At 62.4% G+C, this 50,350-nt stretch carries 36 protein-coding genes, 2 tRNA genes and 1 riboswitch; of the genes, 9 read left to right on the forward strand and 29 right to left on the reverse strand.

Translation table 11 applies throughout. From position 1 onward, the window contains the following. Positions 1-33 precede the first annotated feature (33 nt). Together EV688_RS15725 and gcvP are read right to left on the reverse strand one after the other, a co-directional pair. On the reverse strand, positions 34-444 hold the full coding sequence (locus EV688_RS15725; RefSeq protein WP_131917703.1) for a transposase: 411 nt from the start codon (positions 442-444) through the stop codon (positions 34-36). A gap of 631 nt (positions 445-1,075) precedes the next feature. After that, positions 1,076-3,979: an aminomethyl-transferring glycine dehydrogenase gene (gene gcvP, locus EV688_RS15730; protein ID WP_117319470.1), complete on the reverse strand. Its 2,904-nt coding sequence runs from the start codon at positions 3,977-3,979 to the stop codon at positions 1,076-1,078. A 173-nt stretch (positions 3,980-4,152) separates the two neighbouring features. Between gcvP and EV688_RS15735 the strand changes: the two genes are divergently transcribed. Together EV688_RS15735 and gcvT are read left to right on the forward strand one after the other, a co-directional pair. Beyond that, positions 4,153-4,791 (forward strand): helix-turn-helix domain-containing protein, encoded by a 639-nt coding sequence (locus tag EV688_RS15735; RefSeq protein WP_117319471.1) that lies wholly within the window; start codon positions 4,153-4,155, stop codon positions 4,789-4,791. Between the two features lie 130 nt (positions 4,792-4,921). Continuing rightward, positions 4,922-6,049, forward strand: coding sequence for a glycine cleavage system aminomethyltransferase GcvT (gene gcvT / locus EV688_RS15740; protein ID WP_117319472.1), 1,128 nt, complete (start codon positions 4,922-4,924; stop codon positions 6,047-6,049). Positions 6,050-6,070: 21 nt separating this feature from the next. Here the strand turns inward: gcvT and EV688_RS15745 are convergent, their stop codons facing one another. From EV688_RS15745 to EV688_RS15805, 13 genes are read right to left on the reverse strand one after another with little or no spacing between them, the layout of a single operon-like run. Next, positions 6,071-7,285: an endonuclease/exonuclease/phosphatase family protein gene (locus EV688_RS15745; RefSeq protein ID WP_117319473.1), complete on the reverse strand. Its 1,215-nt coding sequence runs from the start codon at positions 7,283-7,285 to the stop codon at positions 6,071-6,073. A 19-nt stretch (positions 7,286-7,304) separates the two neighbouring features. Then, entirely contained in the window at positions 7,305-8,843 is a 1,539-nt protein-coding gene (locus EV688_RS15750) for a PAS domain-containing sensor histidine kinase (protein WP_117319474.1), read from the reverse strand. A gap of 28 nt (positions 8,844-8,871) precedes the next feature. Next, on the reverse strand, positions 8,872-9,888 hold the full coding sequence (locus tag EV688_RS15755) for an FHA domain-containing protein (RefSeq protein ID WP_117319475.1): 1,017 nt from the start codon (positions 9,886-9,888) through the stop codon (positions 8,872-8,874). Between the two features lie 15 nt (positions 9,889-9,903). Then, positions 9,904-10,974: a PP2C family protein-serine/threonine phosphatase gene (locus EV688_RS15760; RefSeq protein ID WP_117319476.1), complete on the reverse strand. Its 1,071-nt coding sequence runs from the start codon at positions 10,972-10,974 to the stop codon at positions 9,904-9,906. Then, positions 10,974-12,269, reverse strand: coding sequence for a multiheme c-type cytochrome (locus EV688_RS15765; RefSeq protein ID WP_162884002.1), 1,296 nt, complete (start codon positions 12,267-12,269; stop codon positions 10,974-10,976). Before EV688_RS15765 ends, EV688_RS15760 begins: the two co-directional genes overlap by 1 nt. A gap of 8 nt (positions 12,270-12,277) precedes the next feature. Next, a complete protein-coding gene (locus EV688_RS15770; protein ID WP_205686730.1) occupies positions 12,278-16,009 on the reverse strand; it encodes an LVIVD repeat-containing protein in 3,732 nt (1,243 codons plus the stop codon). A 10-nt stretch (positions 16,010-16,019) separates the two neighbouring features. Further along, positions 16,020-17,900, reverse strand: coding sequence for a hypothetical protein (locus tag EV688_RS15775; protein ID WP_240624460.1), 1,881 nt, complete (start codon positions 17,898-17,900; stop codon positions 16,020-16,022). 2 nt (positions 17,901-17,902) lie between these two features. Beyond that, on the reverse strand, positions 17,903-19,882 hold the full coding sequence (locus EV688_RS15780) for a heme-binding protein (protein ID WP_117319478.1): 1,980 nt from the start codon (positions 19,880-19,882) through the stop codon (positions 17,903-17,905). A 12-nt stretch (positions 19,883-19,894) separates the two neighbouring features. Then, positions 19,895-21,583, reverse strand: a complete 1,689-nt coding sequence (locus EV688_RS15785) for a cytochrome c3 family protein (protein WP_117319479.1) — start codon at positions 21,581-21,583, stop codon at positions 19,895-19,897. Positions 21,584-21,587: 4 nt separating this feature from the next. Then, positions 21,588-22,460 (reverse strand): hypothetical protein, encoded by an 873-nt coding sequence (locus EV688_RS15790; protein ID WP_117319480.1) that lies wholly within the window; start codon positions 22,458-22,460, stop codon positions 21,588-21,590. Further along, positions 22,461-24,935 (reverse strand): cyclic nucleotide-binding domain-containing protein, encoded by a 2,475-nt coding sequence (locus EV688_RS15795; protein ID WP_117319481.1) that lies wholly within the window; start codon positions 24,933-24,935, stop codon positions 22,461-22,463. It abuts the gene before it with no gap. 18 nt (positions 24,936-24,953) lie between these two features. After that, positions 24,954-27,815, reverse strand: coding sequence for an autotransporter domain-containing protein (locus tag EV688_RS15800; RefSeq protein ID WP_117319482.1), 2,862 nt, complete (start codon positions 27,813-27,815; stop codon positions 24,954-24,956). Continuing rightward, positions 27,812-29,359, reverse strand: coding sequence for a caspase family protein (locus tag EV688_RS15805; RefSeq protein ID WP_205686731.1), 1,548 nt, complete (start codon positions 29,357-29,359; stop codon positions 27,812-27,814). The genes EV688_RS15800 and EV688_RS15805 overlap by 4 nt, the downstream gene beginning before the upstream one ends. 166 nt (positions 29,360-29,525) lie before the next feature. Between EV688_RS15805 and EV688_RS15810 the strand changes: the two genes are divergently transcribed. Next, complete coding sequence (locus EV688_RS15810; RefSeq protein WP_117319484.1) at positions 29,526-30,329, forward strand: alpha/beta hydrolase; 804 nt, start codon at positions 29,526-29,528, stop codon at positions 30,327-30,329. A 19-nt stretch (positions 30,330-30,348) separates the two neighbouring features. Here EV688_RS15810 and EV688_RS15815 read toward each other — a convergent pair whose 3' ends face one another. Then, positions 30,349-31,866, reverse strand: coding sequence for a serine/threonine-protein kinase (locus tag EV688_RS15815; protein ID WP_117319485.1), 1,518 nt, complete (start codon positions 31,864-31,866; stop codon positions 30,349-30,351). A gap of 113 nt (positions 31,867-31,979) precedes the next feature. Between EV688_RS15815 and EV688_RS15820 the strand changes: the two genes are divergently transcribed. The 3 genes from EV688_RS15820 (at position 31,980) to EV688_RS15830 (ending at position 34,567) form a co-directional block, all read left to right on the forward strand. Then, positions 31,980-32,681, forward strand: a complete 702-nt coding sequence (locus EV688_RS15820; protein WP_117319486.1) for an NUDIX hydrolase — start codon at positions 31,980-31,982, stop codon at positions 32,679-32,681. A 173-nt stretch (positions 32,682-32,854) separates the two neighbouring features. Then, positions 32,855-34,132: an O-acetylhomoserine aminocarboxypropyltransferase/cysteine synthase family protein gene (locus EV688_RS15825; RefSeq protein ID WP_117319487.1), complete on the forward strand. Its 1,278-nt coding sequence runs from the start codon at positions 32,855-32,857 to the stop codon at positions 34,130-34,132. Positions 34,133-34,183: 51 nt separating this feature from the next. Beyond that, positions 34,184-34,567: a DUF6746 family protein gene (locus EV688_RS15830; protein WP_117319488.1), complete on the forward strand. Its 384-nt coding sequence runs from the start codon at positions 34,184-34,186 to the stop codon at positions 34,565-34,567. A gap of 339 nt (positions 34,568-34,906) precedes the next feature. Here the strand turns inward: EV688_RS15830 and EV688_RS15835 are convergent. The 10 genes from EV688_RS15835 to uvrB all read right to left on the reverse strand — a co-directional run bounded on the left by EV688_RS15835 (position 34,907) and on the right by uvrB (position 44,513). Next, positions 34,907-34,983: transfer RNA gene (locus EV688_RS15835), tRNA-Pro, on the reverse strand. 53 nt (positions 34,984-35,036) lie between these two features. Beyond that, positions 35,037-35,402 (reverse strand): MerR family transcriptional regulator, encoded by a 366-nt coding sequence (locus EV688_RS15840; protein ID WP_117319489.1) that lies wholly within the window; start codon positions 35,400-35,402, stop codon positions 35,037-35,039. Continuing rightward, complete coding sequence (ihfA, locus tag EV688_RS15845) at positions 35,380-35,685, reverse strand: integration host factor subunit alpha (protein WP_117319490.1); 306 nt, start codon at positions 35,683-35,685, stop codon at positions 35,380-35,382. The genes EV688_RS15840 and ihfA overlap by 23 nt, the downstream gene beginning before the upstream one ends. An 11-nt stretch (positions 35,686-35,696) precedes the next feature. Beyond that, the gene (pheT, locus tag EV688_RS15850; protein WP_117319491.1) at positions 35,697-38,072 is read right to left on the reverse strand and encodes a phenylalanine--tRNA ligase subunit beta; all 2,376 of its coding nucleotides are present in this window, start codon (positions 38,070-38,072) and stop codon (positions 35,697-35,699) included. A gap of 28 nt (positions 38,073-38,100) precedes the next feature. Further along, the gene (gene pheS / locus EV688_RS15855; RefSeq protein ID WP_117319492.1) at positions 38,101-39,114 is read right to left on the reverse strand and encodes a phenylalanine--tRNA ligase subunit alpha; all 1,014 of its coding nucleotides are present in this window, start codon (positions 39,112-39,114) and stop codon (positions 38,101-38,103) included. Between the two features lie 146 nt (positions 39,115-39,260). Beyond that, complete coding sequence (gene rplT, locus EV688_RS15860; RefSeq protein WP_117319493.1) at positions 39,261-39,620, reverse strand: 50S ribosomal protein L20; 360 nt, start codon at positions 39,618-39,620, stop codon at positions 39,261-39,263. Positions 39,621-39,644: 24 nt separating this feature from the next. Then, positions 39,645-39,839, reverse strand: a complete 195-nt coding sequence (gene rpmI / locus EV688_RS15865; RefSeq protein ID WP_117319494.1) for a 50S ribosomal protein L35 — start codon at positions 39,837-39,839, stop codon at positions 39,645-39,647. 58 nt (positions 39,840-39,897) lie between these two features. Continuing rightward, positions 39,898-40,470: a translation initiation factor IF-3 gene (gene infC / locus EV688_RS15870; RefSeq protein WP_205686732.1), complete on the reverse strand. Its 573-nt coding sequence runs from the start codon at positions 40,468-40,470 to the stop codon at positions 39,898-39,900. Next, the gene (gene thrS, locus EV688_RS15875) at positions 40,427-42,358 is read right to left on the reverse strand and encodes a threonine--tRNA ligase (protein WP_117319495.1); all 1,932 of its coding nucleotides are present in this window, start codon (positions 42,356-42,358) and stop codon (positions 40,427-40,429) included. The genes infC and thrS overlap by 44 nt, the downstream gene beginning before the upstream one ends. A gap of 136 nt (positions 42,359-42,494) precedes the next feature. Continuing rightward, positions 42,495-44,513, reverse strand: a complete 2,019-nt coding sequence (gene uvrB, locus EV688_RS15880; RefSeq protein WP_117319496.1) for an excinuclease ABC subunit UvrB — start codon at positions 44,511-44,513, stop codon at positions 42,495-42,497. 178 nt (positions 44,514-44,691) lie between these two features. Here uvrB and EV688_RS15885 point away from each other — a divergent pair. Next, a tRNA-Asn gene (locus EV688_RS15885) sits at positions 44,692-44,767 on the forward strand. Positions 44,768-44,842: 75 nt separating this feature from the next. After that, positions 44,843-45,622: a ubiquitin-like protein gene (locus tag EV688_RS15890; protein WP_205686733.1), complete on the forward strand. Its 780-nt coding sequence runs from the start codon at positions 44,843-44,845 to the stop codon at positions 45,620-45,622. Between the two features lie 128 nt (positions 45,623-45,750). Here the strand turns inward: EV688_RS15890 and EV688_RS15895 are convergent, their stop codons facing one another. The 3 genes from EV688_RS15895 to EV688_RS15905 form a co-directional block, all read right to left on the reverse strand. Beyond that, positions 45,751-46,368: a DUF6988 family protein gene (locus tag EV688_RS15895; protein ID WP_117319497.1), complete on the reverse strand. Its 618-nt coding sequence runs from the start codon at positions 46,366-46,368 to the stop codon at positions 45,751-45,753. A gap of 248 nt (positions 46,369-46,616) precedes the next feature. Next, a complete protein-coding gene (locus EV688_RS15900) occupies positions 46,617-47,096 on the reverse strand; it encodes a hypothetical protein (protein ID WP_131917705.1) in 480 nt (159 codons plus the stop codon). Between the two features lie 414 nt (positions 47,097-47,510). Beyond that, on the reverse strand, positions 47,511-48,122 hold the full coding sequence (locus tag EV688_RS15905) for a hypothetical protein (RefSeq protein ID WP_131917707.1): 612 nt from the start codon (positions 48,120-48,122) through the stop codon (positions 47,511-47,513). A 209-nt stretch (positions 48,123-48,331) separates the two neighbouring features. Continuing rightward, positions 48,332-48,425, reverse strand: a riboswitch (SAM-I-IV-variant riboswitch). Between the two features lie 440 nt (positions 48,426-48,865). On the opposite strand from EV688_RS15905, the gene EV688_RS15910 reads away from it, so the two are divergent. Beyond that, positions 48,866-50,278: a YncE family protein gene (locus tag EV688_RS15910; protein WP_117319500.1), complete on the forward strand. Its 1,413-nt coding sequence runs from the start codon at positions 48,866-48,868 to the stop codon at positions 50,276-50,278. Positions 50,279-50,350: the final 72 nt, after the last annotated feature.

The raw sequence follows: 50,350 nt of genomic DNA on the forward strand, positions 1-50,350 counted from the left end.
TCGGTCACGATAAAACGGAATGGGCGGTCACGATCACCCGGAACAGGCGGTCACGATGAAACGGAATGAGTGGTCACGTTGGTCCGGAATACGCACCTGGCGAGCCTCGCGCGGCGTCACCCGCGCCTCTGTCGTTCCCACATCGCCCAGTGAGTCCATGGCCTGCACCCGCCAGCGCTCCAACTCGCTGGGGTACAGTCCCTTCTCCCGACACCAGGCTTTGCGTGACGCCTCGTCCAGGGCCGCTGTATGGATCACGGCTTCCAGGCGCGCTGGACCGGTCCAGATACGATCCTGTGCATCGGAAGGCGCTTCCGACCGCCATCGCTCCAGCGTATCTGCCCTGATGCCGAACTCCGCAGCGACGGCTGCCGGGGAAGCATTCTCTGGTGGTAACAACCGGGCGACTGCCCGAGCTTTGAATGTCTTACTGTAACGTGCCATGCGTCACCTCGTTGCCCTCTGCCTCCATTGTAAGGGAGGCGGCAACTATCTTGACGCAGAGGGAGATGATCGAGGCGTCCGGGGCAAATGACCACTTGTGATACATTTGAGATGTTCGACGAAGTCGTCGTGGATATCGGCATGAGTGCCGGTCTTATCTTGAGACATTTGGGCGAATGCCGACGCGCGTTATTGCCCGGCCTTAGCGACTGCGTCGCACGCATACGGTCGTTAAACTAATGCGCGCACCCTCTCGGCAGAGGCTCATCTACTGGTTTTGCCTACCACTGGCCGGCGGAAGCGGACCTTTAGATTAACAGCAGCGTGCGGTATTTTTCGAGCTAATAGTGCTGATTGGAGGCAACCAAGCCTAGGGCGCACCCCGAAGCGCGCAAAGTAGGTTTACCTTCAATACTGCGAAACCGCAAGACAGACGATTGAAGATATAGAAGCCTCGTTTCGTGCAAACCCACCTCTTTTTTTACCCACCTCATTTAATCGCTAACCCACTTCACTCCGTTTCGCCACCATTTCTCAGCCTAGCTCGTCGAAACCGGCCTAGAGTACGGCTTTGCTTTACCAACTTGTTTTTCGTTACCAACTAGTTTTTCCCCGTTACCAACTTGTTTAGTCATCTACATTCCGCGGGCGTCTCCCGGTACAGCGAGATATCCGGGCAACTGCAGATGAGGTGCCGGTCGCCGTGCACGTTGTCGACCCGATTCACGCTCGGCCAGAATTTCTGCAGTCGCTGCGAGGGCGCCGGGAATACCGCGAGTTCACGGCTGTAGGGATGGTGCCACTCACCCACCAGATCACCCTGCGTGTGTGGTGCATTGACCAGGGGGTTGTCGTCCCGCGGCCACTCGCCTGCGACTATGCGATCGACTTCCTGACGGATACCCACCATGGCGTCGATGAAGCGATCGACCTCCACGAGTGACTCCGACTCGGTAGGCTCGATCATGAGCGTGCCCGGCACGGGAAAGGACATGGTCGGTGCGTGGAAGCCGTAGTCCATCAGGCGCTTTGCCACGTCTTCCTCGGTCACGCCGGCCTCGCTCTTCAAGGGACGCAGATCGATGATGCACTCGTGCGCAACCAGGCCGTTCTTGCCGCGGTACAGCACCTTGTAGTGCGGTGCCAGTTTCGCCGCAATGTAGTTCGCCGACAGGATGGCCACCATCGTCGACCGCCGCAGGCCGTCCGGTCCCAGCATGCGGTTATACATCCAGGTGATCGGCAGAATGCCCGCGGAACCGAAGGGTGCAGCAGCCACGGCGCCGTTGTCGCTCTCCTCGAGCGGACTACCGGGCAGGAAGGGAGCGAGATGCGCGCGAACGCCGATCGGACCCATGCCCGGACCGCCGCCGCCGTGCGGGATGGCGAAGGTCTTGTGCAGGTTGAGGTGCGAGACATCGGCGCCGATGTGGCCGGGGCGGGCCAGGCCGACCATTGCGTTGAGGTTGGCACCGTCGAGGTACACTTGGCCCCCGTGCCCGTGGACGATGTCGCACAGTGCCTGCACGCCCTCCTCGTACACGCCGTGGGTGGAGGGATAGGTGATCATGCACGCCGCCAGCGTGTCGCCGGCGGTATCTGCCTTGCTTCGCAGATCGTCCAGATCCACGTTACCGTTGTCATCACAGTCGACAATCACCACCTTCATGCCCATCATCGCCGCCGAAGCCGGGTTGGTGCCGTGGGCCGAGGCCGGAATCAGGCAGACCTTGCGCTGGCTGTCGCCGCGTGAGGCGTGGTAGCGGGAAATCGCGAGCAATCCTGCGTACTCGCCCTGGGCACCGGAGTTCGGCTGCATGGAGACCGCGTCATATCCCGTGATGTCGGCCAGGTCGCGCTCAAGGTCCGCAAGCAGCTGCGCATACCCCTGCGCCTGCGAGATCGGCGCATAGGGGTGCAGATTGGCAAACTCCGGCCAGCTGACCGGCAGCATTTCCGCAGTCGCGTTCAGCTTCATGGTGCAGGAGCCCAGGGGAATCATGCCGTGGACCAGTGAGTAGTCCTTCGCTTCCAGCCGCCGGATATAGCGCGTGATCTCGGCTTCCGAGCGGTAGAGGGAGAATACCGGATGGGTGAGGATGGCATCGCGGCGACGCAGGCCCGCAGACAGTGACGCATCCTCGCCCCCGGTGATCACCGCGTCCAGGGCATCGGTCGCCAGCCCGTGGTCATCCCCCAGCACCAGCGTGAACAGGCTTTCGACATCCGCCACCGTGCAGGTCTCGTCAAAGCTCACGCCGTAGCTGCCATCAGCGAAAGCGCGCAGGTTGTAGCCCGCGGCCTCGGCGCGGGCGCCAAGATCGGCATCGGCCTCGAAAACCACGGTATCGAAAAAGCGCGGCGGCGTCTCCACGCCCTTCTCCTGAAGTCCACGGGCAAAGATGGCCGCTAGCCGGTGCACACGCTCGGCAATGATTTTCAGGCCCCGGGGGCCGTGATAAACCGCGTAGAACGCTGCCAGATTGGCCAGCAGGGCCTGCGCCGTGCAGATGTTGGAGGTGGCGCGCTCGCGTCGGATATGCTGTTCCCGGGTCTGCATGGCCATGCGCAGTGCCGTTTCGCCGCGACTGTCCACCGATACGCCGATAATCCGTCCTGGCAGCATGCGCTTGAGCGGCTCCCGTGCCGCGAAGAATGCCGCGTGCGGACCGCCGTAGCCCATCGGCACCCCAAAGCGCTGGGCGGACCCGAGCACAATGTCGGCACCCATGTCACCGGGGGAGCGGAGCAACACCAGCGCCAGCAGGTCACTAGCGACCGCCACCATGGCCCCACGCTGCTTCGCCAGCGTGATCAGTGACTCCAGGTCCCCGATCTCGCCGCGCGTGTCAGGGTAGGAGAACAGTGCGCCGAAAGGTTCGTACTGCTCGATCCTTGCCGCCTCATCGACAACCAGTTCGATACCGAAGCCCGCGGCGCGGGTGCGCAGCACCGACAACGTCTGTGGATGGCAGCGCGCGTCGGCGAAAAACTGTTTGGGGCCGCTGCCCTTTGCCGAGCGCAGGCACACGGCCATGGCCTCCGCGGCGGCAGTGGCTTCATCCAGCAGCGAGGCATTCGCCAGCTCCATTCCCGTCAGATCCATGACCATCTGCTGGAAATTCAGCAGGCTCTCCAGCCGTCCCTGGGCAATTTCTGGCTGGTAAGGCGTGTAGGCGGTATACCAGGCGGGATTCTCCAGCACGTTGCGCTGCACCACCGGGGGCATGACCGTGCCGTAGTAGCCCTGCCCGATCAGTGAACGCTTGAGCGTGTTTTTCTGCGCAATTGATCGCAGCGCTGCCAGTGCCTGCTGTTCGGAAAGTGCTGCGGGCACAGCCAGGGGCCCTGCCTGGCGAATCGCCGCCGGCAGTGTGCGCTCGACCAGCGCGTCCAGAGAATCACAGCCGAGGGTCGACAGCATGTGATCGACGTCCGCGTCCGCGGGTCCGATATGCCTGTCACTGAAGGCCGGCTCGACGAGCTGTCCCAGGGGCTGAGTTTCGATCGGATGTTGAGCTGATGTTGAAGGCATGGCATGTCTCACGCTGGCAGAATCCTGAAGGAGCAAAGGCTAGCAACAGTGTTTCCTATAGGCAACAAAATCGTCAAAAAGGGAATTTTTTGCGAAGTCCCTGTGATACGGTTAATCTTCCACAGCAGATGTCTGGCCGCTGTTATCCCCCCCAAGCAGGCAACAGGAACGGCATGAACGAGGAACCCCGCTTTCTGCGGGATGAAAAGCTGAAGACTCCCCGCATCACGCGACGCAGCGCTACCGAGGCGACCCTGCAGCCGCTGCAGCTGGGCAAGCGGGTCCGCGCGATACGCCTCAGCCAGAAACTCACGCTCGAAGAAGCGAGCCAGCGCACCGGCGTTGCCCGCTCCACGTTATCGAAGATAGAAAACGAGCTGATATCACCGACCTTCACCATTGTGCAGAAGCTCGTGCATGGGCTCGGCATCGACATTCCGCAGCTGTTCAGCCAGCCCCGCGCCGGCGCCACGCCTGGCGGACGGCGCGATATCACCCGCCGCGGCGCCGGCAAGCCGCACCCTACGCCAACCTACGCCCACGAGCTGCTGGCCACCGAACTCACCCAGAAGAAGATGGTGCCCTTTCGCACCGAGGTGCATGCGCGCGACTTTGCCGAATACCCCGAGTGGATACGGCATGAAGGGGAGGAGTTTCTGTTTGTGCTCAGCGGGACCCTTCTGCTGTACACCGAGTTCTACGAACCCGTGGAACTGCAGGAGGGCGACAGCGCCTACTATGACTGCACCATGGGCCACGCCCTCGTTTCCACCAGCGCCCGGGACGCCGAGGTGCTCTGGGTGACGGCCTAGACGCGGCCGCAGGCGGCGGCCTGCCCCGTTGTTTCCTATTGGAAACAACAAGGGGCTGAGGCATCATGTAGAGAGAGAATCCTGGCCGGCAGCGGCCGCCTGACCACGACTTCAATCCGGGAGAGACACCGTGACCGATACCCAACAGACTCTGCTGCACACGCCACTCGCTGACCTGCACCGGGAATGCGGCGCCAGGATGACGCCCTTCGCCGGTTACGAGATGCCGCTGCAGTTCGCACTCGGCGTCAAGCGCGAGCACCTGCACACGCGCGAGCATGCCGGCCTGTTTGACGTGTCGCACATGGGTCAGCTGATGCTGCGCGGCGTCGACGCCGACCGGGCTCTTGAGGCCCTCATCCCGTCCGATATCGTCGGCCTCGCCGAGGGCCGCCAGCGCTATGGCCTTCTTACCAATGCCGACGGCGGCATTATCGACGACCTGATGATCGCGCGGCACAGCGAGGGGCTTTTCCTGGTGGTGAACGCCGCACGCAAGGCGGTGGATATCGCGCACCTGCGTGAACATCTGCCAACGGGTGTCAGCCTGGAGTGTCTCGAGGATCGCGCGCTTCTCGCGCTCCAGGGTCCCGCCGCGGAGGCGGTGCTGACCCGGCTGCAGCCCGCCGCGGCTGACATGCGCTTCATGGACAGCCAGACGCTGGAGATTGCCGGCATCGAGTGCATCGTGTCCCGCAGCGGCTACACCGGCGAGGACGGCTACGAGCTGTCGATACCGGCGGACAGGGCGGAGGCACTGGCCAGACAGCTTCTCGATTTCCCCGAGGTGGAACCGATCGGACTCGGGGCGCGCAACTCACTGCGTCTGGAGGCAGGTCTCTGCCTGTATGGCAATGACATCGACATGAGTACCACACCGCTGGAGGCGGGCCTGAAGTGGGCCATCTCCCCTGCCCGGCGCCCGGGCGGAGCGCGGGCCGGCGGCTACGTCGGCGAGAACGTGATCGCGCAGCAGCTGGAGACGGGCAGCTGGTCGCGACAGCGCGTTGGACTGCTGGGCGAAGGACGAGCCCCGGTGCGCGAGGAAGCGCCTCTCTTCAGCGACGCCGATGCCCCCGCAGGCGCCGTCACCAGCGGCGTTTTCGGGCCCAGCGTTGATGGCCCGGTCGCCATGGGCTATGTCGACAAGGCGCTCGCCAAAGCGGGCACCACGGTATTCGCCGAGGTTCGCGGCAAGCGCCTGCCCATGACGGTTACGCGCATGCCGTTTTTCACGCCGGGCTACAAGCGCGGCTGACGGCACTTCGCTGGCGAACCGCTACTCTGGCAGGGGTTCGAGTACCAGATCGACCCAGACCAGTCGGTGATCCGAGGAGGCCGCGCGGGATTCCACCAGCGTCCGGCCCGGCTCTCCCGGACCGGGCCAGTAAACGCCGCTGTCGGTAACCGACCCGCCGGCACGGGAAGGCAGCACGTAGTCGGCGCGCAGTCCCCAGCTCGCGGTATGCGACCCTGCATGTCGATTGCCGGGAGACGCCGCGGCGCCGGCGGCGCTGGTGGGCGGTGCATCGTCATTGACTTTCGAGTGCGCCACCAGTGACCGGATTGCCCCCTGCCGGGCATCGCCCTCCACCGGTGAGGCATTCAGGTCTCCGAGAATGACGAATCGCTCGCCTCTCAGGCCACCGCGCCCGCCCGCGTCGTCGACAATGTATGCGGCCTGTTCACCACCGCTGATGTAGTCCACCCAGAAGCGGATCTCATCGTGGTTGCGCCGTCCATTGCGGTCCTCGGGGCCATCAAAGCCAGGCGGCGTCGGATGGCTGGCCAGCAGGTGCAGCCGCCGGCCGCCAATGTCGACCGCGACATCCCAGTGCGACTTGGACGACAGACGGAATATGTCCTGCACGTCGGCGTCGTACCACGGCTCGCCCTCCGGGGTCTGCATCGACTGCATGAGATTGTCGGGCATGTCCCGCCAGAGGAAATGGCGAAAGGTGCGGGCCGCCTCGGTCAGCAGCGGATAACGGCTCAGTATCAGCATGCCGTACTGACCGGGGTAGAGGCCGTAGCCAAAGGCGTCCTGGCCACTGCCGTCACTCCTGCCATCGCGATTCAGGTCATGGCCGGAAGGGACTCCGGTATTCACCGGTGCCGTATAGAAATAGGGGTATTCCAGGGGCTGCTGCCCATTCTGCCCCCGGGCCAGATAACGGCGAAGGAAGGGCAGCACGGCCGCCTCGGGCTGTTCAAAGTAATCGAACTCGTTAAGCAGAACGATATCGGGGCGCACGCGCTGCAGGATTTCGGCGATGCCGCGTATCTGAGGGTGAGCACCGTCGGCGAGTCGCTCCGCCAGCTCCCGGCCGCTGGGCACGGCATCCCGGGGCAGGTAATTACCGGCTTCCATGCTGACGTTGAAGGTGGCGATTCGAACAGACACGGTCTCTTCCTCCAGCGCGGACGTGAAACTGCCGATGAGCAGCAGTACGGGAAGGCTGAGTGTCGCGCAGACTGTCGCTCTGGTGTGCATGGGAAGACTCCCACCTGACCTAGGAATTTGACGCCGTCTCTGCCCTGATCTGTGGCAGATACAGGGTAACGACGGTACCCGCACCCTGCGTTGAAGCCAGGTTCACGTGCCCGCCTGACTGACGGACAAAGCCGTGTACCATGCTGAGTCCCAGCCCCGTTCCCTTGCCCACGGGCTTGGTTGTGAAAAAGGGCTCGAAGGCTCTCCCGAGATCCTCCTGCGGCATGCCGCACCCCGTGTCGGCGACGGACAGAAACACATACGCGCCCGCACTGACAGAGGGTTCATCGGGAATCTGGCTCCCGTCGAGAACACAATTACCGGTGGTTATCCTCAGCTGGCCGCCATCAGGCATGGCGTCGCGGGCGTTGATTGCGAGGTTCAGCAGCGCCGAATCGAGTTTCGCCGCATCCACAAAGGTCTGCGCGAGGTTTCCCGCCAGATCAAAAGACAGGTCGATATTTGCAGCGAGAACCCGCTGCAGCAGCGGCTGCAGGGCACGAATCCTCGCATTGATATCCAGTGCGGCTGGCTGCAGGGTCTGTCGTCGCGAGAACGCCAGCAGGCTGTCGACCAGGTCACTGGCGCGCACGGCGGCTGCCGAGGTCATGTCGACCATTGCGCGCAGTGGATCGTCCGCCAGCGCTTCTGCCAGCAGATCCGTATTACCGATAATCACGGTCAGGAGGTTGTTGAAGTCATGGGCGATGCCGCCGGTCAGCTGCCCTATCGCCTCCAGCTTTTCGGCCTGCTCCATTCGCTGGGCGAGCTCCCTGCGCTCGGTGACATCCTGCACATAGACGGCAAAACCCTCGGGAACCGGATAGGACGTGACGCACAGCCAGGCGCCGGTGTCGGGATGATACTCAGTAAACGCCGCGCGCTCCCCGGCGTAGAGTGCTTTCTTGAAGGCCACGCCAAACGCGGTGTCAGCAGTACCGGGGAAGCAGGACCATGCATGGCGGCCCATCACACCGGACACCGTTGAGCCCACCAGCCGGGCAAACGCCGAGTTGGCGTAGGTGACAACAAACTGGCGGTTCAGCGTGACGAACGCATCCTTCATGTTTTCCAGCGTGCGATGCAGCCGCTGCTGCAGTTGCTGCGCATCCTCGAAGGTCCCCGCGTCAACGCCACAGGCCGCGCTGCCCTCGACTCGCAGCGAGATGGCCTCCCGCAATACAGCCACCTCACGACGCGCATCGACCAAAGGTGTAACGTTACGCGCCAGAACAAGCTCCGCCCGGATTCCCTCGTACTCGATGACTTCCGAGGTGATGTCGACGGTGATCAGTTCCCCATCGCTGCGCCGGTGGAGCCAGAAGCCGGCCTCGTCCAGACCCTGAGTCACGCCGCGAACATTCGCTTCCAGCAGTGGAATATCAGCTGCGGGCCGTATGTCCCGCAAGGTCATACGCTGAAATTCATCGTGACTGTAGCCGTAGATACGCACGGCGGCGTCGTTCACCAATAGGAAGCGCAGGGAATCCAGCGCATAAATCCACATCGGGTCGGGATGACGCATGAAGAGCAGCTGGGCCTGCTGCAGACCTGTCATCGGGATGGGGAGCGCAAGACCCGGCGAGTCACAGGAGCGCAACGGCGGCGATGGCAAGCACCGCTACCACAACCACGATGCCGATCATCAGTGGCAGTCTGCTGCCCGATGCCGCGGCTGGCGTGGCGGCTTTCCCGCCGCTGGAGGGCCCTGTTGCGCCTCCTTCGGGGGCATTGAATACCAGCCTTACCTCGCCCAGCTGCACGCTGTCGCCGCCATCAAGATACACCGACAGGCGCTTCTCGCCATTGACCACGATACCGTTCGAGGACACGAGGTTGACCATGCGCCAGCGTCCACCCTTGTGCACCAGCTGGGCGTGACGTGCGGACACCGTAGGATCGTTCAGCGGTATATCGCAACTGTCGTCGCGGCCAAGCTCCCAGGTGTCTTCCTCCCCGCCGCCAGTCTCCAGCTCGAAAACGTCGGAAGCCGACCCGTCAGCGGCGATCACGATGAAGTGCGCAAGCGGGGAATGGCGCTCCGCACTTGCTGCCTGCGGCCGTTGCGCGGCCAGGGCATCCGGTGACAGGAACTGGGTGCTCTCTCCCGTGCCGCTATCCACCCAGCTTCCCGGCAAGTCGCCTGTCGGCGCCGCGACGTCAGATGCCGCGGCGGCTCCGGACGCGGAGGGCCCGGGTGGCGAAGCCGGCCTCGCCGCTGCCTGCGGCGCCTCAGCTGCGGGCGCCAGCATCGTGGCGTCATCATCCGCAGGCGCGGCGATCACGGTAGCGTCGTCGCTCGCTTCCCTGGCATCGTCGGATATGATGGCCACAGTCAGTGTGAACGTATCGATGCCGACCTGATCTCCATCCATGAGTGCCTGCGCCGAGCCAATAGCGCGGCCATTCAATCGCGTACCGTTGGAGGAGCCAAGATCCTCCACCGTCACACCGTCCTCCGCAAGCCTGAACCGCGCGTGTTGGCGCGACACCTTGCTACTGGGCAATGTGATGTCACAGTCGTCACTGCGACCCACCGTGAGTGTCTCGATCAGGGGATGCTCGGTTCCATCATCAGTGATGAGTCTGGCCTGAATTTCCATTATCTGCCTCGTACGTCAGGACCCTTGACGGGTCACAAAGTCTGCCACTATCCCTCCGGCGGCCAGCAGGGCCACAGCGGCAAGCCACCATCGCCAGCGCCAGCGGTCGGTGCGCGATGCTTCGCCGCTCTGCGACAGATCCGATGATGGGGCCGCGCGCCCGTGGCCGGTATGCCCGGAGCCGGTATGCCCGGAGCCGGTATGCCCGGAGCCTGTCTGTTCACTGCGCGCAGGCACCCGACGGATGGTCGGAGCGGCACGATCCTCTTCCGTATTGCGGATACGCTCACCGCTGACCGGATCAAAAGCCTCGTATACCACAGGTCCATCGACGCCTGACGATGACGCCTGCGCGGCGGCGGTATCACGCCAGGAGACGAGGACCACGGTAATATTGTCGCGCCCACCCGCGTCAACCGCAGCCTGCACCAGCGCATCAGCACGCGTCTGGAGGCTGTCGCTGTCCCGGCAAACGATGTCGCACAGGACAGACGCCGGCACAACATCGCTCAGACCATCGCTGCAAAGCAGAAACAGCGCACTGCCCGTCAATGCGCCGGCGTTTTCACCGGTCTCCAGCTCCGCCTCGGTGTCACCCAGCGCGGTGAGGATGACATTCCTGCGCGGATGGTCGTCCGCCTCGGCGCGGCTGATCTCGCCCCGCTTGAGCAGGGATTCTACCAGCGAATGGTCACGGGTCAGGGTTTTCAGCCTGCCATCCCAGAGATACAGCCGACTGTCGCCCGCCCAGGCAAGAGAAAAGCGCCGGGCCTGCGGCTGCAGGTGCAGCGCGACCGCGGTCGACGCCATGCTCGATGCGCCCTCGCCGGACGCCGCGATGGCCTCACGGATCGCGGCGTTCGCAACCGCGAGGGCCGGGGCAAGCCCGGTACCCGCACGCACCTGATCAACGGTTACATCGCAGGCGATGCGCGAGGCCACCTCCCCCGCGTCGCGTCCACCGACACCGTCCGCCACCATATAGAAAGCGCTGTCATTGTCGAGGCGCCAGCTGTCTTCGTTGTGACTGCGCTGTCCCGGATGCGTCGCGCCCGCCGCCTCGATCCTCCAGGATGGCGCCGACACTACAGGGCCTCCAGCATCTGTCTCGCACGCACCGCATACTGATCCGGCACATAGCTGGTCTCACTGCCCAGCGCCTCAAACAGGGCGTCCAGCTGCGGCGCCAGCGATTCGCTATCCCCCAGGGCTATGGACAGGGTTTCAATCGCCAGAAACGCCTGTTCTGCGGCGGTGAAATAGCCAAACCGGTCCGCCGCACTGCTGGCCAGAAGCTCGCGGCGCAAAGAGCGCTGCAGCGAGGCGTCAAACCGGCGGTCTGCCAGTGCTGCCGCCACGGCGCCAAGTGCAGAGGAAATCCCGGATGCCGTGTCGAGCAGCGACTGTGGGTCGTTTTCCGCTGCGGCATGCAGCGCCTGCAGCTGCGCTGCAATATCCTCAGCGCGCTCCGGCACCAGCACCGCCAGCGCCGGCAGCAACACCGTGAGCGGCCCATCGTTCAGCCGCACCGACCCCGGGGGTAACGCCGGTGCGCGGGCATCGCTCTGCCAGCGCAGATCGTTCATGCCGTGATGGCAGGCGTGGCATTGGAAAAAAGACAGCTCAGGGAACAGCGCGTTGCCCGGATAGGCCTCACTTGCCAGCAGGTCGAACAGCGTCGCCGCGTTCATCGCCAGACCACTGACCCAGATCGCCACGGTATCGGGCTTGCCCTTGCGCTGGACATAGTCCTCATCCACCGAATAATGCGCCGGCTGGTTGACCGAGAAGGTTTCCAGCTCGAATGACAGGCGTGGATGACCCGCACCCATGATCCGGTGTGTGGCAAGCTTGTCGCGGGTTCCGAGATGGCAGGAGAGACACAGTTCGGCGCGCGCCACCGGCTGGTCCGTCGGATACATCCCCTCGGCAATGTTGTCTGCATGGCTCGTCCCGCGTTCGGCGTGGTTCTCCAGCCAGTCCCCGGCACCGCCGTGACAGGCCTCGCAGCCAACGCCATCGTCAATCTGGAAACGGGCACCGCGCCGCTCGGCGGGGACGTTGTCGGCGTGGCAGTCCAGGCAGAGATCTGCCGTGTGCGCGGCCGGCAGACCCAGCTTCGCTGCGATCGCCTGTGACTGTTGCGTCATCAGCGTGCGATAGGCACGGGAGTGATAGTCCTGCCGCAGCCATACCCGGTACTCGTTCAGCCACACGGTCTCGTCATCTGCCTCATTCACCCGGCCGTGACACACCGCACTGGCACAGCTGGCCACCCCCTCATGCACCCGCCCGTCGTCCTCGGGAAGCGACTGCGCCACTGCCAGTGGTGCCAGAAACAGCATCGCCAGATGCACATTCACTTTTATTGAGCGCCACATGACCATCTCTATCGATTCTCCACGAACCAGGGCTTGCCGTCTTTGTCGAGAAACAGCCGGCGCATCTCCTCAAGGTTCAGCGGCCGTGAGCCCACACGCCCGAACACCGCCACCTGACCGCCAGTCTCGTCGACACCGCGATCGCGCTCCAGGCCACGGCTCAGGGACAGCGCTGGCGATGCTGTCGGGTAGGAAGCGATGAGTTGCGGCGACGGTTCGGGGCTGAAACCGTAGAATTTCGGCTGGGTATCCGGCGCCGTCAGCTGCAGCACCTTGAGGCCACCACCGCCATCAGCCAGGTAGGCAAACAGCGAGGCGTTGGTGGTTGCCACCACCACGTCGCGAACATCTTCAAGACCCTCTGTGACGCGCGTCTGCAGGCGCATGGCATCGGGCCGGGTGACATCGACCACGGCCAGGCCTTCGCGGCCCGCCGCAACGTAGGCATAAGTCCGCGCAAGCGTGACACGACCGGCCTCCGACAGAGCGATCGTGTTGTTCGCGACAAGCTCAGGTGCCGCGGGGTTGGTGACATCAATCACCTTGAGTCCCTCGCTGTCCGTCACGAACAGGTAACGGAACTGCAGCGCTACCGAGTGCGCATTGTCCATCGGCACGATATCCACGAGGGTCGGCGACAGCGGATCGTCAAGGTTCAGCACCACCACGCCACGGTCCGCCACGATGTAGGCGTAATAGCCACCAAGCGCCATGTGCCGGGCGCCATCCAGCACGCCGTCGACATTCCAGGTAAGCGCGCGCTCGAGACGGTTGTTGCGCGGCTCACCATCGGCAAGGGTATTCACGTTGGTCAGGATCAGCCCCTCGCGTCGATCGGTAACCAGCGCGTAGTTGTACAGTGGATGGAACGGCTGCTCGAGGTTGACCTCGCGCATCAGCTTGCCGTCGTTGCGCGGCGGATGGATCGGCTGATTGGTCGGCAACACCACGCAACTGGCGTCCGCAGAAGGGATCCGTGTGTTCTGTCCCAGCGGGCTGAAGGGCGCCGTGATAAAGCGCTGCGACACACCCTTGTTGGCAATGCTCGCGGTGTCGTACACGCGCATGCCCTGCGCGCCCTCCGCCACGAACAGGTACTCGCCGCGATGCTGCAGGCAGGCTGCGCTGCCGCTGCTGTGGGGATAGCCCTCCTCCAGCTCGCGGTCCCGTTCCGTATGTGCCCGGTAATAGTCCGGGTAGGCATAGCGCTGCAGATAGCTGCCAATCACCGCCTGGGGTTCATCCCACTCGGTAACTTTTACGCCGGATACATGGTTCTCGCCGCCGACCCAGGCATAGTGTCCGACAAAGTCGACGAAGCCGGTGCCGTACATCAGCAGCTGCGCCATGATGGCGTTGTTGTCGTTGCTCTGCGACAGATGGCAATCCTCGCAGTCCTTGGTTTCCGTCTTGCGCACCGTATGCGGAAAGTGCGGATTGAAGGCCTGCGAGCTGTAGCCACTTGAGGCGATTGGCGGCTGCTGGATATAGATTTTCTCGCGGTTGGCGTTGGTCGACGACAGCACCAGCGCCGAGGTGGATCGCACCGGCGCGATCTTGCCGCCCTTCGCGGTCTCGCGCCGGCCGAGCAGGAACATCTGGTCGCGGGACACCTGCGGATTGTAGGTCGCGTAGTTGCGCGATTCGCCACCTTCGTAGTGATGACGGTCCGTCTTGTTGTTCGCCTCGATGGGCAGGTGACAGCCGCCGCAGCTCGTGGTCCAGGAGGTGTGGCAGGTGTAGCACTCCATGTCCGCATCGGCGTGCGCCAGATTCTTCAGATCGGTGTCCGGGCCCCAGTCCTGGGTGCTGGTGTCGCGACTCATCAATTTTGCCCGGGCGGCTTTCTCGTTATAGCCGGGTTTGCCGGGCGATACGCTGTCCTTGACCAGGCTGAGCTCCCACTCGAGATCGGGATCGAGCACCGAGCGCTGGATCAGCTTGTCGGCCACCCACTCGAAGCGCAGCCTGCCATCCGGGTTGCGGATAGCGCCGATATCCGTACCGCCCTCGAGTGCCGCGGGGCCGGAGGTGAACAGATTCGGATACGCGTCCACGCTGCCGTGACAGTCCTTGCAGTCGATCTCCACCGCCGCGGCCACCTCGCCGTAGATGTGGCCGTTACCGTGGTTGTCCTGGGCATAGTGGCAGTCCACGCAGTGCATGCCGACATCGAGATGTACCGAGGACATGTGCACCGCCTTGTCGAACTTGTCCGGATCGTCATCGGCAACGGGATCACCCTCTGCATCGAGCAGATTGCCCTGGCGGTCGCGCTTGAAAATGGCGCGGAAATTCCAGCCGTGACCGTGGTAATCCGCGAACTGGGTATCCTTCAGCTTCGGATTCAGCGCGGACACTTCCTTGAGAAACTCCAGATCCCCCCACTTGCCCCGCGGCGCTGCACCCTCTGGGTTGCGCTCCAGCACCGCGCGACGCTCGTCGTCGTCCGGGTATTGCTGCTCCTCAGGCCACATGAACGGTGCATCGGACTCGTAGTCCCACATGGTGTAGCCAAGGTAGCTGTTCACGAACATGTTCGGCTGGTGCATGTGGCAGACCATGCACTGACTGGTGGGTATGGCGCGGGTGAACGCGTGTTTCAGCGGATGACCGGGCTCATTCTTTGGAATGGTCGGGTCGCCAGTCTGGGTCTCGCCCATGTGGCCAAACTGCGCATACTGGCCGGAGTGCCGCGGGTCGCGATCGTTCGCATAGACCACGTGACAGGAGGCACAGCCCGAGCTGCGGAAATCACCCGGCTGGTCATTGGTGCCGAGAAACCAGGTATGGGGATCATTGAGGCGGGTCTTGGTGATGTTGATTACCGGCACCGAGATGCGGGCCCCGGTGCCGGGCCCGCGGTTGGACTGGCGGATGTCCGGGCGGCCCGGCTCTTCCAGTCGCTGCAGCTGACCGAGAGCGTTCGGCAGACCGGTTTCGGGAAACAGGTTGGTGATGTTGCGACCGCCGCGCTCGAAGACACGGAACACATCCCCCGGCTTCACGGTTTCCCACGCCGGCAGCGGATACAGCTGCGGCAGGATACTCGCCTCGGTCATGTCCTCGTTAACGGGTACCGGATTTTCCAGCATGGCCGGCTCGCCCTCGCGGGTATATGCCTCACCCATGATATAGCGCTTGTACGGCAGGATGCCATTGTTGTAAGCCGCACCGCCCCAGAGCATGGCCGAGGTGGACATCAGGCTGCGCTCCGCCGCCTGGATTGTGGGCAGATGGCAGGCGCCGCAGGCCTCGCGCGCAACCCGGTAATCCGACGGATTGACGAAGCGCGTGAACTCCGGGCTCTCGCGATTGAGCAGCGTGTAGCTGCGTTCCGGATTGGCGCTGGACGGATAGTGCCAGCTCTCGGGATACAGGGGCAGCACATGCGCGCGCTCCATGCTGGCGCGGTAGGCGCTGTCTGCCAGCGAGTGCGCCGACGTCGGCTTTTCCTCACGCGCGTTGCCGCCGTGACAGTCCGTGCAGCCGAGCTTGACCGCGGGATTGCTGTGCATGGTCTTGCTGTCGGTGCCCTCGTGGCAGGTCAGGCAGCCTTCGGACTTGGCGTTGACACGTTCCGCGGTCTGCTGAGCCGGCGCCGGCGGATGGAAAGAATAATCGCGCTGCACCGCTGTCTCGTCACCGGCGGCCAGCACCAGGCCGGCCAGTGTCGCCAGCAGAGCGACAACGGCCGAGGGCATGATCCATCGCTGGGTGTTCGCGGGTTGCGGGGTCATCGCATCTCCCCTAGAAAGTGAGAATGAGGTTGAAAAGCACGGAGCGCGGATCGTCGTCGCCGAACAGGCCGCGGTAGCCGTCGCCGCTGATCAGTTGCGCGTAGGAAGCCCGCACGACGACATTCTGGCTCATGAACGGTCGCCAGATCAGTGCGGCGGAAAGATCGTAGCCAATATGCGCGTCCACGTCGGCCTGCGCCCGTGCCGCCTCCAGCACCGCGGTCTCGGCAAACGCCAGGTAATTGGCGTTCAGCGACAGGCGCAGTTCGGGCAGGAGGTCGAGGTCGACACCGGCACCGGCAAGCAGCAGACCCGGATTGGTGAAGTTCGATTGTCCATGTTCCTTGGAAGCGCGCAGGGAGTTCAGTGCACCGTTGCGCGCCGACAGCGCGACCCGTCCACCGCCGATCAGCGGTACAGCCTGGCGTATCCAGTAGCTGGTGTCCGCACCGGCGAACTGCGGATTCTCGAAAATCGCGTCAAAGCCGCGGCTCTTGTCGTCATAGGGGTTGTTGTCGCCCGACGCGTACAGGAACGACAGTCGCGGCCGTATCCAGTCAAAATCCATGGACGGTTCAGCGGCGAAGAACCAGGCCTCAATATCCGATCTGCGATCCGTAAAAACGCCGTCTTCCTCGCCCAGGGCAAGGTAGGCAGAGGTCGTGAGATTCAATCGCCCGAAATGCCCGTCACCGCTGAAGCCCAGGTAATAGGCATCATAGGTACGTGGACGCTCCTGCCCCAGGGATGCCGGGCGCGCAATGAAGGCATTGTTGTCGTAGAACACCGAATTCTCGCGGTTGCGATTCCACGCCAGCGTGACCTGGGAAAAAAAACCGAGCGCCGGCCTGTCCTGCGCATACAGGTTGGCGATGAAGACATCGTCATCGCGCAGGCTTTTCCCGATGTCATTGAGGCCGCTGTTGGTGTCCTTCTCCATACGCCGGAACCAGGCCAGGTTGTACTGGTAGCGGTTGTTATCCCGGGTGCCAAACAGGCGCACGCCAAAGGGCGCGTCCTGGAAGAGAAAACCGCGAAAATCGCTGGAAAAGGGCTGAATGCCGATGCGCAGGCTGTCAAAGTCGTAGCGCTCGGAAACATTGCGCAGATGCTTGTCGACGAAGGCCGCCTGTATGCCGACGTGACCGTCCTCGCGCTGACGTCCCACACCCGGGTTGGCGTCGGTGCCCAGGGTTTCGTCCAGCCGTGTGACGTTACCGTTGAACACCGGCGTGAAGCGGAACTCCCAGTCCGGCGGGCGGAAAACGGTATCCCCCTTGTAGTACACCAGCTCCACCGCGAGGTTCTGGTTGAAAAGCGCCTGATCCGTGTTACCGAGGACATCCAGCGCGCCGGGGTTGGCTGTGGTCTGCACACCGACCGGTGTCGGCGCGTCCCGCAGCTCCAGCACGGTGTCGGAAATGGCGGTGACATTGAAAAACCAGTCGTCGTGCAGCGGCTTGTCACCCTTGATGGTGTTCTGATTGTAAGGGTCCCACCAGTTGTCCTCGTAGCCGAGGGCATCGACAATGCGCCAGCGATCGGGGATGGCGACCGCTTCCACGAACTGCTGCGGGGTTGGCCGGGGTATGGAGGAATGGCGACGCGGCATCACCGGGCGCTCGCGCACCGGTGTTTCCCTGAGGATTTCGCCGCTGTCCTCATCTACCCGGGTCTCGACATAGCGGCAGTTACGGTTCACGCCAGCGACGCGACGGCGAGTGCTGCGCCCGCGCTCGCGGGGCGCGTTGTCGTCGCAGATGATCTCGCTCTCGACGTCCTGCGCACGTACCGCAGGGGATGCCGACAACAGCCAGGCGGCGACGGCCAGCATGGGCAGGCCGAGCATGGACAGTGGCACAGACAGCCGGCGCAGCGCGGTTTTTCTCATGATCATTTCCCCGCGCAGACCTGTTGCTCATCGCTGTCGTTGAACGGTGACTGCGGACACTGGACATAGCGCAGGCGCTCCCCCCGCGGTGCCAGCTGATCCGCGCGCAGGGCCGGCGGCGCATTGTTCAGTGCGCCATTCAGGGCCAGGCCCGCCTCGTGGACGCCGAGAAACGCAATCATGTCGTCCTGGTCGATGCCGTCGCCCGACACGCCGATGCCGCCGACCAGCACGTTGCCACGGTAGATTGGCACACTCCCCGGGAATATCTGCATGCCGTTGGCAATCCGCACACCCTCGGCCGCGGCGCAATTCGCGCCCACGTCTTCCACCGTGGCGCCTACCGCGAACAGCACATGGCCCAGCAGCCGGTTGATCACCAGGTCGAGCTGCAGACCGGTGGAAAGGACACTCCATTCGTTATCGACAAAGGATTTGCTGAACGGGCCGTTGGGATTGCCGCGGATACCGTCAGGATAAAACGGGCGCGACAGGTTGCCGCCGGCGCGGTCGGAGAACGCTGTCCCGTCCTGCAGGGCGCGCGGACCAACGAACAGCCGGGCCGCCTCCACGTAATCGCCGATCGCCACGCGCGCTTTTTCACTCAGGTCGGGGCTGAGGTAGCGGGCCGGCTCGGCAATACCCTTAAGAAAATCACCCGCATCGCGCGACGAGAACAGCGTTGCCGTGCGCGCTTTCTGCAGTGAGACATCGGCGCCGAAAACCGGCGCGTCGCGGCTGCGCAGCATACCGAGTATCTCGCCCCGGCTGTCGACAACGCTCACCGTCACGCGCGCAGCCGTACCGAGGGGTCGCCGTATCTGCGCGCGGGCGCGATTGGCGATGGTCAGGGCCGACCGCAGCAGCTGATCCACTTCTTCGACCTGCAGCGGCGCCAGGGGCAGAAAGGCGGCGTCGGTGCCGCTGCGCGCCGGGAATCGCTCGTCCCCGGCGGCATCGACGAAGACAAAGGCGTCAAGATCGGCATAGGCCACCGCGGGCACCACACCCGACGCCGGCTGACCGAATCGCGTGCCGGCGCGAATCGTTGCCGCGCTGTAGCCGGGCACCGCCACGAGCGATCCCGTGTCTGCAAGGTCGTCATACCGGGGTGCCTGCTGCGGGTCGACGCTGAGATCGGCAAACCCAAGATCGCTGAAGCGCAGCGTCTTGCCCTCAACCGTGATGACGTCGGCGCGGCGATCGGCGGGCGCCGCAAAGCCGAATGTCGCCGCAAGTGCGATGCGCTCATCGAGGTTGTCATCGCGATCCAGCAGATTGCGATCAATGCCATAGAGTCCGTCCGCCATCACGCCGACGCCGCCGACTGGCGTGCCATCCTTGTACAGCGGGAAGCCGCCGGGGTCCGCCGCGAGCCCCAGCGGCGAACGCTGCGGCCCCACGGCTAGTGCATCCGGGTTGCCCGCAAGCGTGAAATCGGAACAGGCAAGTTGGCTGAACTGCACCCCGAACAGTGGCCCCGACGGCTGATTGAGCTCACCCGGATTGAAGTGCTCCTGCACAATCTGGTTTGCGGTGCGCGTCGAAAAGGCGTTGCCCTCGCTGGAAAGAAAGGCCCCGGTCACGGCTTTGGCGATGGCCGCGACGGCATCACCCGCCGTGCCGGCCGGCAACACGAGACCTTCCAGTCCACCGTCGATGCTGACGGGCTGATCCGTCGCGATAGTCACCGCCGCCCCCTGCGGGCCCATACGGTGTACCGCCAGCACATTGCCCACGCGATCCACCACGGCCAGGGTGGCCCTCGCGCCAACGGCCTGCGCCTGGGCAATGCCCTGGGCCAGCACCCGGCGCACGTCGGCGGCACTCAGGCCTGTTGCGCTGTCGGCACACTGCCCGTCGCAGCTGACGGTCTGCGGGGCCGGCGCGGCCGCTTCCGGCGCAGGTTCCGGAATCCCGCCGCTGCCGCCACCACAACCGACGGCCAGCAAGAGCAGGGCCATGGCAGGCATACGCAGCATGTCAGGCCCTGCTCACAGGTCGCGGACCTCAACCGAAGGGGTGCCCTCGGGACGGTGAAACTGATGGCAGCCAACGCAGTCGACGGCAACGGACTGCCGATTCGCATCGTGACAGCCCAGGCAATTGTCCTTTGCCGGCATAAGTACATCGGTTGCTTTTTGCGACGTGTCCGCCGCATGACAGTCAAGACAGATAGCGTCGCCGCTGCGACCGGCGAGGTTGAGATGGCTCTGGTGACTGAAGCGGCTCTGGGAGTACCAGTCGACCGTCAGCTTCACCGGATGCACGAACCAGCGGTCAATCGGCGTATCCGCCCCGGTATCGCTCACCTCGTGACAGGTCACGCAGCCGGTTTCCGCAAACTGGTACCGGGCCTCGCTGGCGGCCTCGCGAAGACCGCAGTCGAGCCCGCTGCCCTCGCAGCTGGCCTCGCCCATGCGCTTGCCCGGCAGCCGCCGCGGCTTCTGAACGGAGCGCTCGGCGCGCAATTCTGGATCGGTAAACTCGCGAATGAAATGCGCTTCCAGGGCCTCAAAGGCCGCCCGCGTATTGCCGTGGGGCAGCTCTACCTGCGGATCGAAGGGGTCGAAATTCAGGCTGTGGCAGTCGCGGCAGTGCGTATCCATGCGCACCGGCTCAAAATGCTCACCGCTGTCCTTCGGGACATGACAGCTGGCGCACGCCAGCGCCTCGCGGCTGTTGGGCGTCTGTACTTTGTCACGGTCCAGGTGGACTTCATGGTTGAACTTGAGCTGGGATTCATCGGTGAGTGTCGCAGGCGCGGCGCGGGTGCGCTGCAGCCGCCAGCCGTGGGCGGCGCCGTCGCCGTCCGGCACCCAGCGGGAGAGCCGGAACTCGGGGTGGCCGTCGGCAGAGAACGCATGCACCGCGAGCAGCTCCGTATCGCTGACATCGCGCCAGGCATCGGGCGAGGCGTGACAATCGGTACACAGCGGGTTGTCCTGCCGCACCAGACGGGCCGGTTCGTTATGCTCCCGGTGACAGCCGGCACAGCGCTCGCCGGGCAGATCCAGCCCGGCAAACTCATGCACATCCGCGTGCTCGCGAATCCGCTGATGGCAGTCAGTGCAGACACCATCGCGCACCATTTCAAACGGTTTCTGGTGACAGGCGGAGCAATCCTCCGCGACACCGGCAGCGCGGTGGACCGAGGACAGCTCACCGCTGCTCCAGTGACGGTCGTCCGGAATGCCCGGCAGGGAGGTAAAGCGGGCCACCGCCGGATTGTCGATGGCGAGGAAGGGAAGAATCAGGAACAGCGCCAGTATCAGGCCAGCCGCCAGCCAGGAAAACCGCCGCGTCGACCAGGGCCGGATACCGCGCTGCACCTCCGCGGTGAGCACGCTGATGTAGTTGGCATCGCCGGTGATTTCCAGCCCCGCATCAAAGCCCGTCGGTGCCGCAAAAGCACGGAAGCGGTAGCCGCCGGCATCTACCGCCTCACCCGGTGCCAGCGTGGTGGTCTTGACCAGAGCGCCATCGCGCTGCAGCGCGGCAGTGCGACAGGAGAGCCTGAGTATGGCATTGCGCCCCGCGCTGACCCGCACCTCCTTCTGCAGCCCCGGCAGCTGGAAATCGGCACGCGCCGATGCCCCGAGGCGCAGGGTTTTTCCGGACAGCTCATGGTCCAGGGTTTCTCCCTGCCCATCGCCAGACCTGCGTCGCAAGAGAAGCTGCATCGGCCTACCAGTAAATGAAAACGCTGAGAACATGAACGACCAGCGCGAACAGCAGCGCCACGGTCAGTGGAATGTGAAAGAACAGCCAGATCTGCATGAGCCCGCGCAGGCGGGCATCCCGGCGCAGGCGGCGCAGCAGCACCTGCCGGCGTCCGAACATGTCCAGCAGCTCGTTCAGCAGCTCCGCCTCACGGCGCCGGCTCGCCCGGGGCACGCGCGACGCGAGATGCGCAATAACCGCCGACTGATCGCGGTTGTCCACGGCGGTGCTGCCAACGCGCACGCGAGAACGGTCGCGACCCCTGAGTACGGTCCAGGTCGTGCCGCCAAGACGGGTCAGCTCCAGTGCACTGTCCACCACAGCACTCAGATCGGCATCACCCCGCGCCGCCAGTCGGCTGATCTGCCGGTCGATATCCTCGAGTTCGCGACTGCTGGCAGCGATATCGCGACCGGCATTGTTCGCCGCGAGCGACCCTGGCAGTGCGAGATAGACGTAAAGCCCATAGATGCCTGACAGCACCACGAGACACATCAGGACATAGGCCAGGGTGTGCACATTGAGTCCGAACTGCAGCGCACAGTGCAGGGTGGCAACGACCAGCAGTGCCAGCCCGAGGTAGACATGGGCCGACGTCCAGCCCTGCACCCGACCCATCGCCGAGCGATAGCTGCGCTTGCGCACGCCCAGCAGCGACAGCCAGACGATCAGCAGGGCTCCCAGCGTACCGAGTGTATAGCCCTGCCAGGTTCCGCCGTTGCGCGGCTGGGCCCCATCGGTGGCCTGGGAGAAATACAGAGCCATCGACGCGGCAATCAGCAGCAACGCCAGCCACAGGTAGCGAAAGCGCGCATAGCTGACAATGTTTGGCAGCACCTAAAGAACACTCACAAGTTCGGTGAAGCGGTCCGGTCCGAGGCGGATAGCCGCCCCCGTGGGACAGGCACGCACACAGGCGTGCCCGCCCGGCAGGTCACGACAGGCATCGCACTTCACCGCGGTCTTGCGGCTGTTGGCGTCTGCAGGCGAGGCGCTATGGACGTCTCCCGGACCGTCGCCGGCCCCGAACAGCAGCCAGGAAAGCAGACCGGGCTTCTTCGCGGCCGGATAGCGCAGGCTGATGGCATCATAGGGACAATGGGTTTCACAGTTACCGCAGCCAATGCAGGCGTCGGTGATGAATACCTCGCCGTCCGCCGAGCGTCGTATGGCATCGGTAGGGCAGTCCTTCATGCAGTGCGGCAGCTCGCAGTGCCGACAGGTGGTCGCCACGTGCCACTGGTTATGTGAGGCGCCCTCGCGGCGATTCAGGCGCGAGATACCGCCGTGGGTCTCGGCGCAGGCCCGCTCGCAGTTGTCACAGCCAATGCACAGGCTCTCGTCGATGAGCAGGGCATTGGTCGCCTCACCCATGCCTTCCTGCATCAGAAAGTTCACCGTGCGGGCTGCCTCGCTGCGCGAGGCCATGGCGTTGATCTGCAGCAGGTTATCGCTGAGCCGCTGCTGCAACACCGGCAGGTAATCGCCGCTCTGCCCCACCAGGCGCAGAAACTCCGGCTGCCGGATCGGCAGTGTTTCCGTGCGCACGGCGGCGCTGGCGGTCTCGCGTCTTGTCGGCGCCCCCATCAGCGCCATCTGCCCGACCAGTTCCCCCGAATGCAGCTGGTTGACCACGCTGCCATCGCCACCCTTCGACAGCGCAACGCGACCGCGGCGGATCAGATGCAGCTCCTCGCCCTGCTCCCCTTCCCGGTAGATCAGGTCACCGGCCTCAAAGGTTTTCGGCGTGATGCCTGCGGCAATCTCGCCCAGTTCATCCAGCGGGATACCGGTGCGGAACGCCGCCAGCAAAGCGCGCATGATGAACACACGATCAATACCCTCGCGTATCTCTTCGTTACTGTTCATCACCTTGACCATGATGCGTCGCGGCGTCTCGATCAGGATGCTGTCCCGCTTGACAATCGCCGAGCCCTCGCGCGGGCGACCGGAAATCAGGCTCATCTCGCCGAAGAACTGCCCGGGACTGAGCGTGTGCCAGGGACCGTCCTGCTCGAGCTGCAGCTGCACGCTACCCTCCACCAGCGTATAGAACGATGAGCTGTACTCGCCGTTTCTGTAAAGGGTGTAATCTGCAGGCACATGCACCGTTTCACGCTCGCGTGTGCTGCCCGGTACCGACGCCCCCTCTTCGCTGAACAGGATACGGCTTTCAATGATCAGCTCGCGAAAAGCCAGTGGGTTCATGCGCCGGAACATCGGTACGCGCTGCTGATACAGATCGAGAACGTCCTCCGGATCCATGGCGTAGGGCAGTCCGGCGAACTGGCTTGCGAGCAGCTCGTAATCCGCCGGTCGGGTCTCCCTGCCGTGGATGAAATCGACAACCTCGTAGCCCTGGTTCATCGCCTGCTTGATCAGGGGGTAGCCACCCAGCGCACCGATCACGTACAGCCCCGGAACGTTACTCTGGTATTTGCGATCCACCTCGGGCACGGCATCGAGATGCGGACTGCTGATCTTTATACCGCAGCTCTCAACAAATTTGCGTGGCGGTATTGTTCCGAGACGGGCGATGATGCGGTGGCAGGCGACGCGCGTTTCCCCTGACGGGGTCTTGAGCAGGAGCGCGCCCTCACCCTCATCACCGGGCAACTCGAGGCCCGCGACATGGCTTTCGTACAGGCAGGAAAGCGGGATATCGGGATCGTTGATCGCCGCGAGTATGGCGCTCAGGTTACCGTCCTTGGCGCGGCTGAACTCCCCCCGCCGATTGACGATGGTAACGCGGTTCTGTTTCGCCAGCGCGATGGCATTCTCGATCGCTGCATCACCCGCGCCCACCACCACAATGGATTCACCCCGGTAAGCGTCTGCGTCATCCAGGGTATACAGGACAAACTCGGATTCCGCGTCGCCATCAACGCCGAGCGTGCGGGGATTGCCCTGGGTGCCGATGGACAGGACCACGTTTTCGGCGTACAGCTCTTCGCCACCGGCGAGACGGATCAGAAAGTCACCCTGGGTACCGGAAATGTCCGCGACCTCCGCGTTATAGCGGATATGGATCCCCTCGCCCTGCAGGCGCTCCTGCCAGGCCCCGAGAATGTCCTCGCGCCGGCCCGCCTCGAAGGGCATGGGTGAGCGCAGGTTCAGGAAACCGGGCTCCGCCATGACATGCTTGCCTTTCTGGTACTTCTGGATGGTCTTGGCGAAGGTGCTGTGGCCCTCCAGAAGCACGTAGGACGGCTCAGCGACACCGGCCTCACGATCATAGGCTGCGGCACGACCCGCGGCGCTGAGCCCCGCGGGCCCGCCGCCGATAATGGCGGTGTGGTAACTACGACTCACCGGCAAGACTCCCGCACGTCAGAACGGCTTGTCCCAGCGCAGGCCGAATGAGTAGCCATCGCGGGAGAAGCCATTAAAGCTTTCGTAAAAGTGGTAATCGATGAATCCGGAGAAGCCCATGATGAACTGGCCGGACACGCCGACGCCGAGATCAAAGAACTGATCATCCACCGCCTGCCCCTCAATGAGCATGCGGTCAGTGAGGAGATCGGTCTCGCCAAAGGGATTATTCGAGAGCCTGAGACCGACATCTTCGGAACCGTCCTTGGCTTCCGTGACATGCAGGACACGCAGATTAGGGACAAGCACGCCAAAGCCGGTGCTGATCGCGTAGTCAGCCTGCACGCCCAGGCTCAGCCTGAGGGACTCGTAACCCTGGCGGTCCACATCGAACAGCCAGGCACCGTCGCTCTCGGCACCGGCGCGCTCACTGTAGCCGTCAATGGAGCCATCGATGTAGAACAGGGATGCCGTGGGACCGTAGCGCAGACCGCCGCGACGGAACTCGTAGCCCGTGTTGAAGCCGACGTAGAGTTGATCGCCGGTTGTCGTGCTCAGGTTTTCGGCCTGATAGGCACCGTTGGCATCGCTGTAATTTACCCGGCGAACCGTGGTGTAGTCTGTCTCGCCGTAGCTGAACATCAGGTCGGAATACCAGTTGTCCGTGATCTGCCAGCCGCCATATAGCGACAGCGCCCAGTTATCGAGGTCCGTCTCGCCCCCGTTGTTGGCGTAGTCGATCTTTGCCTCGCCCAGGCTCACGGCGCCGCCGGCGTACAGGTTGTCGCGAATGCGATAGTCGGCACCGGCGGTGATTGCCCAGATATCGAACTCGTAGCCCGAGCGGGCCACGGACTCATCGCGCGTGGCGAAGTCGATATCGCCCTGCAGGAAGAGACCAAGGTTGCCGAAGTCGAGGAATCCATCCTCGCCTTCCCCGGCCGCCATGCCGAGCAGGTCGGCGAAGGCAGACTGCAGCGTCGAGGCGGGCACCAGTTCATCGCCCACGCGGATGTTGAGGCCGGCCACGGACGCGCCGCCGCTGCCACCGCCGGAGTTGAGCAGACGACGCCGGGAATCGAGCTGACGGAACTGGATGGTCGCCAGCTCCACAGCGTAATCCCGGAAGGCCTGCACTTCCCGCGGCAGGATTTCATTCAGCGCGTCGCGCGCCTGCTGATCGCTGGTGTCGGCGTTCTTCAGTCGGCTGCAGGCCGCCCGCAGGGCACGCTGGCCCGGGGTCAGGCTCGCGCCCAATGCCTCATCCTGAATGATGCGCGGGCAGACTTCGTCGATTCTCCCCGCCAGGCGACGCTGCTGTGTGCTGAGCCCCGACAGCGAGGACAGGTTGCTGCCGAAATTCTGCACCTCGGAACAACCGGTCTCATCGACCTCCAGGCCGGGCTCGGTGTTCGGACACTGATCGACATCGTTGTTCACGCCATCGTCGTCGCTGTCGAGCTGGGACGCGCCGCAGCCGGCGGCGTCAACACTCTCGCCAGCGGGCGTGCCGGGACACTGGTCCAAGGCATTGCTCACGCCATCATTGTCATCGTCGAGCTGTGACTCACTGCAGCCCGAGCTGTTCACGCTCTCTCCGGCTGGCGTTGCCGGGCACTGGTCCTCCTCGTTGATGACGCCATCGTTGTCGTCGTCGAGCTGACCCGTCGGCGCTTCCTGCGACTCGCTGCAGCCTTGCTCATCCACACTCTCGCCGGCGGGGGTATTGGGGCACTGGTCAATCGCGTTGCTAACGCCATCATTGTCATCGTCGAGCTGGGATGCGCTGCATCCCTGTCGGTTCACGCTTTCCCCGGCAGGCGTGGCGGGGCACTGGTCCAGCTTGTCCGAGACACCGTCGCTGTCCCTGTCACGCTGGCTCGACGAGCAGCCGTTCTGGTCAGCGGTTTCGTCGGCGGGTGTATTCGGGCAGACATCGAAGACATCCGGCACGGTATCGAAGTCGCTGTCGGGCAGGCTCGTGCTGCAACCTTCCGTATCAACATTCTCGCCTTCGACGGTGTCCGGACACTGGTCTACCGCGTCACTCACCCCGTCTCCATCGGCGTCAAGCTGGGAGGCGCCGCACCCCTGGGCATCAACGCTCTCGCCTGAGGGTGTCGCGGGACACTCGTCAATGGCATCATTCACGCCATCACCGTCGGAATCGAGTTGCGTGAGGCTACAACCAACCTCGTTGACGCTCTCGCCTGAGGGTGTCGCGGGACACTCGTCAATCGCATCATTCACGCCATCCCCATCGGAATCGAGTTGCGTGAGGCTACAACCAACCTCGTTGACGCTCTCGCCTGAGGGTGTCGCGGGACACTCGTCAATGGCATCATTCACGCCATCACTGTCGGAATCGAGTTGCGTGAGGCTACAACCAACCTCGTTGACGCTCTCACCAGAGGATGTGTTGGGGCATTGATCCATGTTGTCTGCCACACCGTCCCCATCGCTGTCCGGGGGCTGATCGGGGGCAAACTGAGCTGTGGCAGAAAAACTACTCTGTGGAAAGTCGCTGCTTAGGGAATAACTCAGAGTCTGGCCAGATTGAGCACCGGCGTCAGTGACCCAACCAGTAAAAATAAATCCGGAATCGGGGACAGCCTCAAGCGTCACATCCGCGAAAGACTGCTCATTGCTAATAATGGAATAAAAACAGGGAGAGCCATCGAGACAGACTTGACTGTCCGTGAAGCCAGAAGAAGAAGTTACTACAAAATTAACGCTACCCCCGGTCTGGGCTTGAACCGAGGTGCTTTCTGCATCTGCCGAAACCTGCGCGTTGGCGGACTGCATGACGACCAACCCAAGAAGAATCGAAATAAGCACCGACAACCCTCGGATGAAAATATTTCGGAGTCTCGACATCATTCAGCTACATCTCCCGCCACAAAAAAGAAGTCACCCACCTCATCCCCCGCCCGCTTGATCGCCTTGAACTCCGGATCGAGCTCCGGCTGCCTTACGGCGAGCTCATCCAGCAGGTTGAGGAACATGGCCGGTGCGGTCGCGACCCCTTCGTTCTCCTCCAGCGCCTCAATGAACGCATCGGCAAACACCGAGGTATAACCCGCGCGCAGACGCGGCACCGGTGAATCCACCCCGGAAGTCATGAGAAGGCGCGAGCGATTGGGCAGCCGCAGATCGATGTAGGCATCGCTGAGCAGCTGCTGCGGATCGCTGGCAAGCAGAAAGGCGGGATTGTCGGCAAGTAGTCCGGCGAAAGCGGAGTCGGCAATCACCATGATGCGACGCGCCTTGAGACGCGCCAGGTGGCTGGTAACCTGCTCCGTGGGCACCCAGAAGGTATCGTTCGGCGGGGCTTCCGCGTTAACGGGTAGCCAGTAGCCCGCGTCATAGCTGCCGCTGCTGCGACGGTTGCCGTGACCCGAGTAGTAGATCAGAAGATTATCATCCTCACGCAGCACGTCGTTAAGGGCATTCAGCGCGCGTAGTATTTCCGTGTTGTCCGCATTGCTGACACGGCGCACCTGAAAACCGTAGCGCTCTGTGAGGACCTTGCTGAGGCGCCGCGTATCCTCCATCGGAGTATCCAGCTTGCTCAGGTGAACGTAGTCGGAATTACCGATCACCAGCGCAAAGTAGCGGCCGTAGGTCTTGCCGTCGCGGGTAATGACATCCGGCGCCGCGAGCACTTCCTGCAGTTGCTCGACGACCTTGCGAGTTTCCTCGACTTCGCGAGAAAGCGTGGCTTCACGCTCGCGCGCCTCACCCGCCTCACGACGGGCGGCACCGGCCTCTTGCTGCGCACTCGCCGCGCGCTCCTGCGCCTGCTGCAGGGCCGAGCGCGCGGCTTCCGCCTCTTCGCCGGCCCGACGCGCAGACTCCTGCGCCGCGGCTGTCTTCTGCGCCTCGGCCAGCAACTCGCGCTCCGCCTCAGAGCGATGCACGAGCTCATCGTCGCCAATCCCCCAGGCACGTCGATACCAGTTGAGCGCAATACGCTTGTCCTGCTCCACGCCTCGGCCGCTTTCATACAGCGTTGCCAGATTGACCTGCGCGCCCTTATGGCCCTGCTCGGCCGCACGCTGGAACCACACAAACGCCAGCTCGTAATTGGGGTCACCGCCGAGTCCGCGCTCAAAGATCTCGCCGACGGCGTTCTGGGCATCGGCCTCACCGGATTCCGCCGCGGGCAGCCACACCTTTAATGCGGTCTTGTAGTCAGCGCGGTCATAGGCCACGTATTCACCGCCGCGGATACGGCAATCCTGGGCCGTGGTTCGCGTCGGTCGGCGGGGCGTGAGATAAGACGTGTTACCGAGTCGCCGTACCTGACCCGGCAGCAGGCAGTCCACGATGTAGAGATCATCAACCGTGGCGTTCTCAGGTATTTCCGGCGCGGGACCGCCACCACCGGCACAGCCAACCAGTGCCGCCAGGACAATGCCCAAGACCGCCCATGCCTGACGCCATGTTGACGAGGCTACCTTCCCCATTGCTGCACTTCCCCTTTTTGCGAAAACCCGACGGCGCCACTGGTGCAGGACGAGTGGGCGGTTTATTGTTGTCGACAATTTCTACGTAGTAGACCATGGCAGGGCAGGCAATTTCAATCACATGAGACCGATCCGTTACGCGGCAACAGCAGTCCTGGTCGCTGTGGGACTTGCCGTTTCCGCTTGCCAGTCGCCGGGCATGCAGGAACTTGCAGCAACGCATGCACTGCGGCTGGAGACAGTCCGCGACCCACTGCCGATGCGTCTGCTACACCGCGCGCCAGACGACGATATAGAAACGCTTCGCCTCTATATCAGCGGGGATGGCATGCCATGGCGTGACGGTCAGCCGACGAACAACCCGACGGGCTCACGTCTGCCGCTGGGACTGAAACTGTTTCTGCGCGATCCCGATGCGCACGGCTATATCGGCCGGCCGTGCTACCACTTCAACGGTGCGCTGCCGCCGGGCTGCGTTAACACGCTATGGACATCACAGCGCTACTCAGAAGACGTGGTTGCCGCACTGACCGGACAGATTCGACTGCTGGCACAGCGATACGACAGGCAGGCCATTGAACTGATTGGACACAGCGGCGGCGGCACCCTCGCTCTGCTGGTGTCGTCGCGCATGGCGGAGGTAACAAGGGTGATCACCGTGGCGGCGCTGCTGGACCCCGATGCCTGGGTGGCGTTTCACGACCTGCTGCCCCTGCCGGGCTCCCTCAGCCCGATGACCAGGCCGCGGTTGTTGCACACCGACGAGGTGCATTTCATGGGCGGCGAGGACGACGTGGTGCCACCGGCGCTGGCACGCGACTATCAGCAACGCTATCCGCAAGCACGCCTTATGATCATCGAGGGCTTCGAGCACCGCTGCTGCTGGGAATCCCATTGGCCCGACCTGCTGCAGCGGGCTGACTGACCGGAAACCCGCTTCCCGCTTACTCAAGCGCTGCAATGAGCGCGTCGTGCAGGCGACGAAAGCGCGCATTCTCGGCAAAAAAAGCATGTTCTGCGTAGGCGTCAAACAGCTTCAGCAGGAATTCACGCTGGCGCTGTGTTTCCGCACTCGACACGCGATCGTCCAGGACATCCAGCACCTGCGCCAGGCCCTCTTTGGCGTCGGGGTTACGCGGATGCAGCTCATAGGCCTGCATGTAATAACGGCTGGCGCCGTCCCAGTCCTGAATGTCCAGCGAGCGCTGTCCCATGACGAGACTCTCGCTTACGGCCTCACGTGTGTCACGCGGCAATTCCGCAAACGGCACGCTTGGACCTTCCTCCTGCACCGACAGGTAGGCGAAGTAGCCAGCGCTCAGGGCCAGCAGCAGGATGCCCGCCACCGTGGCGCGCCGCCGGCGCTGCGCCCCGGTAAAGACCTTGAGAAAGGCCTCTGCCGAGGGCGTGCGGTTCTTGCGCTCCAGCTGCAGCGCGGCACTGATCGCCCGCCAGCGGTGACCCGCCAGCTTTCGGATCGGTTCCGGTTCCAGCCCCTGGTCGAAGGCTTCCTGGGCAGAGGCGCCACCAAAGGGGTGCTTGCCGGCATAGAGCTGATACGCAATAACACCCAGCGCATAGATATCGTCGCTCGGGTGTGGCTCCGCGGAGCGCTGCAGCATCTCCAGAGAGGCGTAGCGCACAGTCAGGGCCCCGAGCTGGCCGGCGTCAAAGGAATCGCTGCTGGTGGCCGATTCGGCCATGCGCGCAATACCGAAATCGAGAATCTTCAGCCGCCCGCTGTCGGTCACGAAAATATTGTCCGGCTTCAGATCGGAGTGCACGAAGTCCCTGGCATGGGCATAGGCCAGGCCCGCAGCTATCTCCTCGATGAGCTTCTCCCGCGTTGGCCGCGTGCCCTCGGCAAAGGTGATCGACTCCCACTCCGACAGCGGTGCGCCGGAGAGAAGCTCCATGGTCATGTAGACGTGCGCACCGTCGCGATCGAAATCGTAAACCGTGAGGATATTCGGATGCGCCAGCTGCTGGGTCTTCTTGGCTTCCCGCTGCAGGCTGATCAGCGCCTTCGGATGACTGCTGAACTGCTCGCCGAGGAACTTGATCGCGACGTATGCATCCTCGTCCTCGGCTTCCTGCTTACGCAGGTCCAGCGCCCGGAAGACCTGCCCCATGCCGCCCTTGCCGAGTTGACCCTGGAGCACGAAGCGATCCTTGACGACCCGGTGCGTCGCGCTCCAGGCCGCAGCCGCCTCGCCGCCGTCCCAGCCCGTCGTGGAACCACCGCGAGTGCCGACATCGGTCATTCGCTGGGAGGCGCCACGGGTGAAACGTCCGGAGAGCTCCGCTGCGTCGGGCAGGGGCATCTCGCTGTAGGCGTCGCCGCGGGAGTCGAGCACGGTAACGTCGCCGTTCTCAGACCCCTGGCGGTTCACGCCTGTCGCTGGCCCCTCATCCCGGGCAATTTCGGTCTCGTCGCTGTTTCTGTTCTTATCGTCATTCATTGTTCACTTATAACGCGAGTGTGCGTCGCTCTCAACCGCTTCATGCAGGGTTTGTGAGAAAGCAGTAACATCATTGCCAACGCGATACCCTGCTGCCACTCGAGACTCTCCGCATGACAGACCCGGTTCCCGTCCGCGACGCCGCCAGCGTGATTCTTGTTCGCGATCGCGCCACCCGCCCGCAAGTCCTGATGGGACAGCGCAGTCGCACTGCCGCTTTCATGCCGGGTGTGTATGTCTTCCCCGGCGGAGCCGTGGACGACGGCGATGCCCGGGTGCCGCTGTCACAGCGACTCAACGCCACCTGCGAAGCGCGCCTGCGCGAGGAATCCGGCGGCCGGCTGCTTGCCGGATTGCAGGCGGCGGCGATCCGGGAAGTCAGCGAGGAGACGGGATTGCTGCTGGGTGAGCCAGGTATCTGGACCGACGATGCGCCCGCGGGCTGGGAAGCCTTCCACAGGCACGCCTGCCGACCCTGTGCGCACCATTTCCGCTTCGTGTTCCGCGCCATCACGCCCCTTGGACCACCGCGCCGCTTCGATGCGCGTTTTTTCCTGGTGGACGCCGATGTCGCGGTGTTCGGCGCGGACCTGGATGACTTTTCAGCTGCCACCGATGAACTTTCCAACCTGCGCTGGGTGCCTCTGGATACCGTAGATTCACTGCGGATTGCGTTCATCACGACGCTGGCGCTGGAAACAGCGGCACCGCACATGGCACACGATGACCCTCCGGATAGCGTGCCCTGCATCACCGGCGACCGCGAGCAGGCACTACGCGGCGCCCGCCCGGATCGCAACCGCTTTGCCTACTGACCGCTGATCACCGGCATGACAGCAGCGACAGCACCCGCACTGGCCGACGACAGCCAGGAACAGGACGGCAGTCACGCCACCCCAGGGAACCACGCACACAGTATTGGCTTCCTGTCAGCAGCTTGTTTAGGATCGGCGCCTGATGCCTTTCACCCGCTTGAAGAGATATCGCCATGAAGCCAGAAACCATTGCCCTGCACCACGGCTACTCACCAGACTCACAGAATGCGGTCGCCGTACCGATTCACCAGACGACGTCTTTCTCGTTTGACAGCGCCCAGCACGCTGCCGATCTTTTTGACCTCAAGGTAGAGGGCAATATCTATTCGCGCATCATGAACCCCACCTGTGCGGTGCTGGAGCAGCGGGTAGCGGCGCTGGAGGGCGGTATCGCGGGGCTCGCGGTGGCGTCGGGCATGGCAGCGATTACCGCGGCCATCCAGACAATCGCCGAAGCGGGTGACAACATCGTGTCAATCAGCGAGCTATACGGTGGCACCTACAATCTGTTCGCCCATACCCTGCCGCGGCAGGGCATCGAGGTACGCTTCGCCGACAAGGATGACTTCGAGACGCTTGAAGCCCTGATCGACGAACGGACCCGTGCGGTCTACTGCGAAAGTATCGGCAACCCCTCCGGCGGCATTGTGGATATCGCCCGACTGGCCGAGGTCGCCCACCGGCATGGCGTGCCGGTGATGGTGGACAACACGGCGGCCACCCCATTCCTGTGCCGCCCGATCGAGCATGGCGCCGACATCGTCATCAATTCGGCCACGAAGTATATCGGTGGCCATGGCACCACTGTGGGCGGCGTCATCGTGGATTCAGGCAAGTTCCCCTGGGCCGAGAATGCCGGTCGCTATCCGCTGTTGACCGAGCCTGATGTCTCCTACCACGGGGTAAGCTATACCCGCGATATCGGGGATGCTGCCTTTATCGCCCGTGCGAGGGTTGTCCCCTTGCGCAACATGGGTGCAGCGCTGTCTGCCCAGGCTGCCTGGAACCTGCTGCAGGGCCTGGAAACACTGTCGCTGCGAATGGAGCGCGTCTGCGCCAATACGCTGGCCGTCGCCAGGCACCTTGACGCCCACTCGCGGGTTTCCTGGGTACATTACGCCGGCCTTGAAAGCCACCCTGACCACGCGCTGGCCAGGCGCTACATGAACGGTCATGCATCGGGCATCCTCAGCTTTGGTATTGACGGCGGTCAGGCGGCCGGTGAGCGCTTCTATGATGCGCTGTCGCTGATTCTGCGACTGGTCAATATCGGCGATGCGAAAAGCTGCTCATCCATCCCGGCGTCGACCACCCATCGGCAGCTTAACGAGCAGGAGCTGAAGGCGGCAGGTGTTACGGCTGACATGGTCCGCCTGTCCATCGGCATAGAACACATTGACGACCTGCTGGCGGACATCGATCAGGCGCTGGAGGCCTCGAAAGGATGCTAATGACTCTCATTTGCATTATAATCCTTCCTGTCTCCCAACTAGGACAATGACATGCGCCTGAAACATCTCTCCCTGCTCCTGTGCCTCGCGATCTCGCCGGCGATCTCCCTTGCCGACGACAGACCCGACCATTACTCCGGTGAAAAAGCCGAAAGCCTGGAAGAAGCGCTGGAGAACCTGCGTACGTACAGCGACAAGCTCTCCACCCTAGTGGAGGACGAGAGCTTTGACAGCGAGCATCTGAACGCAGTGCACGAACTCACCTACACACTGGAGAACGCACTGGAAACGGTGGAAGGGGAATTGCAGCAGCTCGCAGAGACACTCGAGTCAGTCCACGTCGCTTCCGAACAGGGCGAGACTACCACCGTGGCTGAGGACAGCCGGATTTTCCTGGAGAAGACACGGGTTCTCCTGCAGCAGATGCCGCGCTGATCGATGCCGCATAGGGCCTTTCTGTGTCGCTCATGCTCTGCCTTGTACTCTGCCCACAGGCTCCACACACGCTGTTGCTCCGCGCGCAACCGAAAGTCGGAGCGACAGAGCAGCACCTCCCACTGAGGGATGATGTTATAAGCCAGCGGCACCGGCACGCGATTGATGTCAGCGACAGAAACCGGTGGCGCGGGAGCCATACAGCCAGGCGACCTCGATGACGGGGTTGCTGCGAAGAGCGGTGGGAAGGGGGGCTGCAACGGCTGTCATGATTGCGGAGAGCCTGGTTTTTGCGGCCTTTATTGAGGCCAGGTCCCGTTGGGACCCGACCCCGGAAGTTGGTCGGGACGGCAGGATTTGAACCTGCGACCACCACACCCCCAGTGTGGTGCGCTACCAGGCTGCGCTACGCCCCGAATGCCCTTGCGGACGTCGCGCATTATACGCAACTACCCGCTGGAAACAACGCCTAACGCCCTGGCTTGAGCAACTCGAGAACTTCCTCGAGCTCCTCGATGGTTTCCTTGATCACCGCCTGGATTTCCACCGGACGCATGCCGGAGTCCTTCTCGTCCGTCATTCGCTGGCGTGCCCCGCCGATGGTGTAGCCGTCTTCGTAGAGCAACGCGCGGATCTGGCGGATGGTGAGGACATCTTCACGCTGGTAGTAGCGACGGTTGCCCCGGCGTTTCACAGGCTTCAGCTGGGGAAACTCCTGCTCCCAGTAGCGCAGCACATGCGGTTTGACGGCACACAGTTCACTGACTTCGCCAATTGTGAAGTAGCGCTTGCCGGGGATGACCGGCAGTTCGTTATTGTGACTCGGTTCCAGCATATTCTTCTACCCTGGCCTTGAGCTTCTGTCCTGGCCGAAAGGTTACCACCCTGCGTGCGGAAATGGGTATCTCCTCACCGGTCTTGGGATTGCGGCCGGGGCGCTGGCTCTTGTCGCGCAGATCAAAATTGCCAAAGCCGGAAAGCTTCACCTGTTCATTGTTCTCCAGGCAGGTGCGGATCTCTTCAAAGAAGAGTTCCACCAGCTCCTTGGCCTCGCGCTTGTTCAATCCCAGTTCCTCAAACAAACGTTCTGCCATTTCCGATTTGGTCAGTGCCGTCATCGCTCCGCCACTCAGCTCCTTTGCTCGGCATTATAGTTTTTTCGCAACGAATCAATGACTTGCTGCACAACCTCAGTCACTTCTTCATCCGAGAGAGTGCGCGATTGATCCCGGAAAGTCAAACCCATTGCAAGACTTTTTCTTTTAGGATCAATACCTTTGCCTTCATAGACATCAAACAGGGTGAAGTCTTCAAAGTAAGGCCCTGCCACGGTTCTAACATTTTCCGCCAGCTCCCCTGCCGTCACGGTCTTGTCCACTACCACGGCAATGTCGCGACGTATCACGGGAAAACGCGATACCGGCGTGAACGCCGGCATGCGTGCGGAGAGCAGTCCGCGGGTGGCGATTTCTGCAACGTAGATATCCATGTCGAGGTCGAGGCTGGCGCGAACCGAGGGATGCAGTGCACCGAGGTAGCCCACCTCCTCGCCGTCCAGGTGAATCGCCGCCGTGCGTCCGGGATGCAATGCCGAGCGCTCGCTGGCGACAAAGCGCAGCTCGCCCTCGCGTCGGGCAATGCGGAACAGGCTTTCAATGTCGCCCTTGAGGTCATAGAAATCCGCGCCATCCCGCTTGGCATCCCAGCCCTCCGGCTGGCGCGGCCCGGCAAGCAGCAGGCACAGCATGGGCTCCTGCAGCAGACCCTTGCCGGCAGGAACGAAGCGCAGACCCGTCTCGTAAAGACGCAATCGACCCTGCTGCCGGTTGAGATTGCGCCTGGCGACGCCCACCAGACCGGGCAGCAGACTGGTGCGCATCACCGCCATGTCTGCGGAAATCGGGTTGGTCAGTGATACTGGCGGAGTATCGGGATCGAACAGGCGCTGCAGCTCTGGCTCGACAAAGCTGTAGGTGATGGCCTCATTGTAGCCGCGGGACGACAGGTGCGAGCGCACGGGACGCAATGACAACCGGGTTTCATCCTGCGTTGGCATCGCCAGGTCAGCCCGAATGCGACGCGTCGGCAGACGCTCGTAACCGTAGACCCGCGCCAGTTCCTCCAGCAGGTCTGCCTCGATGGCGATATCAAAGCGCCAGCCCGGCACCTCGCAAAGCCAGCCCTCCTCGCTTGCGGTCACGTCAAGGCCAAGACCGCCGAGAATGCGCTCGACATCGGCCGCGGGCATGTCCAGCCCCAGCACCCGGGGGATGCGCGCCGCACGCAGGGCCACGGGCGCCCTGGACGGCAGGTGCGCCTCGTCCACCACCTCGACCACCGGACCGGCATTGCCGCCGGCAATCTCCAGCAACAGTGCGGTAGCCCGCTCCATGGCACGACGTTGCAGGGTGAAATCCACCCCGCGCTCGAAGCGGTGTGAGGAATCCGTGTGCAGACCATAACCGCGGGCCTGTCCCGCCATCGGCTGCGGCGTAAAAAACGCGGACTCCAGAAACAGGTTGCAACTGCCCGCACTCACCGCACTGGCCTGACCGCCCATGATGCCGGCCAGGGCGAGGGGACGCTCGTGGTCGGCAATGACCAGGCTGCTCTCGTGCGGCTCCAGGGTCTGACCATCCAGCAATTCCAGCGACTCCCCGGCGCGGGCACAGCGCACCACGATGCCGCCCTGCAGCGTATCGAGGTCGAACGCGTGCATGGGCTGGCCCAGCTCGAGCAGCACGTAGTTGGTCACGTCCACGGCAGGGTCGATGCTGCGCACACCGGCACGGCGCAGGCGCTCCTGCAGCCACAGCGGCGAGGGCCGCGACAGATCCACCCCCTCAATGACCCGGCCGACGTAACGCGGGCAACGCTCCGGCGCATCCAGCACCACATCGAAGGTGCGCTCGATCGTCGGAAGCACCGGCGCAATTTCCGGCGAGCACATCGGCACGCCGTTGAGCAGCGCCACCTCCCGGGCAATACCGAGCATGCTCAGGCAGTCCGCGCGGTTTGGGGTCAGGTCCACCTCAATCACCTGATCATCCAGCCCCAGGTACTCCCGCAGGTCGGTGCCCACCGGTGCCTCCGGCGCCAGCTCCATCAGGCCCGCGTCGGCCTCGGAAAGCCCCAGTTCGGCCTCGGCACAGAGCATGCCCTCGGAGGCCTGGCCGCGCAGCTTCGCCTTGCGGATACGGAAGTCACCCGGCAGCACCGCACCGACCTGCGCAAACGGTGCCTTCAATCCCACGCGGGCATTCGGTGCGCCGCACACCACCTGCAGCGATTCAGCGCCGGCATTCACCCGGCACAGGCGCAGCTTGTCCGCATCCGGATGCGGTTCAGCGCTGACAATCTCGCCTACCACGACGCCGCTGAAGGCACCGGCCACAGGCTCCACGGCATCCACTTCCAGGCCAGCCATGGTGAGCTGATGCGCCAGGGCCTGTGTGTCGACATCGGGATTCACCCATTCGCGCAGCCATTGTTCACTGATTTTCACGATTCACTCTCTCCTGCTGCGGATGGACTCAGAACTGCTCAAGGAAGCGCAGGTCGTTCTCGAAAAACAGGCGCAGGTCGTTAACGCCATAGCGCAACATCGCCAGGCGCTCCACCCCCATGCCAAAGGCAAAGCCGGTGTATGTCTCCGTGTCAATGCCGCAGTGGGCGAACACCGCCGGGTGCACCATGCCGCAGCCCATGACCTCGAGCCAGCCGGTCTGGCTGCACACGCGGCAGCCGTCGCCGCCGCACTGCACGCACTGGATATCCACCTCAGCAGAGGGTTCGGTAAACGGAAAATAGGAGGGCCGGAAGCGCACCGCGAGATCGCGCTCGAAGAACACCTGCAGGAATTCCTCGATCAGGCCCTTGAGATCCGCAAAGCTGGAATGGTCATCCACCAGCAGGCCCTCGACCTGGTGAAACATCGGCGTATGCGTGAGGTCGGAATCGCAGCGATAGACGCGGCCCGGGCAGATGATGCGCAGGGGCGGCGCCTGGCTCTCCATCACCCTCACCTGCACCGGCGAGGTATGCGTGCGCAGCACCGTGGTCTCGTCGACATAGAAGGTATCGTGCATGGCCCGCGCCGGGTGATGCGCGGGGATATTGAGCGCCTCGAAGTTGTGGTAGTCATCCTCGATTTCCGGGCCCTCCACCACATCAAAGCCGATGGCACCGAAAAAGTCCTGCATGCGTTCGATGGTGCGGGTTACCGGATGCTGGCGGCCGGTGCGCTGGCCGCGGCCTGGCAGCGTCACATCAATGGTTTCCGCCGCCAGCTGCTGCGCCACCGCCGCGTGTTCCAGCGTCGCCTTGCGCTCGCCGATCAGCGCCTGCAGCGCCTGCTTGGCTTCGTTGATCTCGGCGCCGGCGGCGGGTCGCTCCTCGGCGGACAGCTTGCCCAGGCCCTTCAGCAGCGCCGTGAGATGTCCCTTCTTGCCCAGGTATTCCACCCGCAGTTGCTCGAGTGCGGCGTTATCCTCGGCGGCGAGAATCGCGTCCCGCGCGGCGTCCGACAACGCTTTCAGGTTCTCCATGGCTTGTATCCGTACCCTGTCGTGACTGATTTGCGCCCGTGCTGACAACGGGCAATAAAAAAGGGGAAGAGCGTCGCCCTTCCCCTCTGTGTTGCCGGATTCCGGCGGGTAGTCGCTGCGGCGCTGACGCCGCGGCAAGGGGGCGCTCAGGCAGCGAGTGCCGCCTTCGCCTGCTCTACCACGGCGGCAAACGCCGGCTTGTCATGCACCGCCAGATCCGCCAGGACGCGACGGTCCAGGGAAATGTCGGCTTTCTTCAGGCCATTGATGAGCCGGCTGTAGGTCATGCCGTTGGCGCGGGACTGGGCGTTGATACGCGTGATCCACAGCGCACGGAACTGGCGCTTCCTCTGGCGCCGGTCACGGTAGGCGTACTGTCCAGCCTTGGTAACCGCCTGCTTGGCAACACGGAACACGCGACTGCGCGCACCGTAATAGCCTTTTGCCTGCTTGAGTATCTTCTTGTGCCGCCGGTGAGCGACAACACCACGTTTTACACGGGCCATGCGTCTTCTCCTTCAGGATAACCGTTAGCGTGCCCGCAACATGCGGTCGATTGCCCGCTCGTCACTGGCGTGAATCATGGAAGTACCGCGCAGCTGGCGCTTCCGCTTGGTGGTCATCTTGGTCAGGATGTGGCTCTTGTAAGCGCTCTTGCGCTTGTAGCCGCCGGCGGTCTTCTTGAACCGCTTGGCTGCCCCGCTGTGAATTTTTGCTTTAGGCATAGTGTGTACTCCGTATGCGAAGTGTCAGTAACGAAGAAACAAGGGCATTCACGGGCCGCTAGTTCTTCTTCTTGGGGGCGATTACCATGGTCATCTGTCGGCCTTCCATTTTCGGGAACTGCTCGACACCGCCCAGTTCTGCCAGATCAGCTTCTACCCGCTTGAGTAGCTCCATGCCGATTTCCTGGTGAGCCATTTCACGACCGCGAAAACGCAGCGTGACCTTGGCCTTATCGCCATTTTCCAGGAAACGTGTCAGGTTGCGTAACTTCACCTGATAGTCTCCCTCTTCCGTCCCTGGACGAAACTTCATCTCCTTGACCTGTGTTCGCTTCTGCTTCTTCTTCTGGGCGTTTTTCTGCTTCTTCGCCTCGAACACATGCTTGCCGTAATCCATGATCTTGCAGACCACGGGATCCGACTGATCCGCTATCAACACCAGATCCAGGCTGGCGGCTTCGGCTTTCGCCCTGGCTTCCGCGATCGGTACGATCCCGAGCTGCTCACCATCCTCTGCGATCAGACGAACACGGTCCGCCGTGATCTCGTCATTGGTCAGGGATTTCTTCCCCTTGCCGGCTTCTTTCTTAATGCTGATTCTCCATTGCAATACGGCCGTGTCGGGCAACATCCTCGGTAAGAAGGCGACTGAACGCCTCGAGATCCATGGATCCCAGATCCTCACCGCGACGCGACCGCACGGCCACAGTTTGCGATTCCACTTCCTTATCGCCAATCACCAGGAGATAGGGAACGCGCTGAATCGTGTGCTCGCGGATTTTAAAGCCGATCTTCTCGTTTCTCAAGTCCGATACCACCCGAAAGCCCTTGTTTTGCAAGGATTCCTGGACTTTTTCCACATAATCGACCTGTTTATCGGTGATATTCATCACCACGGCCTGCTGCGGTGCCAGCCAGACCGGGAACGCGCCTTCGTAATGCTCGATAAGAATGCCGATGAATCGCTCGAAGGATCCGAGGATGGCGCGGTGCAGCATCACCGGTACTTTGCGCGACCCGTCCTCCGCCACATACTGGGCATCAAGGCGCCCCGGCATGGAGAAATCCACCTGAACCGTGCCCAGCTGCCAGACCCGGCCGATGCAGTCGCGCAGGGAGAATTCGATTTTCGGCCCATAAAAGGCACCCTCCCCTGGCAGCTCTTCCCAGTCCAGACCCTGGGCATCCAGCGCATCGGCCAGGGCCTTCTCTGCCCGATCCCAGTCCTCGTCGCTACCGACGCGTTTGGCCGGCCGGGTCGACAGGCGATAGATCACGTCGCTGAAGCCGAAGTCCGCATAGACCTGGTGCAGAAAGTCGATAAAGGCCGACACCTCCGGCTGGATCTGCGCTTCGGTGCAGAAAATGTGGCCATCGTCCTGGGTAAAGCCGCGCACCCGCATGATGCCGTGCAGCGAGCCCGAGGGCTCGTTGCGATGGCAGCTGCCGAACTCGGCCAGGCGCAGCGGCAGATCGCGATAGGAACGCAGGCCCTGGTTGAACACCTGCACGTGGCAGGGACAGTTCATCGGCTTGATGGCGTACTCGCGCTCCTCGGCCTGCAGCAGGAACATGTCATCGCCGAACTTCTCGGCATGGCCGGACTTTTCCCACAGCGTCATGTCGACGATCTGTGGTGTCCTGATCTCGCGATAACCCTCGCGCTTCTGGGCCTGGCGCATGTGCTGCTCGATCACCTGGTAGATCGTCCACCCATTCGGGTGCCAGAACACCATGCCCGGCGCCTCTTCCTGGGTGTGGAACAGGTCGAGCTTCTTCGCGATCTTGCGGTGGTCGCGCTTCTCGGCTTCCTCGATACGCGTGAGGTACTGCTTGAGCTGCTTCTTGTTGGCCCAGGCCGTGCCATAAATCCGCTGCAGCATTTCGTTGTTCGAATCGCCGCGCCAGTAGGCCCCCGCCAGCTTGGTCAGCTTGAAGGCCTTGAGTCGACCCGTGCTCGGCACGTGGGGACCGCGGCACAGATCCATCCACTCGCCCTGCCGGTAGACCGAGATGTCCTCCCCTTCCGGCAGTTCACTGACAATCTGCACCTTGTAATGCTCGCCCAGCTGTTCGAAGGCCCGCACCGCCTGCTCCCGTGACATCACCTCCCGGGTGACCGGCAGGTCCGCCTCGGCCAGCTCGGCCATGCGCGCTTCGATGCGCTCCAGGTCATCCGGCGTGAAATGATGCTCACTGGCAAAGTCGTAGTAGAAGCCATCTTCGATTACCGGGCCGATGGTGACCTGGGTACCCGGAAAAAGCTCCTGCACCGCCATGGCCAGCAGGTGGGCCGTGGAATGGCGGATGATTTCCAGTGCGGCGTCGTCCCGGTCCGTGACGATGGCGAGCGAGGCATCGGCGTTCATGACGTGCGAGGTATCCACCTCGCGGTCATCCACCACGCCGGCAAGGGCAGCCTTGGCGAGACCGGGACCGATATCGGCGGCAACCTCAGCAACGGAAACGGGATTGTCAAAGTGTCTGGCACTGCCGTCAGGCAGGGTAATCGAGGGCATGCTGTGCTCCTGTCAGTGGTGGCCCCTACGAAAGGCCACGTGTTGGGGGTGGTCGCGAAAAACCGGCGAACGCCGTTTTCTCAGCCCGCCATCATGCCCTATTTGCTTGACGAGTGAAAGCGCGGGTCCGGCGCAACTACTGCAGAAAGGCCTGTTGCTTCAGCTCAGCGAGCTGGTCGCGCAGCGACGCGGCCTCCTCGAACTCCAGATTCTTCGCATGCTCGTGCATCTGGTTCTCGATCTGCGTGAAGCGTCGCGCCAGTGCCGCCGGGGAGAGCTTCGCCACATCCGTGCTGTAGGCCAGCGAGTCCTCCGCCACCTTGCGCCCCTTGGCTTTTGCCTTGGTCGGCATGCGCCGCGCCCCTTCCATGATGTCCTGTACCGACTTGTGAATACCGATGGGCGTGATGTTGTGTTTCAGGTTGTGCGCCACCTGCTTCTCGCGGCGACGGGCGGTTTCATCCATCGCCCGCTGCATGGAACCGGTGACCCTGTCGGCGTAAAGGATCGCACGGCCACTCAGGTTACGCGCCGCGCGGCCGATGGTCTGAATCAGCGAGCGGTCCGAGCGCAGGAAGCCCTCCTTGTCCGCATCCAGAATCGCCACCAGCGACACCTCCGGCATATCCAGGCCCTCGCGCAGCAGGTTAATGCCGACCAGCACGTCGAATTTGCCGAGGCGCAGATCGCGGATAATCTCTACCCTCTCCACCGTGTCGATATCCGAGTGCAGATAACGCACACGCACGTCGTGTTCCGCCAGATATTCCGTCAGATCTTCCGCCATGCGCTTGGTCAGCGTGGTCACGAGAATGCGCTCATCCTTTTGCAGCACCGTACGTATTTCGCCGAGCAGGTCATCCACCTGCGAGATCGCGGGGCGGACCTCGATTTCCGGGTCAATTAGCCCCGTGGGCCGGACCACCTGCTCCACCGTGCGACCCGAGTGATCCTTCTCATAGGCGCCCGGCGTCGCCGAGACAAAGATCGCCTGGGGCAGCAACTGCTCCCACTCCTCAAACTTCAGCGGCCGATTGTCCAGCGCAGATGGCAGACGGAAGCCGTACTCCACCAATGTTTCCTTGCGTGAGCGGTCGCCGCGGAACATGGCGCCGATCTGGGGAATGCTGGCGTGGGACTCATCCACGATCACCAGCGCGTTGTCCGGCAGGTACTCGAACAGCGTCGGCGGCGGTTCACCCGGCGCGCGGCCCGAGAGATAACGCGAGTAGTTCTCCACACCCTGGCAGTAGCCCAGCTCGCGGATCATCTCGATATCGTAGCGCGTGCGCTGCTGCAGCCGCTGCGCCTCCACCAGCTTGTTGTTGTCCTTGAGCTGCTTGACCCGCTCCTCCAGCTCTACCTCGATGTGCTCAATGGCGTTGAGCATAATGTCGCGGGACGTGACGTAATGCGTCTTGGGAAAGATGGTGATGCGCGGCACGCGATCCTCCACCGCGCCGGTGAGCGGGTCGAACAGGACAATGTTGTCGATTTCCTCATCAAACAGCTCGATGCGCACCGCCTGCGACTCCGCATCCGCCGGAAACACGTCGATCACATCACCGCGCACCCGGTAGGTGCCGCGCTTGAAATCGATGTCGTTGCGCGTGTACTGCAGCTCCGCCAGCTGCCGCAGCACATCCCGCTGATTGATCATCTCCCCCCGGGACAGGTGCATCACCATCCTGAAATAGGACTGGGGGTCACCCAGGCCGTAGATCGCCGAGACCGTGGCCACCACCAGGCAGTCCTCCCGCTCCAGCAGCGCCTTCGTTGCAGAGAGGCGCATCTGCTCGATGTGGTCGTTTACCGAGGCATCCTTCTCTATGAACGTGTCCGATGAGGGCACGTAAGCTTCCGGCTGGTAGTAGTCGTAGTAAGAGACGAAGTACTCCACGGCGTTGTCCGGGAAGAACTCCTTGAACTCGCCATAGAGCTGCGCCGCGAGGGTCTTGTTGTGGGCCATGATGATGGTCGGGCGCTGGATGCGCTCAATGACGTGAGCCATGGTGAAGGTCTTGCCCGAGCCGGTCACCCCGAGCAGTGTCTGAGCCGCGAGGCCCGCCTCGATGCCCTCCACCAGGGCACTGATAGCCGCCGGCTGATCTCCCGCCGGCTGGAACGACGACTTCACCTGAAACTGCTTTTTCATTCTGCTCCCCTGGCAACGAGCCGACTGAGCGCGTGGCAAATAACCCGCTATTATCGCGGAAGTGGCGTGGGTTTGCAGCCGGGCGACAGGCCCCGCGGATTTTCTTCGGGAAGGCGCCGCGGCGGTTGACCGAGGTAAATGACCGCATTATCATACGCGGCCTCAGAGATGAGACTATTCCGCCTTAGCTCAGTTGGTAGAGCAATTGACTGTTAATCAATGGGTCGCTGGTTCGAGCCCAGCAGGCGGAGCCAAATTTTGATATAGAAGAAGGGGTTGCAGCGATGTGGCCCCTTTTTTTGTTTTCATCAACCCTCAGGAACTCATCCTTGAAAAAACGCCCGGTCGTACTCTCGTCCCGCCTCCTGCTCGCCCTCCTCCTGTCGCTGTGCGCCGTCAACGCCCACGCCATGCAGATCTTCGTCAGGACGCTCACCGGCAAGAACATCGCGCTTGAGGTCGAACCCAACGAAACGATTGAGAGCGTCAAGGCGAAGGTTCAGGAGAAGGAAGGCATCCCGCCAGAGCAGCAACGACTGATCTTTGCGGGCAAAGAACTCGAGGACGGCCGCACCCTGCAGGACTACAACATCCAGAAGGAATCCACGCTGCATCTTCTTGAGGCGCTCCGGCGGGAGTTTACCGGCCAGTTGCCCGGCGGCGCTGCAGGCACCATCAGTTTCACGACGACGGATGCAAATTGCACGTTCGTCACAGATCCCGCGTTCACGGTCGCCGTCGATCCTCCCGCAGACATCGGTTTTCCCTACGGCGTTGTTGCTTTCACCGTGGGTCAATGCGATACCGGTGCGGTGATCGACGTCTCCATTGACTACGGCGAGACCTTACCGGAGGACGCCAGCGCCTGGAAAACCGATCCCTGGACACAGATCACGGGCGCCACCATCAGCGGCAGCGTGTTGAGCTACTCGGTGACCGATGGCGGAGAGAATGACGCCGACGGCAGCGTTAACGGGGTCATTGTGGATCCGGTGGGAGTAGGTATACCTGCTGCCAGCGCCAGGGCTGTGCCGGCTCTGCCTTCTTTGGGACTGGCGTTGTTGGGCGGTCTGTTAGCGCTCATCGCTGCACGCCAAAGGGAGACGTGATAGCCGGGCGGGGATTATGCGTTCGGCGGGTGAAGCCAGGAATGTGATGTATAGAGGGGTTGCAGCGCTGTGGCCCCTTTTTTTGTGCTTGGGAAATGGGCCGGGGCCTATGACGGGGAGTAAATGGGTCAGGGCCGCCTGTCCGGCAAACAACTCGAATAACTTGCGGTTGCTGTAATAATCTCAGTCTGCAATCCCGGCTTGCCTGTCAAGATGCCGAGGTTCTGAAACGCCAGAACCACAAGTCCATTACTGGCTCGGAAGACTCTTTCTAATAAAACGGGTGGAGCCTCATTACGGGTCCAATGAACAGCGTGAATTCCCGAATGAACGAACGAGTTGAGCGGCAGCCATGAGCTTTCTTTGAATTCATTAAGTGCGATCATCAGGTTCGAAAGGTTTGGGATTTTTTCAAGCTCGGCCATCATTTGCTGCACTGATGGCATATTCTTGGTGGCTAGCTGAGACTCTTCATCAAGGTTTGCAGACAGCTTTTCAACCTGGTTCTCAGTTGCCCGTTGTAATGCCCATACGCTACGAACTACCGACTCAAACTGAGATCTGAGTGACCCGCTGGCGCCCAGCAACAAACCGGATACACAAAGGATCCGCACTGCGGCGGCGAACTCCAGTGAACTCACCGAAAGCGTCGCACTTAGGATCACCCTGGGCGAATCTTCGAACAGAGGATGATCTACTGTCTTTGAAAGGGTATCGATAAGCTCATTAGCCCGCTTCAGGTCCATTACTCGACTAGCTCTTGGTCAATCATGTGGCTCAATTTATTCCAACAAATATTTCTGAGTTTTGGGCCGCAGTATGCAACACGACCAACATGCCGCGGTAAAGGGTGACGACCCGTGTACTTCCAATGAATAACGGCTACCGCAGATAAACGAACTCACGATAAGGCGCATCCCAAAGGGGAGTGAATGATAAACGTGACGCAAAACCTTCTCCCAATCGGCATCTTGTCGATTACTGTAGCCGTCGACTATTCTTGAACTACGCATATTCGCCCTCTGCAAATATTCAGCGCCCGGTTGGCCTCGAACATGGTGAAGCGGTAATGTTGCCAGCAGCCTGGGGAGCGGAGATAGTCATAAGCGGGATCAGTGTAAATCGGCTCTGGGGTTAAATGGACGTCGCGCGCTTCATACTCTCGCATGCCACGTTCTGCGTCCTGCTCCCATGAGTGCAGCATCTTGAGAAGAGGCACCATCTTTAATTCCGGCAATGCCTCCGCCACCTGCGCCGACATCCCGTCATCTGCTTCGAGATGATCTCGCATTATGTAGTAAAGCTCCTTTAGCTGCCGAACCAGGCCGATAATGCTGTCAATAGACTCAGGAATGCGCATGCCGCGACTGGCAGCACGGTGAAGCTGTTCGAAGCAAGAGTCCATCTCTGGTGAATAGCGGATAACGGGCTGGTCCGGAGCCAGGATCATCGAACCCGGAGCTTGGGTGCTCATAGGCGAGCCCCACAAAAAGTAGCGGCAATAAGCCGTGGCCGAGGTCCCAGCCAAATTAAAGTTTCCATGCCCCTACTCCTTCCAGACCTCACCAGCGATAGCCTCCGGATAGTCGTGAGTCAGCAAGCCGGATATGGCTTCATGAAACTTCCCTGCCTCATCGCCATTCACGTCGTCGTACCGCCAAAACACTGGAAATGCTGCTCTGTTTTTCTCCGGCATACCTCGCCGTGCAAAGTGAGTAAATCCTCTGGCACCTCCCGACCGGCGAACAGCGCAAGTTTCTCTGTAGCGCGGGTCGTTTCATCGACAGCCTGCTCACTCCGGTCTGGGTTTCTCATCTCAGCATCCTTCTATTGTATCGTATGTTGATTCAATGCCGAGTGGTCGAAGCTATAAACTCAACGGCAACATTCACTCGAAAACGTTGTTGTTAGCCAGCTCACTGTCAAAAATCGGGTCATCAACCGCACACTGGACCATGTGACCCGTCATCAGATCGACGTCCATCCAATCCTGAATACATTCCTCCCGACGATCGAAGGGCGGTGGATTGCCCACATACCTCACGATATCCCGGTTCATGGAAATCTTGACGTATCGCGGAAACCGGTACTGGAACCCAGAGCTTTCCACGACCTCGACGTCATCCATCCATTGCGACCATTCCATGGACGATGGCGGTACAGGTAACAAATAGCGCGAACCCCGATTGCGCCAATCCTCGGGTATCGGATCGTCGCGAAACAGCAGCAAGTTGGCCAGAGGCCAGCGGTATATGTGGTCATACTCGTGACCGATGTCATATTTACCGGTCAAACGATCAAAATCGATCCATATCGCGAGGGGTCCCTCACCGCAAAAAAGGCGACGCTTGGGATGGCTATCCTCTATCCAGCCTCGAACTTTTACCCAGCGGCTCAGGAATGGTTTTTCCTGAGATACTGATTCTGGACTGGTGAATGCCTGCACACCTGAGGATGCCAGGCCTAGCAGCCCACCGCCAAGAAACCGCCGGCGGTTCATGATCGGTCTGCCAAAGTTGCTATGCAGACTGGCGTGCAGATACCTGGACAGACAATCAACCCACAGGTGCGCTCAACAAAAACAGCAGCGGTGAAATACCAGCGTGCCCAGAAAATCACAGCTGGCCGTGATGACGTAAACGCAGCAAAAAATGGTGATTGGCGATGATACAAAGAGGCAAGTGAAACAGAGGGGAAGTTACTCATGGGCTAGCTCCTATATGTTCCAGTGTCCTGGCGCATCGTTTGACCACCGTTCCCGGAGTGGGCGGTTGGCGAGGCTTTGCCTCTCTTGATGCTGATTAAATTGTCTGGGCTTCTATTCGCGATGTCAATGCAGTTTAACGTGGTTTGATCTGCTTTATCACTCGGCACGCGGGCAATCACTTTTAACCGCGCTCGTAAACTAAGCGGATCCGGAGTATTTTTCTTACCAAGTACCAACAGGGACGTCTATACAACAGGTCAGACAAGGCGAGCATAAACAGAGAAATCGAATGATCGGTCAGAGATTCCACCCAGTGGTTTTGGAGTGAGGCACGTGGAATATCGGATATCAATCGTCATTCAGGGCTGGATGCTACGAGGTTAGAAAATCGGGTGAGCACGCTCGGCCTGTTCGCGGTTGCACCTCTTCAGCTTCAGTGGGGCGACGTGCCGACTACCTGGCTGGAGGCAGATCTTTTAATAAATAGTGCGTGACCGGTAGGAGTTGCTTTTCCGGTTTACAAGAGGGATAGCCCCATGAAGACATTCCGTATCGGAGTCAATGCGCAAGGCCTGCGTCAAGCTTTGATCATAGTGTGCAGCGTACTGGTTGGCGCAACGGCCAGTGTCGGCGCGGCGCAGGCGGAAAGCCAGGGCGCTCACACCGGGGCGGGGAAAGTGGTCGACACGGCGCGACAAAACGCCTACGTGCTCGTCGCGGGCCGTCGCCTTCCCTACCTGTACGCTATCTCTCTGCATGCGGCTCTTGATCCGATGAACGACGGCACAGCCAACGCCATAGTTGCTCGCAGCAAGGTTGCGCTCGACCAGTTCGACGGCCGCCCGCTCGGGGATCCGGCCAATCTGGTGGCGAGCGAAGACGGGCACTCTGTGTACGTAGTGAACCACCACGGCGCGATCGACAACGCGGAGTTCCTACAGCACGGCGGCCGGGGCGCGATCGCGGTGCTGGATGTGGAGCGGGCTCTCGACCCCGCAAATGACAACACCACCAATGCGTTGCTCCGGCACATGGACAGCGGTGGCTTTGGATCGCTGGGCGTCGTGCTGCTGGCCGACACCATCGTGCTCAACAACGCTGAGAGCTATCTGACAGAGGACGGCGGAAACCGGATCACTTTCGTTGACCGACGCACGGGCAGCCTTCGTCACACAGTGGAGCTCGCTCTTGGATCACCGGATCACGATTGCCCGGACTACCCGGTACCCTACGTCGCCCCGCACGGTCCGCCGAGAGATCTCGCGGTGCTCTCACCGAACGCGAGCTTCGGATGCTTCCCCAACCCGAACGGGCTGGCTCTGGGGCGCACCCGCGACGGGGGGGCCTACCTGTTCTCGGCGAACGGGGGCACCGGGGACGTCTCGGTCATCAATCTGGCCCGCGCGCTTGAGGGAGATCCGCTAGCGGAAGTGGCGCGAATCCCGGTGCAGGTGGGTCCCTGGGGCATCACCGCGACCCCCGACGGCCACCATGTCATCGTCGCGAACGGCGGCAGCCAGCGTGAGCGGCGGTCGGGTAATACGCTGTCGATCCTCGACGTCGACAGGGCGAGCCGGGGAGCGAGCGACGCCGAGATCGCGCGGGTCCTGGTCGGCACCGACGATCCGGGCGTGCAGACCCATCCGCTCATGCCCTCCGTCACACCCGACGGCCGATGGGTGGTTGTGCCGAACGTCCGCACCGACAACGTTTCGATCGTCGACTTACAGCTCGCTCTCTCTGGCGAGACCAACGCGGAGGTTGCGCGCATCCCGCTCATGCGGGCGGACGGGCAGGCGGCCCGGCCAAAGGGCTCGGCGATCACCCCGGATGGACGGTACGCGCTGATCAGTGGTGGGCCCCGCTCGGAGCCGCTCTCCGAGGAGCCTGGCCACCTGTACATTATCGATCTGCGCGCGAGGCGCGTTGAAGTGGTCCAATGGATGTGACCAACCCAGTTAAGGATAATATCCTGAACTGGAGGCGGTACAACATGAACACGAGAAAGAAGTATTCGAAGG

The organism is Chromatocurvus halotolerans (assembly GCF_004340525.1).
Classification (GTDB): Bacteria; Pseudomonadota; Gammaproteobacteria; order Pseudomonadales; family Halieaceae; genus Chromatocurvus; species Chromatocurvus halotolerans.

What these genes read in the sequence shown, in the direction of transcription:
- EV688_RS15725 (WP_131917703.1), bottom strand. Translation starts at nt 444, where the DNA reads ATGGCACGTTACAGTAAGACATTCAAAGCTCGGGCAGTCGCCCGGTTG.
- gcvP (WP_117319470.1), bottom strand. Translation starts at nt 3,979, where the DNA reads ATGCCTTCAACATCAGCTCAACATCCGATCGAAACTCAGCCCCTGGGA.
- EV688_RS15735 (WP_117319471.1), top strand. Translation starts at nt 4,153, where the DNA reads ATGAACGAGGAACCCCGCTTTCTGCGGGATGAAAAGCTGAAGACTCCC.
- EV688_RS15745 (WP_117319473.1), bottom strand. Translation starts at nt 7,285, where the DNA reads ATGCACACCAGAGCGACAGTCTGCGCGACACTCAGCCTTCCCGTACTG.
- EV688_RS15750 (WP_117319474.1), bottom strand. Translation starts at nt 8,843, where the DNA reads ATGACAGGTCTGCAGCAGGCCCAGCTGCTCTTCATGCGTCATCCCGAC.
- EV688_RS15755 (WP_117319475.1), bottom strand. Translation starts at nt 9,888, where the DNA reads ATGGAAATTCAGGCCAGACTCATCACTGATGATGGAACCGAGCATCCC.
- EV688_RS15765 (WP_162884002.1), bottom strand. Translation starts at nt 12,269, where the DNA reads ATGTGGCGCTCAATAAAAGTGAATGTGCATCTGGCGATGCTGTTTCTG.
- EV688_RS15770 (WP_205686730.1), bottom strand. Translation starts at nt 16,009, where the DNA reads ATGACCCCGCAACCCGCGAACACCCAGCGATGGATCATGCCCTCGGCC.
- EV688_RS15775 (WP_240624460.1), bottom strand. Translation starts at nt 17,900, where the DNA reads ATGAGAAAAACCGCGCTGCGCCGGCTGTCTGTGCCACTGTCCATGCTC.
- EV688_RS15780 (WP_117319478.1), bottom strand. Translation starts at nt 19,882, where the DNA reads ATGCTGCGTATGCCTGCCATGGCCCTGCTCTTGCTGGCCGTCGGTTGT.
- EV688_RS15785 (WP_117319479.1), bottom strand. Translation starts at nt 21,583, where the DNA reads ATGCAGCTTCTCTTGCGACGCAGGTCTGGCGATGGGCAGGGAGAAACC.
- EV688_RS15800 (WP_117319482.1), bottom strand. Translation starts at nt 27,815, where the DNA reads ATGATGTCGAGACTCCGAAATATTTTCATCCGAGGGTTGTCGGTGCTT.
- EV688_RS15810 (WP_117319484.1), top strand. Translation starts at nt 29,526, where the DNA reads ATGAGACCGATCCGTTACGCGGCAACAGCAGTCCTGGTCGCTGTGGGA.
- EV688_RS15815 (WP_117319485.1), bottom strand. Translation starts at nt 31,866, where the DNA reads ATGAATGACGATAAGAACAGAAACAGCGACGAGACCGAAATTGCCCGG.
- EV688_RS15820 (WP_117319486.1), top strand. Translation starts at nt 31,980, where the DNA reads ATGACAGACCCGGTTCCCGTCCGCGACGCCGCCAGCGTGATTCTTGTT.
- EV688_RS15825 (WP_117319487.1), top strand. Translation starts at nt 32,855, where the DNA reads ATGAAGCCAGAAACCATTGCCCTGCACCACGGCTACTCACCAGACTCA.
- EV688_RS15830 (WP_117319488.1), top strand. Translation starts at nt 34,184, where the DNA reads ATGCGCCTGAAACATCTCTCCCTGCTCCTGTGCCTCGCGATCTCGCCG.
- EV688_RS15840 (WP_117319489.1), bottom strand. Translation starts at nt 35,402, where the DNA reads ATGCTGGAACCGAGTCACAATAACGAACTGCCGGTCATCCCCGGCAAG.
- ihfA (WP_117319490.1), bottom strand. Translation starts at nt 35,685, where the DNA reads ATGACGGCACTGACCAAATCGGAAATGGCAGAACGTTTGTTTGAGGAA.
- pheS (WP_117319492.1), bottom strand. Translation starts at nt 39,114, where the DNA reads ATGGAGAACCTGAAAGCGTTGTCGGACGCCGCGCGGGACGCGATTCTC.
- rplT (WP_117319493.1), bottom strand. Translation starts at nt 39,620, where the DNA reads ATGGCCCGTGTAAAACGTGGTGTTGTCGCTCACCGGCGGCACAAGAAG.
- rpmI (WP_117319494.1), bottom strand. Translation starts at nt 39,839, where the DNA reads ATGCCTAAAGCAAAAATTCACAGCGGGGCAGCCAAGCGGTTCAAGAAG.
- infC (WP_205686732.1), bottom strand. Translation starts at nt 40,470, where the DNA reads ATGTTGCCCGACACGGCCGTATTGCAATGGAGAATCAGCATTAAGAAA.
- thrS (WP_117319495.1), bottom strand. Translation starts at nt 42,358, where the DNA reads ATGCCCTCGATTACCCTGCCTGACGGCAGTGCCAGACACTTTGACAAT.
- uvrB (WP_117319496.1), bottom strand. Translation starts at nt 44,513, where the DNA reads ATGAAAAAGCAGTTTCAGGTGAAGTCGTCGTTCCAGCCGGCGGGAGAT.
- EV688_RS15895 (WP_117319497.1), bottom strand. Translation starts at nt 46,368, where the DNA reads ATGGACCTGAAGCGGGCTAATGAGCTTATCGATACCCTTTCAAAGACA.
- EV688_RS15900 (WP_131917705.1), bottom strand. Translation starts at nt 47,096, where the DNA reads ATGAGCACCCAAGCTCCGGGTTCGATGATCCTGGCTCCGGACCAGCCC.
- EV688_RS15905 (WP_131917707.1), bottom strand. Translation starts at nt 48,122, where the DNA reads ATGAACCGCCGGCGGTTTCTTGGCGGTGGGCTGCTAGGCCTGGCATCC.
- EV688_RS15910 (WP_117319500.1), top strand. Translation starts at nt 48,866, where the DNA reads ATGAAGACATTCCGTATCGGAGTCAATGCGCAAGGCCTGCGTCAAGCT.